This window comes from Klebsiella electrica (assembly GCF_006711645.1).
GTDB lineage: Bacteria > Pseudomonadota > Gammaproteobacteria > Enterobacterales > Enterobacteriaceae > Klebsiella > Klebsiella electrica.
Genome location: NZ_CP041247.1, coordinates 57672 through 114349, shown reverse-complemented (window position 1 = coordinate 114349; position 56678 = coordinate 57672). Strand labels below are relative to the sequence as shown.

The window sequence follows — 56678 nt, the reverse complement described above, 5'->3', positions numbered from 1 at the left end:
CGCGACGGCTGGTTTCTACCTCAGGTAATTCAGGCATTCGTTTTCCTCCGTTAACCCAGAGTATTGTGCTGCAGCAACAGACGGTAGGGAAGCAAATTCCCGGCAGGGTTTATCCGACGGTTTCTGCCGGACAAAAACAAAAAACCCCGCCGGAGCGGGGTTTTCTTTACAAGGAAACTAAAATTATTTGATTTTAGCTTCTTTGTATAAAACGTGCTGACGGACAACTGGATCGAATTTTTTCAGTTCCAGTTTTTCCGGCTTAGTACGTTTGTTCTTCGTGGTGGTATAGAAGTGACCAGTACCAGCAGAAGAAACCAGCTTGATTTTCTCACGAATACCTTTAGCCATGATTTATTTCCTCTTAGTACTTAGTACTTTTCGCCACGGGCACGCAGTTCAGACAGAACTGTATCGATGCCTTTCTTATCAATAACACGCATACCTTTAGCAGATACACGCAGGGTGACAAAACGCTTTTCGCTCTCAACCCAGAAACGGTGAGAGTGCAGGTTCGGCAGGAAACGGCGTTTGGTCGCGTTCAGTGCGTGGGAACGGTTGTTACCGGTCACCGGACGCTTGCCAGTAACTTGGCAGACTCGGGACATGTCTATTCTCCAAAAATCAAATTAGCTCGAGCTTCGTATGGGGTATCGGCGCCTCGTCAGGCTTTACAGCCCGGTCATCGCAGTTCTAAGTGAACCATCGATTGCCAGGCCCAAATGCCAAACCCGAGATTCTCAAAGGTGGCGTAGTATACGCTGACTCGGCGATGTGCTCAAGTCCCGAACAGACAAAGATCCCGCTGGATCGCGTGATCGGGGCTAAATCCAGCCGCGTTCGGCAAAAGATACATACGCACCGCGGCCGATTACGAGATGATCGAGTACTCGTATATCCATGAAACCACAACACTTTACCACACGTTCGGTCATCAGTCTGTCGGCCTTACTCGGCTCGGGACTGCCGGACGGATGATTATGTGCAAGGATCACCGCAGCGGCGTTCACTTTGATGGCTTCACGTACAATTTCTCGTGGATGCACCTCTACGTGGCTAAGAGTACCAGAAAAAAGCCGGCTATGTTTCAATACCCGGTTCTGATTATCTAAAAAGATCACGATGAAGATCTCCCGCTCCTCATCGCAGAGATGGCTTTGCAAAAACTCCAGCGTCATCATCGGCGTGGCCAGAGAAGGCTCTTCAACCAGCCGCAGGCTAAAATAACGCCGCGCCAGTTCGGCAACCCCCTTTAGCTGAGCATATTTCGCCAGGCCAATCCCCTCGACCGTCTCAAACTGCGCTTTATTTGCTGACAGCAGGCCATACAGCGAACCAAAACGCTGTAGCAGGTCATGCGAATACGTTATGACATCTTTGTCCCGCGTTCCGGTGCGTAAAAACAGCGCCAGCAGCTCGACATCCGACAACGTTTCAATACCGTAAAGCCACATTTTTTCCCGTGGCATCAGGGGTTCCGGTGCATCCATAGGGCCTCTCCTTCTCATGCCCCCATCCTGGCACAGCCCGATGGCGCTGCCGACTGGCGCATCTACCTCTTGCGTAGCGCCTCGCAAAGTGAATGCCTGGCAGCCACGCGACGACGACGGGATTGTGGTAAGATGCGCGGATTCTGGTGTACTGCAACAGGAAAGAATCATGATGAGTCTGGCTGGTAAAAAGATCGTTCTTGGCGTGAGCGGCGGCATTGCTGCTTATAAAACGCCGGAACTGGTGCGCCGCCTGCGTGACCGTGGCGCGGATGTGCGCGTCGCCATGACGGAAGCCGCCAAAGCCTTCATTACGCCACTGAGCCTGCAGGCGGTGTCTGGTTATCCGGTCTCCGATAGTCTGCTCGATCCGGCAGCGGAAGCAGCGATGGGTCATATTGAGCTGGGCAAATGGGCGGACCTGGTTATCCTCGCCCCGGCAACCGCCGATCTGATCGCCCGCGTCGCCGCCGGTATGGCCAACGATCTGGTTTCCACCATCTGCCTCGCGACCCCTTCCCCGGTTGCCGTTGTCCCGGCGATGAATCAGCAAATGTACCGCGCAGCGGCCACGCAGCATAACCTCGAGGTACTCGCCTCACGCGGCCTGCTGCTCTGGGGTCCGGACAGTGGTAGCCAGGCCTGCGGCGACATTGGCCCTGGCCGTATGCTGGATCCGATGACGATTGTAGATTTAGCCGCCGCGCATTTTTCGCCTGTCAAAGATTTGCAACATCTCAACATCATGATTACCGCGGGCCCGACGCGTGAACCGCTGGATCCGGTGCGTTATATTACTAACCACAGCTCCGGCAAGATGGGGTTTGCTATTGCCGCCGCGGCCGCCAGCCGCGGGGCGAACGTCACGCTGGTGAGCGGGCCGGTCGCATTACCGACGCCGCCGTTTGTCCGGCGTATCGATGTCACGACCGCGCTGGAAATGGAAGCTGCGGTCCAGCAAAGCGCTCAGCAGCAGCAGATTTTTATTGGCTGCGCCGCCGTAGCCGATTACCGTGCCGTCGCCATCGCTGAAGAAAAAATTAAAAAGCAAGGTGATGAGCTCACCCTCAGAATGGTCAAAAATCCGGATATTGTTGCCGGGGTGGCAGCACTCGCGGCCAATCGGCCTTTTGTCGTAGGGTTTGCCGCCGAAACGAATAATGTGGAAGAATACGCGAGGCAAAAACGCGCGCGCAAAAATCTCGACCTGATTTGCGCTAACGATGTTTCGCAGCCTGATCAAGGATTTAACAGCGACAGCAACGCATTACACCTTTTCTGGCAGGATGGAGATAAGCGCTTACCACTTGAGCGTAAAGAACTCCTTGGCCAATTATTACTCGACGAGATCGTGACCCGTTATGATGAAAAAAATCGACGTTAAGATTCTGGACCCGCGTGTCGGCCAGCAATTTCCGCTGCCGACCTATGCCACCTCCGGCTCCGCCGGACTTGACCTGCGAGCCTGTCTCGACGACGCCGTAGAGCTGGCTCCGGGTGCAACCACGCTGTTGCCGACCGGCCTGGCTATTCATATCGCCGATCCGTCTCTGGCGGCGGTGATTCTGCCGCGTTCAGGGCTGGGTCATAAGCACGGCGTGGTTCTGGGCAACCTGGTTGGCCTTATCGACTCCGACTACCAGGGGCAGCTGATGGTTTCCGTCTGGAACCGTGGCCAGCAGAGCTTTACGATTGAGCCCGGCGAGCGCATCGCTCAAATGGTCTTTGTACCCGTCGTACAAGCGGAATTTAACCTGGTGGAAGATTTTGACGCCACCGAACGTGGCGAAGGTGGCTTTGGTCACTCAGGGCGTGCATAAGCCCGACCACATCGAATCCGCATCCCAAAGTGCACTAATGCAATAACATCGCCGCAAACGACCGTTTGCGGTCGCTTTGTGGATGTCTGCCTGACAAGTGCTTATTTTCAGGGGTATTTTAAAACATGGCAGAAAAACAAACTGCGAAAAGGAATCGTCGCGAAGAAATACTTCAGTCTCTGGCCCTGATGCTTGAATCCAGCGATGGAAGTCAGCGCATTACCACAGCGAAACTGGCGGCGTCTGTCGGCGTGTCCGAAGCGGCGTTATACCGTCATTTTCCCAGTAAAACCCGCATGTTCGATAGCCTGATTGAGTTTATCGAAGACAGTCTGATTACGCGCATCAATTTGATTTTAAAAGATGAAAAAGACACATCGGCGCGTCTGCGTCTGATTGTGCTGCTGATTCTTGGGTTTGGTGAGCGTAATCCTGGGCTGACGCGAATTCTGACCGGCCATGCGCTGATGTTTGAACAGGATCGCCTTCAGGGGCGGATTAACCAGCTGTTTGAGCGTATTGAGGTTCAGTTGCGTCAGGTCATGCGTGAGAAGAAAATGCGGGAAGGTGAAGGCTACACCATCGATGAGGCGCTGCTGGCCAGCCAGCTGCTGGCATTCTGCGAAGGCATGCTGTCGCGTTTTGTGCGCAGCGAGTTTAAATATCGTCCGACGGATGATTTTGACGCCCGCTGGCCGCTGGTCGCCGCACAGTTGCAATAACTGAAAGCCCGGGGGCCTGTCGCCTCCGGGTTTTTGACTTATACGCCAAACTCTTCGCGGTAAGCGCGTACCGTCGCCAGATGCTCAGCCATCTCCGGCTTCTCTTCCAGATAGGTAATCAGGTCTTTCAGCGTCACGATAGAAATCACTTTGCAGCCGTAGTCGCGCTCGACTTCCTGAATCGCGGAGATTTCGCCGCGGCCGCGTTCCTGGCGGTCCAGAGAGATCAGTACGCCAGCCAGTTCCGCGCCGTGCGCCTGAATAATTTCCATCGACTCGCGAATCGCGGTGCCTGCGGTAATCACATCGTCAACCAGCATGACGCGCCCCTGCAGAGCGCTGCCGACCAGGTTGCCCCCCTCGCCGTGGGTTTTGGCTTCTTTGCGGTTAAAGCAGTAAGGCAAATCCAGATCATGGTGCTCCGCCAGCGCAACCGCGGTAGTCGTCGCGATAGGGATCCCTTTATAAGCCGGCCCAAACAGCAGATCGAAATCAATTCCGGAATCGACCAGCGCTTCGGCGTAGAAACGGCCTAACAGTGCCAGATCGCGCCCGGTATTAAACAGGCCGGCGTTGAAGAAATAGGGGCTCTTACGCCCGGATTTCAGCGTAAATTCGCCAAACTTAAGTACCTGCTTGTTAAGCGCAAACTCAATAAACTGGCGCTGATACGGTTTCATGGATTCGCTCCTCATCTTACTTTTCATTATTTAGGTTTACGCCAAATTCTTCACGCGTCATCAGGCGGCACAGAAACGTCGATAACGCTGTGAGCTGGTCGCGTATGGCAGCCGAGAAAGACCGCATGAAGGATAAAACGTAAAAAAAAGGGCGACTCATCAGCCGCCCTTAAAATTAATTTTCTAATGCCGCTTTCTGCGTCGCGACAATGGATTCGATACCCCCGCGGGCCAGGGCCAGCAAGGTGAGTAGCTCTTCGTGGGTAAACGGCTCGCCTTCCGCGGTGCCCTGTACCTCAATGATGCGGCCATCTTCGGTCATCACCACGTTCATATCGGTTTCCGCCGCTGAATCCTCGACATATTCCAGATCGCAAAGCGCTTCGCCATTGACGATACCAACGGAAACTGCGGCGACCATCCCTTTCATTGGATTGCTTTTCAGCTTGCCGGTCGCCACCAGCTTATTCAGCGCATCGGCCAGCGCCACGCAGGCGCCGGTAATGGATGCGGTACGGGTGCCACCGTCTGCCTGCAAAACATCGCAATCGAGGGTAATGGTAAATTCACCAAGCGCTTTCAGATCGACCGCTGCACGCAGCGCACGGGCAATCAGACGCTGGATTTCCATGGTGCGGCCGCCCTGTTTCCCTTTCGCGGCTTCACGCGCGTTACGGGTATGGGTTGCACGTGGCAGCATGCCGTATTCTGCCGTGATCCACCCCTGGCCCTGGCCTTTCAGGAAGCGCGGTACGCCTTCATCGATCGATGCGGTGCACAACACTTTGGTGTCACCAAATTCGACCAGCACGGAGCCTTCTGCGTGTATTGTATAGTTACGGGTCAGGGTGACGGGACGCACCTGATTAGCGCTACGACCTGCTGGACGCATAATGATCTCTCCGGCTTGAAACGAATGTGGCGCGCATTATACACAAAATCATGCGGGATGCATGAGGTGACGCGCCCCTGACAGCATCGATGACTGGCGCCCAGGGCGGAGCGAGGCCGCCAACAGAGGGGCTGCCAGAAGGATAACGTGTCTATACGGATAATGCTCGCTTATTCCTATCCTGATAAGGCCCTGAAAGCTATAATCCACCTCACTCTCCTTTAAAAACAGGAACGTCTATGATCCGCAGTATGACCGCCTATGCCCGGCGTGAAATCAAGGGTGAATGGGGCAGCGCCGCATGGGAACTGCGCTCGGTAAACCAACGATATCTGGAAACTTATTTCCGTCTGCCGGAGCAGTTCCGTAGCCTGGAGCCTGTCGTGCGTGAGCGTATTCGTTCACGTCTGACCCGTGGCAAAGTTGAATGTACCTTACGTTTTGAGCAGGATCCCAGCGCCCAGGGCGAGCTGATTCTGAACGAAAGCCTTGCAAAACAGCTGGTCAATGCCGCCAACTGGGTCAAGATGCAGAGCGACGAAGGCGAAATCAACCCGGTTGATATTCTGCGCTGGCCTGGCGTGATGGCCGCTCAGGAACAGGATCTCGATGCGATTGCCGCCGATATTCTGTCGGCCCTGAACGGTGCGCTGGATGATTTTATCGTTGCCCGCGAGACCGAAGGTCAGGCGCTGAAAGCGCTTATTGAGCAGCGTCTGGAAGGCGTCACCGCCGAAGTCGCCAAAGTGCGCGCTCATATGCCGGAAATCTTACAGTGGCAGCGCGAGCGCCTGGTTTCCCGACTGGAAGATGCGGAAGTACAGCTGGAAAACAACCGTCTCGAACAAGAGCTGGTGCTGATGGCGCAGCGTATCGACGTCGCCGAAGAGCTGGATCGCCTGGAAGCGCACGTAAAAGAGACCTGGAACATCCTGAAGAAGAAAGAAGCCGTTGGCCGCCGTCTTGACTTTATGATGCAGGAATTTAACCGCGAGTCGAACACACTGGCATCGAAATCCATTAATGCCGAAGTGACCAATTCCGCCATCGAACTGAAAGTCCTGATCGAGCAAATGCGCGAGCAGATCCAGAATATCGAGTAAATTGCTGGTCGAACTCATCAAGTCTCGCAATATCTCACCGGCAGCACCAAGCCCGCGTAATAACGGGCTTTTTTTATGCCAGAGAATTTCACATGATTGCATCCCCGCGCTGCCATCCGTGACGACAAAACGGCGAGAGAGTATCGATCCAGGTTGAAAGTGAACTGCATCTGATTCTTTTATAACGGGTATGCCACTCAAGGATTCCTTCCTGGGCTCTCTGAAAGAGTGAGGTCCCCGTTCAGCCCTCAGGATTCCGCTATTTGTAGCTGCGCTGTCGGTTTAAGTACAGCATACATAATACCAGTCAGTACTGTACCGGCGATGATAGAAACCAGATACATTGCAACATGCCCCACAGCATGAGGGATCGCCAGCACAAACAGCCCGCCGTGAGGAGCCATCAGCGTGCAGCCGAAAAACATCGACAAACCACCGGCCAGTGCACCGCCAGCCATCGTCGACGGGATCACGCGCATTGGGTCTCGGGCAGCAAAGGGAATGGCCCCCTCGGAGATAAAGCACAGGCCCAGCACAAAAGATGCTTTGCCAGCCTCACGCTCCTGTTGGGAGAATTTAGCTTTTGCCAGCCAGGTAGTGACGCCCATTCCCAATGCTGGCACCATACCGGCAGCCATGATCGCCGCCATAGGTTGATAAGACTGGGACGCCAGCAACCCAACGCCGAAAGTGTATGCAGCTTTATTGACCGGCCCACCAAGATCGAAGCATTGCATCGCCCCCAGCAAAATTCCGAGTAGCACGGCATTGGCGGTCGTCATACCGGCCAGGAACGTGGTCAATCCCAACATAGCGGCGGAAACCGGGCCTCCCACCACATAAATCATCACCAGTCCGGTAATCAGTGTCGCCAACAATGGAATCACCAGTACAGGCTTTAACGCATCCATTGCCTGCGGCAGGCGAATTTTCTCTGCCAGATACTTAGCAACATAACCCGCCAGAAAACCAGCCACTATACCGCCTAGAAAACCCGCACCGCTATTGCTGGCAAGCATACCTCCAATCAGTCCAGGTGCCAGTCCGGGGCGATCAGCGATAGAAAATGCAATAAAACCGGCCAGTACCGGCACCATCAGTGCGAAAGCCGCCTTCCCGCCGATTTGCATTAGAGCCGCTGCCAGCGTGCCTGGCTCTTTGAAAGCCTGAATGCCAAAAACAAACGAGAGCGCAATACACAGGCCGCCAGCCACCACCAGCGGCAACATATGAGATACACCAGTCATCAAATGTTTGTATACTCCCGGCAGTTCCGCTTTTAGCGACGGTGCTGGTTTTTTCGCATCCCTACCACCATAGAGCGTTGCCGAGGCAAGGGCCTGAGCAATTTCCTGGGCAGGTTTTTTCAGTGCTGCGCCAGTACTGGTGCAATAAAGTCGTTTATCCGTGAAACGGGACAAATCGACGTCGATATCGGCGGCGATAATGACCACATCGGCAGATGCAATCTCAGCAGTGGTTAATTCATTTTTTGCTCCCACCGATCCATGTGTTTCTACTTTGACCCAATATCCTTGCTTCGTGGCCGCAACAGTCAGGGCTTCTGCGGCCATAAAGGTATGCGCCACGCCAGTGGGACAAGCAGTGATGGCAATAATACGTTTGTTCATAGGGTACGCCTTCTTTTCGATGATTCTATTAAGGATTAAGGCTTTTTTTATTGCTTTATCGTCACAGGGAAATAGTGTTATTTCATTATTTATTGTCGGGAATATGCGGCGGCCTGACGGAATAACTCCTTGTCGGGCCGAATCCCCGTGTACAAGGCAAATTGTTCTACCGCCTGAATAGCAAATACTTCGGAACCGGTTATAACGACTTTATTTTTTGCTCTGGCGTATTGTATCAGCGGTGTTTGTTCCGGCATTGCGACCACATCGAATATAATGTCGGCTGCATCGACTTCGTCTGGGGTATAAGACATTTTGTCGGCGTCTTCGCTGCCGGTCATGCCAATCGGCGTTGCGTTAATCAATAACCCTGGCTGTAACCCTTCCATATCCGGACGCCATTCATAACCACATAATTCAGCCAGACTGCGGCCACTCTCTTCGTCAATCGCGACGATATATCCTTTTTTGAATCCAGTATCTCGCAGAGCACAAGCCACTGCTTTGGCCATTCCACCACTACCGCGCAGCGCGAAGACCAGACTGGTTGGCACCCGAAATTGCCTTAGCAACGTGGTGATAGCAATATAATCCGTGTTATAGGCTTTCAGATAACCGTGAGTATTCACAATGGTATTCACTGAATTAATGGCTTTAGCAGACGCGTCTAATTCATCCACAAGGGCGATACAGTCCTGTTTAAACGGCATGGAGATGGCGCAACCGCGAATACCCAGAGCCCGAACGCCGGCGATAGCACTCGCCAAATCGGTGGTGGTAAACGCTTTGTAGAGATAATCAAGTCCCAGGGCGTCATACAGATAATTATGAAAACGCGTCCCGAAATTACTGGGTCTTGCGGCGAGAGACATGCAGACAGTAGTGTCTTTATTCAGATGTAGGGTCATTTCATATTCCTGAGCTAAAGTAGTTCGCCACTTTTACCGGCACAGCGGTGAAAAGTATCGGTGATTGCGAAACTAAACCATGTCCATCGGTTCAGTAACCATCTGATGCATCCGGCTCCGATATGTGTCCTGGCAGCAGGGTACATCCATTATTTGTGGCATCTCGATCAGTATTCCTTGCTGTCGAAAAAATAATGGACTAAAACGATGAGATTAAAAATTGCTGTCTTTTTCCCTTTAAGGTTCCTCTTTTATGTATGGTCAACGGCTTGAACATCAGTATTTACGCCTGCTGACTCTGTTTCCCCACAGAGAAGAGAACATCACGCTACAGGGCCTGGCGGATAAGCTCTGTTGCAGCAAGCGCCACATGCGTTCACTGCTGGTCGATATGCAAGCCCGTCATTGGCTGGAGTGGCATGCCAGTCCGGGACGTGGCCATCAAGCCCGGCTACGGCTGTTGTGCAGCGAACAGCAATTGCGGATGGAAAAAGCTGAACATCTGTTGAAATCCGGTAACTTTGGTGCTGCTCTTGAGCTACTTGGGGCTGAAAAGCACCTCATCGCACCGTTGCTGCGGGCCAGATTAGGATATAACATCCGTGATGATTACCAGTCGTTACGTATTCCCTATTATCGCACTATGCCCAATCTCTATCCGGGTACGCCACTTCGTCGTTCGGAACTCCATCTGGTCAGACAAATATTTAATGGACTCACCCGTATTAATGACGAAAGTGGGGTAGTTGAAAAAGATCTGGCCCATTACTGGCGCATGCTTGATCCTTTGCACTGGCGCTTTTTCTTGAGGCCTGGCGTGCGATTTCACGATGGACGTGAGCTCACCAGCCAGGATGTGGTGGTCTCATTAACCCGCTGTGCTCAATTGCCGCTGTTTTCACATCTAAAAAAAATTGATGAGCATGGTGTATTAAGCGTCACTATTGAACTGACCCAACCGGATCATTTATTGCCGCAACTATTAGCCGATCCGGCAGCCATGATTTTACCTGCCGACCACGCTATACGGGATAATTTTGCTGCCCAACCTGTCGGCACCGGCCCCTATATGGTTTGTGAGAATGATGAATGGCATTTACTTATGCGGGCTTTTGATCATTATTTTGGTTTCCGGGGGTTACTTGATGAGATCGAGGTGATTGTATGGCCTGACCTGGGGCAGCCCGCTAACCGGGAACATCTGACGAGCGATGCTGTCTCCCGGCCGTCCGTGGGAAATGACACAGGTGGTGGACCAATCCTGGATGTGAGCTCGTCCGCCTGGTTAAGCTCCAGTATCAGTGACATCGACTTCGCCTCTGGTCTCGCGGTGGGTTTAACAGGGAAACCTTCTGATTTATTCCAGGAAATGTTTCTTGAGCGGGGCGGGTATTTTTTACTGTGTGACAGTCGCTCACCCCATTGGGGCGCTCTGGAGCGCAGGCGCTGGATCAGAGAAAAACTAAATCCCTATTCGCTGGCCCAACGACTGGATGAAAAGATCCGTCCCTTTTGGGTGCCTACCGGGAGCTTGCTACCGACCTGGTTCCACTGTATGGACAATGGCCCGACTCTGATGCCTTTTGCCACCGGGACGGATAGTCCCGCATTGAGGTTACGTCTCGCATATCATCAACAGCATCCGGAATATCCGATGCTGGCTGCTGAAATGAAAAAAATGCTGGCTGTTGAGGGGATCCACTTAGATATCATACAACTGGACTATGATCGCTGGGCCAGAGGAGAAGCAGAGGCCGATCTCTGGCTGGGTACGGTAAATTTTGCTGTACCGGAAACCTGGAATGTGGGTGTGTGGCTGCTGGGGATGCCATTATTAAAACATTCAATATCAGGTGGGGATACTCCGTTGTTCAATGACTGGTTACAGCACTGGCGTGCCGGGGTGCTCGATTCTGAACAATTGATGCAGAATGTAGTCAGTAAAGGATGGCTGCAACCTTTATTCCATCACTGGATGCGACTGAAAGGACCAGACCAGGCTGTGGGCATTCATCTGAATAATCTGGGCTGGTTTGATTTCAGTACTACCTGGATGGAGCCAGAATAAAAATGGAAAAAATTTTTACCCAACGGTAACGATGCCCTCCTGACGTATCAGTCCCACGTTCAGCGTAGTGCAGAATTCAGTAATACTTCATGGGATTACTCCTCATCTGTTAATCCCATCTGAAATGGGTTGTGATGAATAAAATCCCTGTTTAACCCTGACAGATCATTACGCCGGCATTTTTCACAAAGTCATCCTGATTCTCTCGCTCTCTGCAGGCGCATGCAGAATATTTATTCCAGGCAAATTTTATCTCTTTTTACCGATATTGCCATGCGCCCCGTTCTTTGCCGTCAATTATTTCTATCGTTTGTATCGGCCAACGAAAATCAGATAGTCGTTCAACCTGTTTATGACGCCAATTTTTTCCACTAATTTCTGTTTTACGTCTTCCGATAGCCAGCGGCGACGGATATCGCTCACTCAGGAAAGTAATGATTTCTTCCTCTGATAAACTGTCCAAAAAAGGTAATTATAAAAAATTCACTTAAATCAAATACAATAAAATACAACTCAACATCTGATCCAGCTACCGTCGAAAAATCAGGAAGCCCGTGTCATAGCGAACTTTTTCTGCTGATCCGGGCTCCCCATGCCTTGCCACACGAGGGAAGAGTATCCTGAGCATGGCAGCTCTCACAAAAGAGGGCTGCGGTTTATTTATCGGCGAGGCTGGCAGATAAGAATAGCTATTTTGATATCAGCCACTGCCCGTCATATTCTTCTCACCAACATCTAATTTATATGATGGTGCTTTTCCTTTAGTACATTCAGGACAAAAGGCAGCGAATTACGCAATGATGGGTTAACGGTTCCGCTATGATCCAACCCTTGATAAACATGAACCTCCGCCTGTGTCCCTGCCTGTTTTACCGCTCTGGCAAAACGTTCCTGCATCATGGTAGGGACATTCACATCAACACTACCCATCCCAATAAAGACCGGATGGTCAATCCTGAGCGTCGGGTAAATCATAGCGTCAATACTGGTTTCAAGCAGTGACTCAACGGCTGGTTTCAGCGAATTCCCGGCATTGAGTCCTTGCTCCATCACCTGCTCTGTTAGTGCCGTGATGCACAAATGATTAGCCTGTTCGAGTACCGGTAGCGCCTTATCCTGGAAATAATCAGAGGATTTTAACTCCGGATGCAGATCCGCTGCCGACAAAAAGATATAGAACAGATAAGGAATTTTTGGATCGCCCCCCTGCACCGCTTTACCATCAACGGAATGCAGAATATCGCTCGCCTTCGTGCCTTTGGAAAAATAGGGTGTACCTGTGAGTATCGTTGCGCGGATATTAAGGTCAGGCGCGTACTGTGGCTGATACCCTGCCGCTGAAAACGCCGCATGTGCCCCCTGAGATTGCCCCACAAGAATAATTTCGTTCTTCAATGGAAATTCTTTGAGAGACTCGCGAACGCCATCGAGAATGCTCCAGGCTTCTCCTCTGGCATTAAGATAATGGTGTAATCCGCTGGAGCCCAGTCCTGGATAATCGGGCGCCACAATAGCAAAACCCAGTGACAGCCAGGTATTAAGATACTGTTTATCCCGAACGCTGCGCACATTTAATGAAGGGGCGCAGGCATTAGCCACACCAACGGTTCCGTGGGCCCACACGACAACAGGCCATCCCCCTTCCGGAGTTGAACCGAATGGAATAAACACCGCAGCGGTATCAGTGCGAATCGTCTTCCCATCCACTCCACTGACTGATTTATAATGCAGCAAATACTGCTGAGCCGCTTCGCTTAACCCATGATCTGCCGCCAGAACAGAGACAATATCGGATTTAGCAGTCGTTTTCTGTTCCGCCATCGCAGGTAAAGAACTCATGGCAAAAAACATTAATGCAGATGTAGCGGAAGCCAGATATCTCGAGAGTGAATGATTCATAACGTCCTGTTCCTGTTAATCACTAGTGCTTGAGCGCTTTAGTGTAAATGCCGAAAGCTTAATATTAGCTTAATGAAACTGGCGATCCTGATTTCAACCTGTTGATCATGGCGGATCGCCAGTAACGACCAATAACGTTGTAATCCTGTCGCTCAAAACTCCCTGAGCACTACCGTTTAAAAGGACGGATTCTCCGTCCATTGTCATTTGCACATATCGCGCAGAAAAAATACTTTCTATCCAGTGCCCTACAGGCGATAAATGCCCCCGCAACACAACCAGGATAACAACAATTTTAACACCAGCAGCATTACCACCGTATGCCAGCCCAGACCATCGCTGGTAGCCAACTGCATCGGACCTTTACCGTTGCCGGGAAGCTGGGGACAATAAAATGATAAAGCCCGGAGGTTAAATATTGAGTATTAATAGCGCATTGAATAAAACTCGCCAGGGAATAGAAATCATTATTTTTTCTAATGAATGAAGATGAAAAATTTAGAAAAAAACCTTTTATATCTGATATGAAGAGATTAAATTCATTACTTTATCTTGGTCAAAATGACTCACCTTAGAAAATTTCAATCGTGATCTGTCGCACAAATCGCTAATCTCCGCGCCATCATCCGGGAGATCTTCTATGCTGCTTCATATTCTTTATCTTATCGGTATTACGGCAGAGGCTATGACTGGCGCTCTGGCAGCCGGGCGCCGCCGCATGGACACCTTTGGCGTCATCATTATTGCTACCGCCACCGCGCTGGGCGGCGGCTCAGTCCGGGATATCCTGCTGGGCCACTACCCTCTGGGCTGGGTAAAGCATCCGGAATACGTCATTATCGTTGCCGTCGCGGCAGTGTTAACGACCATTGCTGCGCCGGTCATGCCCCATCTGCGCCGTCTGTTCCTGGTCCTGGATGCCCTGGGTCTGGTGGTGTTCTCCATTATCGGCGCGCAAATCGCGCTGGATATGGGAGAAGGGCCGGTGATCACCTCCATCGCCGCAGTGATTACCGGCGTATTTGGCGGCGTACTGCGGGACATGTTCTGTAAGCGCATCCCGTTGGTTTTCCAGAAGGAGCTGTATGCCGGCATTTCGTTTGCGGCCGCTATTCTCTATATTGCCCTGCAGCATTACGTCAGTAGCCACGATGTGGTGGTTGTCTCCACCTTGCTGTTTGGCTTTACCGCTCGCCTGCTGGCACTGCGCTGGAAGCTGGGGCTGCCCGTCTTTCACTACAACCATAACGCCCACTGATCCCCTCAAAACCCGGGTATATGTTGCCCGCTGAGCCACTGCGCCAGCGCGGCAACATCCGGGTGCCGGAGAAAGGCAACCAGCCGTCTCGCTCTCCCGGCCCCCATGCCCGGCAGACGCTGCCACTGTTCCTCGGTACGTTCTTGTAGCTGCTGCCAGTTTTCCCCCGCCAGGCCAGCAAGCGCCACCCGGGGTATCGGTACGCCAATCGCCTGGATCCAGCGCAAAAAAGGCCGCTCGCGCGCCAGATTAAACTGGTGCCACAGCCGCTGCCCTCGCCCGGAGGTTATCCCCGGAATCTCCTGCAACTGCGCTGGCGTTAATGCCAGCCACGAGAACAGGTGATCCAGCGGCCGCGCATCTTGTAGCGTGCGCCACACTGACTCGCCCACGCCATCAAGATTCAGAATCGGTTTTGACGACAGCCAGATAAGCCGTGAGAGAAACTGCGCATCACACCCCGGCGTGACGAAATAGCAGGTCAGCGGGGTAAACCGTTCCGGGGGAGGCTGCGGTTTCGTACGCTGCGCCGACCGCCACACTACGCTGTCGAGGCGCGGAATGCCCTGACCGGCCAGACTGATTTGTAGCTGATCGCCGAGGCCAATATCCAGGCGCCTCCAGCGGGAAACCGACCCGATACTGACTTGCTTAACCCGCTTGTCGTCGAGGCGCTGCGGATCCAGCAGAGCAACGACGGAAATTTTGCCGCTGCGCCCGACCCGAAAGTGGATGCCGCGCACCTCCATTAACCGCGACGCCGGCGGATATTTCCATGCAACGACCCATTCACCCTGCCCAGGCGACCACAATCGCCCGGCAGGCTCCTGACTACGGCGGACGACCACGCCATCGGTAGCAAAAGGCAGAGGCGAGGTTAGCCAGCGCTCTCGCCACTGTGCCACCTGCTGCACATCCGTAACAGGCTGGGTAAAATATGCGCTGTGGATAAATCCACTCTTGCGCAACAGGGCCAGTCGCTGGCCCATGTCCTGAGGGCCATCTGGCCATGCCCAGATAAAAATCCCCAACTCCGCGAGCTGCGCCGGGGTATCGAGGCGCAGCAGAGCACCAGCCACTTTCGCCCGGGCATTCATTCCTCCCATCTGCTTCTGCACATGCCCGTCGCGCTGCAGGAAAAGCTCCCCCTGCAGCACGCTGTTCGCCAGTTCCCCCTCCGTTACCTTAGGCACTGCGGGAATCTGCTGTACCTTTGCGGTCCACGCCTCCCCGGCTCGCCCATCTCCCCGACTAATGGCCTGTACCAGCCGCCCGCGACGATACACCAGCGTCACGGCGACACCGTCCACCTTCGGCTGCACCCAGAGATCCTTTTTACCGTGCATCCACCGCGCAACATCCGATTTATCGGCCAGTTTACGCACGCCGGTATGGGCGACCGGATGCCTGACCTCTCCGCTTGCAGGCGGCACATCATCGCTATCTGCGGGCGATACCAGCGAAAAACAGCGCCGCCACTGCATGAGTCGCGCCGAAAGCTGGTCGTATACCTCATCACTGACCCCGCTACTTCCCTGTCGCCAGTACGCATTGTTCCAGGCAGTCACCTGTTGGTTCAGACGATATACCTCCTGAATGGCCTGCGCCTGCGGCCATTCAGGACAGGCAGCCTGCCCGTATCCAGCCACCGCCCACGTGCCAATCACCCAGACCCATTTATGCATGACTCCACCTCCTGTTTACCCACGAACATTCTGCAGGAAGGCGGTTTTTTTCGGCGACGACGGATTTATCACGCTGCGATCGGGCTTCCGGACTTTGTCTGTCTTCTGCGCATTACACGACGAAATCAGGGAAACGGCTGGCAAAATGAAAGAAACAGAAGCAAAAAGTGTGACAGGGACTGCGTCACGGTGCGGCGCCGTGTATAATAGGCTCGTATGTAGTATCTCTTTCGACAATCACATACAAAAGACTCTCATGGCTCAAGGCACGCTTTATATTGTTTCCGCCCCAAGTGGCGCGGGTAAATCCAGCCTGATTCAGGCTTTATTGAAAACCCAACCGCTGTACGACACCCAGGTCTCTGTTTCACATACCACGCGCGCGCCGCGTCCGGGTGAAGTGCACGGCGAACACTATTTCTTTGTTAATCACGACGATTTCAGAGCGATGATTAGCAGAGACGCATTCCTTGAGCACGCGGAAGTTTTTGGCAACTATTACGGCACCTCGCGCGAAACCATCGCGCAGGTACTGGCAACCGGCGTCGATGTCTTCCTCGATATCGACTGGCAGGGCGCTCAGCAAATCCGTCAAAAAATGCCTGGCGCGCGCAGTATCTTTATTCTGCCGCCGTCAAAAGATGAGCTTGACCGTCGCCTGCGTGGCCGCGGCCAGGACAGCGAAGAGGTGATCGCAAAACGTATGGCTCAGGCTGTTGCAGAAATGAGCCATTACGCGGAATATGATTACCTTATTGTGAATGATGATTTTGATACCGCGCTGAGCGATCTGAAAAACATTATTCGCGCCGAACGTCTGCGCATGAGCCGCCAAAAGCAGCGACATGGCGCTTTAATCACCAAACTGTTGGCAGACTGAACCCACATTCAGTATCATGCCCAGTCATTTCTTCATCTGTGGAGCATTTTAAGTATGGCACGCGTAACTGTTCAGGACGCTGTAGAGAAAATTGGTAACCGTTTTGACCTGGTACTGGTCGCCGCGCGTCGCGCTCGTCAGATGCAGGTTGGCGGAAAAGATCCGCTGGTAGCGGAAGAAAACGATAAAACTACCGTTATTGCGCTGCGCGAAATCGAAGAAGGTCTGATCAACAACCAGATCCTCGACGTTCGCGATCGTCAAGAACAGCAAGAGCAGGAAGCCGCTGAATTACAAGCCGTTACCGCTATTGCTGAAGGCCGTCGTTAATCACGCAGTGGGTAGCCCTTGTATCTGTTTGAAAGCCTGAATCAGCTGATTCAAAATTACCTGCCGGAAGAGCAAATTAAGCGTCTTCGGCAGGCATATCTCGTTGCACGTGACGCTCACGAGGGCCAGACACGTTCAAGCGGCGAACCCTATATCACGCACCCGGTAGCGGTAGCCTGCATTCTGGCCGAGATGAAACTCGACCATGAAACGCTGATGGCTGCGCTACTGCATGACGTGATTGAAGATACCCCTGCCACCTACCAGGATATGGAGCAGCTCTTTGGCAAAAGCGTTGCTGAGCTGGTAGAGGGGGTATCGAAGCTTGATAAGCTCAACTTCCGCGATAAGAAAGAGGCGCAGGCCGAAAACTTTCGCAAAATGATTATGGCGATGGTGCAGGATATCCGCGTCATCCTGATCAAACTTGCCGACCGCACGCACAACATGCGCACGCTGGGCTCGCTTCGCCCGGATAAACGCCGCCGCATTGCCCGCGAAACGCTGGAGATCTACAGCCCGCTGGCCCACCGTTTAGGTATTCACCACATCAAAACCGAGCTCGAAGAGCTGGGCTTTGAAGCGCTGTATCCTAACCGCTATCGCGTCATCAAAGAAGTCGTCAAAGCGGCGCGCGGCAACCGTAAAGAGATGATTCAAAAGATCCTCTCTGAAATCGAAGGACGTTTACAGGAAGCGGGAATCCCCTGTCGCGTCAGCGGTCGCGAGAAGCATCTGTACTCCATCTACTGCAAGATGGTGCTGAAAGAGCAGCGTTTTCACTCGATTATGGATATCTACGCCTTTCGCGTGATTGTGCAGGATTCTGACACCTGCTACCGCGTGCTTGGCCAGATGCACAGCCTTTACAAGCCTCGTCCTGGCCGGATGAAAGATTACATCGCCATTCCCAAGGCGAACGGTTATCAATCTTTGCACACCTCGATGATCGGCCCGCACGGCGTCCCGGTTGAAGTACAAATTCGTACCGAAGACATGGACCAGATGGCGGAAATGGGGGTTGCGGCGCACTGGGCCTATAAAGAGCACGGCGGCGAAAGCAGCACCACCGCGCAAATCCGCGCCCAGCGCTGGATGCAGAGCCTGCTGGAGTTGCAGCAAAGCGCAGGCAGTTCGTTTGAATTTATCGAGAGCGTCAAATCCGATCTGTTCCCGGATGAGATTTACGTTTTCACCCCGGAAGGGCGTATTGTCGAACTCCCCGCTGGCGCCACGCCGGTGGACTTCGCCTACGCGGTGCATACCGATATCGGCCATGCCTGCGTCGGCGCGCGCGTCGACCGCCAGCCGTACCCCTTGTCGCAGTCGCTTTCCAGCGGCCAGACGGTGGAAATCATCACCGCGCCGGGCGCACGTCCGAATGCCGCGTGGCTGAACTTTGTCGTCAGCTCAAAAGCGCGCGCCAAAATTCGCCAGCTGTTGAAAAACCTTAAGCGCGATGACTCCGTCAGCCTGGGCCGCCGTCTGCTCAACCATGCCCTCGGCGGCAGCCGTAAACTGGCTGAAATCCCGCAGGAGAGCATTCAGCGCGAACTGGAACGCATGAAGCTGGCCAGCCTTGACGATCTGCTGGCGGAAATTGGCCTCGGCAACGCAATGAGCGTCGTGGTAGCCAAAAACCTGCAACAAGGCGAAACCGTCGCCGCCACGACGCAAGGCGCCTCTTCAGGTCACGGTCATCTGCCGATTAAGGGCGCTGACGGCGTTCTGATTACCTTTGCGAAGTGCTGCCGTCCGATTCCCGGCGACCCGATTATCGCCCACGTCAGCCCCGGCAAGGGCCTGGTCATTCACCATGAGTCCTGCCGTAACATTCGTGGCTATCAGAAAGAGCCAGAGAAGTTTATGGCCGTCGAGTGGGATAAAGAGACCGCCCAGGAATTTATCACCGAAATTAAGGTGGATATGTTTAACCACCAGGGTGCGCTGGCGAACCTCACCGCGGCCATTAATACCGCCTCTTCCAATATTCAGAATCTGACTACCGAAGAAAAAGATGGTCGCGTGTACAGCGCGTTTATCCGCCTGACGGCGCGCGATCGCGTGCATCTGGCGAATATTATGCGCAAAATTCGCGTTATGCCGGATGTCATAAAAGTCACCCGTAACCGAAACTAGCTCTGTGCACGAAATCATTCGCGTTTTGCGCCGCACGGGTACCGGCCCAGAAGGGCCGGGCAGTCACGCGGCCAGCGAATGAATTACCCGGCTCGTACAGGAGTAGGTAACCGGGGGTAATGAGTACGGCTAACGCCGAGGCAATTTGAAGGATGACGTGTTTATGAATCCACAGCGTTATGCGCGTATCTGCGAGATGCTCGCCAGGCGCCAGCCTGACCTGACGGTCTGCATGGAGCAGGTCCATAAACCTCATAACGTCTCTGCGGTGATTCGTACCGCAGACGCCGTTGGCGTGCACGAAGTCCACGCCATCTGGCCCAGTAACCACATGCGCACGATGGTCTCTGCCGCCGCTGGCAGTAACAGCTGGGTTCAGGTGAGAACCCACCGCTCGATTGGCGATGCCGTCAGCCATTTAAAGGGCCAGGGCATGCAGATCCTGGCTACCCATCTCTCTGATAAAGCCGTCGATTTCCGTGAAATCGACTATACCCGCCCTACCTGCATCCTGATGGGACAGGAAAAAACCGGTATTACTCAGGAAGCGCTGGCGCTGGCCGATCGGGAGATCATCATTCCGATGACTGGCATGGTGCAGTCGCTGAATGTCTCCGTCGCCTCGGCTCTGATTCTGTATGAAGCCCAGCGCCAGCGGCAAAATGCGGGGATGTATCAGCGTGAGAACAGCATGCTGCCGCAAGAAGAGCAGCAGCGCCTGCTGTTTGAAGGCGGGTACCCGGTACTGGCCAGAGTGGCAAAACAAAAAGGTCTGCCTTACCCCTACGTGAATGCGCAGGGCGAAGTCGAAGCCGATGACGCATGGTGGGCAACCATGCAGGCTTCCGGTTCCGCTCACAGCAGCTCGCGCGACAACCGCGCAGGCGCTGGCCAGACAAGACGCAGTCTGAAGGATGAAGGGTAAATGTCCGGTCGCCTGTTAGACGCGGTCCCGCTCAATTCGCTCACCGGCGTTGGGGCGGCACAAAGCAACAAACTGGCGAAAATCGGCCTGCATACCGTGCAGGATCTCCTTCTGCACCTGCCGCTACGCTATGAGGACCGCACCCATCTTTATCAGATAGGCGATCTGCTACCGGGCGTTTACGCCACCGTTGAAGGTGAAGTTCTCAGTAGCAACATCACCTTCGGCGGCCGCCGAATGATGACCTGCCAGATCAGCGACGGCTCCGGTATTCTCACCATGCGCTTTTTCAACTTCAATGCCGCCATGAAAAACAGCCTGGCGACCGGCCGGCGCGTGCTGGCCTACGGAGAAGCCAAACGGGGAAAATACGGGGCGGAGATGATTCACCCGGAATACCGCGTACAGGGTGACATGAGCACACCCGACCTACAGGAAACGCTGACGCCGGTTTATCCCACCACCGAAGGCATCAAGCAGGCGACACTGCGCAAGCTCACCGATCAGGCGCTGGAATTACTGGATACCTGTGCCATCGCCGAGCTGTTGCCGCCCGAACTGGCGCAGGGAATGATGAGCCTGCCGGAGGCGCTACGCACATTACACCGCCCGCCGCCATCGCTGCAGCTCAGCGATCTGGAAAGCGGCAAGCATCCGGCGCAACAGCGCTTAATTCTGGAAGAACTGCTGGCGCATAACCTGAGCATGCTGGCGCTGCGCGCTGGCGCCCAGCGTTATCATGCCCTGGCGCTCAGCGCGAACGACACATTCAAAAACCAGCTGCTGGCCTCCCTGCCCTTTAAGCCGACCGGCGCACAACAGCGAGTCACCGCCGAAATTGAACGCGATATGGCGCTCGATGTGCCGATGATGCGTCTGGTGCAGGGCGACGTCGGCTCAGGTAAAACGCTGGTTGCCGCCCTCGCAGCGCTGCGGGCTATTGCTCACGGCAAGCAGGTGGCGCTGATGGCGCCGACCGAACTGCTGGCGGAGCAACACGCCAATAACTTCCGTCAGTGGTTCGCGCCGCTGGGCATCGAAGTGGGCTGGCTGGCCGGCAAACAGAAAGGGAAAGCCCGCCAGGCGCAGCAGGAGGCCATCGCCAGCGGTCAGGTACAGATGATAGTCGGTACCCACGCCATTTTTCAGGAACAGGTGCAGTTCAACGGCCTGGCGCTGGTGATTATTGATGAGCAGCACCGCTTCGGCGTCCACCAGCGTCTGGCGCTATGGGAAAAAGGCCAGCAGCAGGGCTTCCATCCCCATCAGCTGATCATGACCGCTACCCCGATCCCCCGAACCCTGGCAATGACCGCTTACGCCGACCTTGATACCTCGGTTATCGATGAACTGCCGCCGGGGCGGACGCCGGTCACTACGGTGGCCATCCCCGATACTCGCCGCCACGATATTATTGATAGGGTGCGCAACGCCTGTACTCAGGAAGGGCGCCAGGCCTACTGGGTCTGTACCCTGATTGAAGAGTCCGAGCTGCTGGAGGCGCAGGCGGCAGAAGCGACATGGGAAGAGCTTAAGCTCGCGCTGCCGGAGCTGAATATCGGCCTGGTGCATGGTCGGATGAAACCGGCAGATAAGCAGGCGGTTATGCAGGCCTTTAAGCAGGGCGAACTGCACCTGCTGATCGCCACCACGGTGATTGAAGTTGGGGTAGACGTACCGAATGCCAGCCTGATGATTATCGAAAACCCGGAACGCCTGGGGCTGGCGCAGCTGCACCAGCTCAGAGGACGCGTCGGGCGCGGCGCGGTCGCATCCCACTGCGTACTGCTCTATAAGTCGCCGCTGTCAAAAACGGCGCAGAAACGCCTGCAGGTTCTGCGCGACAGCAACGACGGTTTCGTCATTGCCCAGAAAGACCTGGAAATCCGCGGCCCCGGCGAGCTGCTCGGCACCCGACAAACCGGCACCGCCGAGTTTAAAGTCGCCGATCTGCTGCGCGATCAGGCCATGATCCCGGACGTTCAGCGCATCGCTCGCCATATTCACGAACGTTATTCTCAGCAGGCCCAGGCGCTTATTGAACGCTGGATGCCGGAAACCGAACGCTATTCCAACGCCTAGCACCCGATCTGCCCCGCTGGGTCAGACCCGGACGCTTCGCGCAATTTATCTTCACAACGAGTGGATTATGAAACGAGAACTGGCCATCGAATTTTCCCGTGTCACCGAGGCCGCCGCGCTGGCGGGCTATAAGTGGCTGGGCCGCGGTGATAAAAATACTGCCGACGGCGCCGCCGTCAACGCCATGCGTATTATGCTCAACCTGATTAATATCGATGGCACCATCGTGATTGGCGAAGGTGAAATCGATGAAGCGCCGATGCTGTATATCGGTGAGAAGGTCGGCACCGGCAACGGTGATGCGGTGGATATCGCCGTTGACCCAATCGAAGGAACGCGCATGACGGCCATGGGCCAGGCCAATGCGCTGGCGGTGATGGCAGTCGGCGATAAAGGCTGCTTCCTGAACGCGCCGGACATGTACATGGAAAAACTGATTGTCGGCCCAGGGGCAAAAGGGGCGATTGACCTCAATCTGCCGCTGGCGGAGAACCTGCGTAATATCGCTGCGGCGCTGAATAAACCGCTGGCCGAGCTGACCGTCACCATTCTGGCCAAACCGCGTCATGATGCGGTGATTGCCGAACTCCAGCGGGCGGGCGTTCGCGTCTTCGCCATTCCGGATGGCGATGTAGCGGCGTCGATTCTGACCTGCATGCCGGACAGCGAGGTCGATGTGCTGTACGGCATCGGCGGCGCGCCGGAAGGGGTGGTTTCTGCCGCCGTTATTCGCGCTCTGGACGGCGACATGCAGGGTCGCCTGCTGGCTCGCCACGATGTCAAAGGCGATAGCGCAGAAAACCGTCGTATCGGCGAGAACGAGCTGGCGCGCTGCAAAGAGATGGGCATCGAGGCGGGCAAAGTGCTGCGCCTGGACGAAATGGCCCGCAGCGATAATGTGGTGTTCTCCGCAACCGGTATCACCAAAGGCGATCTGCTGGATGGCATTACCCGTAAAGGCAATATGGCCACCACCGAAACGCTGCTGATTCGCGGTAAATCCCGTACCATTCGCCGCATTCAGTCCATTCATTATCTCGACCGTAAAGACCCGGATATTCAGCTGCATATTCTGTGATTGTTCGCTGGCGCCAGGCCCATGGACGGGCCGAAAACGGATGCCGTCAGCGCACAGGCAATTGAAGTATGACGGGAATATTTGATCAATAGAGCTTTTCGTCGCCGTCAGGCTGGAAATCTTTGCCGCGTACAACGAAGATAGAGCAACGCTTTGCGCAACGGGAGAAGATGATGGCGGACTGGGTTAACGGTAAAGTGAAAAAAATAGAGTTCTGGACCGACACGCTGTTCAGTCTGTACGTCCACGCGCCTGTTCACCCGTTTACCGCCGGGCAATTTACCAAGCTCGGGCTGGAAATTGACGGTGAGCGCGTTCAGCGCGCCTATTCCTACGTTAACGCTCCGGGCAATTCCGATCTGGAGTTCTATCTGGTCACCGTCCCGGACGGTAAGCTCAGCCCGCGCCTTGCGGCGCTCAAACCGGGCGATGACGTTCAGCTGGTCAGCGAAGCCGCAGGCTTTTTCGTCCTCGAAGAGGTGCCGGACTGCGAAACCTTATGGATGCTGGCGACCGGCACCGCGCTCGGCCCGTATCTGTCCATTCTGCAGGAAGGTAAAGACCTCGCGCGCTTCAAAAACCTGGTGCTGATCCACGCCGTGCGCTATGAGGCCGATTTAAGCTACCTGCCGCTGATGCGCGAATTAGAACAGCGCTACGGCGGAAAACTGCGCATCCAGACCGTCGTGAGCCGCGAAACCGCCCCTGGTTCGCTGACCGGGCGGATTCCGTTTCTTATCGAAACCGGCGCCCTCGAGGAGGCCGTTGGCCTGCCGATGAACACCGATAACAGCCACGTGATGCTGTGTGGAAACCCGCAGATGGTGCGTGATACCCAGCAGTTGTTGAAAGAAACCCGGCAGATGACCAAACATCTGCGTCGCCGTCCGGGCCACATGACCGCCGAGCAATACTGGTAATCAGGACTCCGCCTTCCAGCGAACGTCCTGCGTATCTTTACCAAATTTATTCTCGCCCTGGGTGCCGACAAACGCGCCCAGGTCGATGAACATCATGACGATAATCAGCGTTGGCACAAACCGCCCGACCACCCATTGCCAGGCGCCCGGCAGCACCGACCAGTTCCCCGCCAGCAGCATCCACGCCAGAATCATCAGCAGCGCCCAGAGCCCCGATTTGCCGCGATCGTGCAGGCGTTTGATCGTCACCGCCGCCGTCGGCCACAGCAGACACACCAGGATAAATGCGGCAGTCTGCACATTGAGCAAGCTGGTGCCGGCCAGGGTAAAGAGCGCGCTCATGGCGAGGATCCAGATGGCTATCCAGATCCAAAAATCACGGCGCCCGATACGTCCCTTAATTGAGAACATCCACTGCTGTAGGGTCATGTTTTATTCCTTATCATCATCATTCGCGTAGTTTACCCTGAAGCCGTCAGTTTTTGACAAGCGCGACGGTTCCCGTTTTAATCGTCTGCAGGCAAAAAAAGGAAAGACCGGCATGAAGACGTGGATGACTGTATGTTTGATTGGGCTAACGGCCTTATCCGTCGGCCCGAAGGCGTTGTCCGCAGTATCCGAATCCTCCGCCACGGCCTCTTATCTGCTGGCGGGCGCCCCAACCTTTGATATGTCAATCAGCGACTTTCGGGAAAAATTCAATGCGGAGAATCCTAAGCTTCAGCTGAATGAGTTTCGCGCCATTACCTCCAGCCGCGACAGGGAAAATCTGACGCGAGCGGCGAGCAAAATTAATGAAAACCTCTACGCCTCCACGGCGCTGGAGCGCGGTACCCTCAAAATAAAATCGATGCAGGTGACCTGGCTGCCGATTCAGGGGCCCGAACAGAAGGCGGCTAAGGCCAAAGCGCAGGAGTATATGAGCGCCGTGTTACGCATGTTCGTGCCCACCTTAAGCGGGGCTCAGAGCCAGCAAAAACTGCAGAAAATGCTCGCCGCCGGCAAGGGAAAGCGTTACTTCGCTGAAACGGAAGGGGCGATACGTTATGTTGTCGCAGACAACGGTGAAAAAGGACTGACCTTCGCTGTTGAACCGATTAAGCTGGCGCTATCTGAAACGCTGGAGAGCAATAATAAATGACAAAAAGCAAAGCCTTTCCAACGATGAATCTCTATACTGTTTCACAGACCATGCTACCCTGACGGGTGGCTATATTCCTTAATTCGCTTAACGTAGCGTGGAGAATTAAAATGCGACATCCTTTAGTGATGGGTAACTGGAAACTGAACGGCAGCCGCCATATGGTAAACGAACTGGTTGCTAACCTGCGTACCGAACTGGCTGGCGTTTCTGGCTGTGCCGTTGCAATTGCTCCGCCAGAAATGTACATCGATCTGGCTAAGCATGCGGCAGAAGGTAGCCACATTCACCTGGGCGCGCAGAACGTTGACCTGAACCTGTCCGGCGCATTCACCGGTGAAACCTCTGCTCAAATGCTGAAAGATGTCGGTGCTGAATACATCATCATCGGTCACTCTGAGCGTCGTACTTACCACAACGAGTCTGACGAGTTCATCGCTAAGAAATTCGCGGTGCTGAAAGAACAGGGTCTGATTCCGGTTCTGTGCATCGGCGAAACTGAAGCAGAAAACGAAGCGGGCAAAACGGAAGAAGTGTGCGCACGTCAGATCGACGCCGTTCTGAAAACTCAGGGCGCTGCGGCATTCGAAGGCGTGGTTATCGCTTACGAACCTGTCTGGGCAATCGGCACCGGCAAATCAGCCACTCCGGCACAGGCTCAGGCCGTGCACAAATTCATTCGCGATCACATTGCGAAAGCAGACGCGAAAGTCGCTGAACAGGTCATCATTCAGTACGGCGGTTCCGTTAACGCTTCTAACGCCGCAGAACTGTTCACCCAGCCGGACATCGACGGCGCGCTGGTTGGCGGCGCTTCCCTGAAAGCAGACGCTTTCGCGGTAATCGTTAAAGCAGCTGAAGCAGCGAAAAAAGCATAATCTGCTTTAACCCCCAGCCTCCCGGTAGCATCGCGCTTAACCGGGGCGACGGGGTAACGAAGGCCCGGACAACGCGCGCAGGCGCCGCATCCGGGCTTTTTTATGCCGCTATAATTTCCCCAACGCCTGATACCACAGATAGTCCAGCGGCAGCAGAATCAAGTAGCTCACCGCCGCCAGCGTAATACACAGCAGCATCCCCGCCCGCGCCGGCACTTTTCCTAGCCCCATCGCCACCACAATCGGCGACGCCTGATACGGCAGCAGCGGCGTGGAATAGCCCAATACCTGAATCATAATCACGCTCAGCAGCGGGAAACCGGTGGCATCGGAAAAGCTCTGCGCAAAAGTGGTGTACAGGGCGGGTACGCCGTTGGCCGTCATAATAAAGTTCAGCGCGCTGGTTATGCCGGTTAAGGCGAGGAAGCTGGTGAACGGACTCTCTTTGTCGAGCGGCACCACCTGCAGCAGCGCATTGCCGACCATCTCGCCTGTTCCGGTTTGGGTCACGGTAATCGCCAGTCCGAGGATCCCGGCGACGTAAATACAGGTGCGAATATTGACCCCGCTGGCAAACTCCTCCCCGCTAATAAAGCCAACCCGCGGCAACAGCGTGACGACCGCGGCGGCCAGCCCCGTCCAGGCGGGTCCGATACCGTGCCAGCTCTCGCTCACCCACAGCACCAACACCACGGCCAGCAGCCAGGCCAGGCGCTTCTCGTCCCGGCTCATCGGCGGGAGCGGCGTCAGCTCACGCGGCGGATGAGGCTTGCCGGGGAACAGCCAGCAAATCAAAACGATTAAGATCCCCCCCTTCAGCCAGCCCAGCACCGGCGTGTGCAGCAGCAAATATGGCAGGTAATTAAGGTGAATCCCGTACGAACCTTCGGCCGCGCCGCTCATCACCAGGTTTGGGACGTTGGCGGGCAGAATGGTCGCCGACAGCTGAAAGGTCCCAAAGCCCACCGCCAGCGCCAGCCCATACCAGGCCCGCGTGCCGTCGGCGATACCGGCCCGTTTCGCCATCGCCGCCACGATGGGCATCAGCAGCGCGATGCGCCCCATATTCGACGGCATCACGAAGGCCAGCGCATAGCTCAGTAGCACGACGCTACCCACCATCAACGGCCAGGAGTCCGTCAGTCGCGCCGATAGCGCTTGCGCCGCCCGGTCCGCCAGCCCGGTTTTACGAATCGCAATCCCGAGGACGAAGCCGCTAAACACCAGCCAGAACGCCGACGAGGCAAATCCGCCAAAGATAACGTCCGGCGGCGCAATTTTGACCATCATCGCCACCGCGAAAAACAGCAGCGCGGTCATAAACTCCGGCAACAGCGAAGTCGCCCACAGCACAATGGTTAGCGCGACAATCAGCGAGGGAAGGAACAGAGGGTGAGAAAACCAGAGCGACATACCTGTCTCCTGTCGTTTTTTTCAGCAAGAATACGATCGGGGACGAGGCAGGTAAACCTATCAAAAAACAGAAAGCCATGCAGAAACCTGCATGGCTCAGCAATAAAGGCTAATTCAGGATCGCGCAGCGATGATCCTGGAGCTCTTCAGCGGAAGCGCGATTCAGGGTCAGCAGGTTACGTTCGGTCGCCAGCAGCACCAGCGAGCCATCGCTCTGTTTCGCCAGCGCCAGGGCAAAGCGCCCCATATGTTCACGCGCCTCTGGTACCTCCTCCGCCAGCATCAGAAACGGGCTACGCTGGGCCAGTTCGGACTCGGTGACTCGCCGCGCGAGATATTCATGGCCGAGTAAACCGCCGGGAAACGGCAGCCAACGGCTGCTGATCGCGGTGACATGGCTATCCAGACGGGCGCGCACATCTTCGCGTAAGCAGGAGATATGAATATGAAAATGGTTTTGCGTGCGCCCGCTACGGGAGTTAATGGCTAGCGACACGGCGCTGTCCGCTACCGCCGAACCGCGGCGCTCGCTCATGATGTCGCGCCCCTGCCACGCCTGCCAGAAGAAGTTCGGCGTTAACGGGTTAAGCAGCAGCGGGCTCTCGGTGCCGTTAATGCGGTATGTCGGCATCAGCAAATACTGCAAGGGCCCGTTACGATCTTTAAACAGCACGTAGCCGCCCTTCAGATTGACGTCGGCACACGGCGATGGGGTTTGATGCTGCTGTTGATTAGCAACGCATTGCTGCAAAACAATCTGTCGCAGCGCGTCAGGGTTACCGGAATGCAGCCAGTACCAGCCGCCAGCCACCGCTGCCAGCACAAGCGCTAACAGCAGCCATACAAGGTATCGTACTCTTCTCATCATCTTTTCCTGTCCAGCCAGAAACGGAAGAGTAGCGTAGTTTGATGACCAAATGAAAACGCCCGGTCATTTAAACCGGGCGTTCAGGGAAATTAACGCTGACTGATTTGGTCGAAAGTGCCGCCGTTTGAGAAGTGCTCTTTCTGCGCCTTAGTCCAGCCACCAAATTCCTGGTCGATGGTGAACAGCTTCAGTTTCGGGAATTCATCGGCATATTTTTTGGCGATTGCCGGGTCACGCGGGCGATAGAAGTTCTTTGCCGCAATCTCCTGGCCTTCCGGCGAGTAGAGATACTTCAGGTAGGCGTCAGCCACCTGGCGAGTGCCTTTTTTATCGACCACTTTGTCCACCACCGAGACGGTCGGCTCGGCAAGAATCGATTCGCTCGGGGTGACAATTTCAAACTTATCTTTACCCAGTTCGTTCGTCGCCAGCAGCGCTTCGTTCTCCCACGCAATCAGCACATCGCCGATCCCGCGTTCAACAAAGGTATTGGTCGAACCGCGCGCGCCGGAGTCCAGCACTTCGACGTTTTTATACAGCGCCTTCACAAACTCCTGGGCTTTTGCCTGGTCGCCGTGATTCTGGTGCAGGGCATAACCCCAGGCGGCCAGGTAGTTCCAGCGTGCGCCGCCGGAGCTTTTCGGGTTTGGCGTAATCACCGACACGCCCGGTTTAATCAGGTCGTTCCAGTCATGGATCTGTTTGGGGTTGCCTTTACGCACAAGGAACACGATGGTGGAGGTATACGGTGCCGAGTTATCCGGCAGGCGTTTCAGCCAGTTTTTATCAATACGGCCACGTTCGGCGATCGCATCAACATCGTAGGCCAGCGCCAGGGTCACGACATCGGCTTCGATACCGTTGATCACCGACGTCGCCTGTTTGCCGGAGCCGCCATGCGACTGGCGGATCACTACATTGTCGCCGGTTTCTTGCTTCCAGTGCGCGCTGAATGCCTTGTTGTACTGTTCGTACAGCTCGCGCGTCGGATCATAAGATACGTTTAATAACTGAATGTCTTTAGCCAGAACGCTGGCGGATGCCAGCAACAGAGTTAACCCAACGCCCCACTTATTCATCGCACCGCTCTCTTTATGTCGTGTTGTGATGAGTTAAGCGTGCCAGAAAGCGAAACAATGATTAAAGAATAAAAAAAGATTGGCTATAACTTGTGAGTATATGTAAACGGAGGGGGAAATGCTGACCCCCTCCAGGAGAGGAGAGGGTGAGGGCGAGAGGGTTACACTTCTTCCATGCGACCCAGCAGCGCCTGCAGACGATCCTGCCAGCCCTGCAGCTGTTCTCTCAGCTGACCGTTTTCACGCTCCAGCTCTTCACGACCGTGCTGTGCGCCCTGAACTTCCTGCGCCAGCGTGTTGTTTTTTTCTTTCAGCTCTTCGATTTCCATCTGCAACAGAGTGATGGTATCAATCGCCTGCTGTACTTTTGATTCTAATTTCTCAAACACTTCTAATGACATCGTCATACCTCTCCTGAACTTGCAAGGCGTTGATAGAGTACTATCCCGTACACGTCGTCCTTCAAGCTGCTTCTGCGTTAGCGGGGTCTTCCCGACCACTTACCGAAGTAAGCGGCGAGGATTCATTCGCTTGCCGTTTTGACACATCCCGAATGATGTTGTGTACCTACGCGGTGACGCCTTAACGAAAATAAGCGCACTACAGTGGTCATGCAGTCGATTGTATGAATCCCCGCCTTCCCTGTCCAGCGACAACCCGCGCAGATTGCGGTTTGCCACACTTTTCAGTCTTTACCTGGCGTCGTCGGCGCGTTTCTGCGTAAGTTATCCGGCAATTGTTAATCAATGGGTTAACGAAATCCGCCGGAAAAGCGGGTCAAATGTGTCACAGCACGCGTTTATGGCGCGAAAACGCTCATTTTCTTGACGAAGCACACACATTTATATTTCGATATTTCTCGTTTTTGTTCGTTAACGATAAATTAACACTATGCCTACAAGGCAGCGTGGTCGTAGACGACCTTTAGACATGCAATAACCACCACTTCGCTTCAGGATTCTATATGAGCCAAACATCAACATTAAAAGGCCAGTGCATCGCAGAGTTCCTCGGTACCGGGTTGTTGATCTTTTTCGGCGTTGGGTGCGTCGCGGCGCTCAAAGTTGCAGGAGCCAGCTTCGGTCAGTGGGAAATCAGCATCATCTGGGGTCTGGGGGTAGCCATGGCTATCTACCTGACCGCAGGCGTATCCGGTGCGCACCTTAATCCGGCGGTCACTATCGCATTGTGGCTGTTTGCCTGCTTCGACGGGCGTAAAGTTGTTCCTTTTATCATTTCTCAATTCGCAGGCGCCTTTTGCGCCGCGGCGTTAGTTTACGGGCTTTACTACAATCTTTTCTTCGATTTCGAACACAGCCACAATATGGTGCGCGGTAGCGTCGAAAGTCTTGAACTGGCAGGTATTTTCTCTACTTACCCGAACCCACATATCAATTTTGTGCAGGCTTTCGCGGTAGAAATGGTGATTACCGCTATCCTGATGGGCGTTATCCTGGCCCTGACCGATGACGGCAATGGTATTCCGCGCGGTCCGCTGGCGCCGCTGCTGATCGGCCTGTTGATTGCGGTTATCGGCGCCTCCATGGGACCGCTGACCGGATTTGCGATGAACCCGGCCCGCGACCTCGGACCCAAAACGTTCGCCTGGCTTGCCGGCTGGGGCGACATGGCCTTCACCGGCGGTAAAGATATTCCTTATTTCCTGGTGCCGCTGTGCGCACCGATAGTGGGCGCCGCGCTGGGCGCGTTCAGCTATCGTAAGTTGATCGGCCGCCATCTGCCTTGCGACACCTGCGTCGTGGAAGAGAAAAAGAGCTCCTCGACGACCCAACACAACGCTTCGCTGTAATCTGACTACGGGACTCATACTATGACCGACAAAAAATATATCGTTGCGCTCGACCAGGGCACCACCAGCTCCCGAGCCGTTGTGATGGATCACGATGCCAATATCGTCAGCGTATCTCAGCGTGAATTTGAACAAATTTATCCGCGTCCAGGCTGGGTTGAACATGACCCGATGGAGATCTGGGCGTCACAAAGTTCCACGCTGGTTGAAGTGCTGGCAAAAGCCGATATTAGCTCCGATGAGATAGCCGCTATCGGGATCACCAACCAACGTGAAACCGCCATTGTGTGGGAGCGGGAAACCGGTAAACCGATCTATAACGCTATCGTCTGGCAGTGCCGCCGTACCGCAGAAATCTGTGAGCAGCTCAAACGCGACGGCATGGAAGAGTACATTCGCAAGGCCACCGGCCTGGTGGTTGACCCGTACTTCTCCGGCACCAAAGTGAAATGGATTCTCGATCACGTGGAAGGCGCCCGCGAGCGGGCAAAACGCGGCGAACTGCTGTTCGGAACCGTGGATACCTGGCTGGTGTGGAAAATGACCCAGGGCCGCGTCCACGTGACCGACTACACCAACGCCTCGCGAACCATGCTGTTCAACATCCACGATCTGGACTGGGACGACAAAATGCTGGAGGCGCTGGATATTCCGCGCGCGATGCTGCCGGAAGTGCGCAAATCTTCCGAGGTATACGGTCAAACCAATATCGGCGGTAAAGGCGGCACGCGTATTCCTATCGCCGGTATCGCCGGTGACCAGCAGGCGGCGCTGTTCGGCCAGCTGTGCGTCAAAGAGGGGATGGCAAAAAACACCTACGGCACCGGCTGCTTTATGCTGATGAATACCGGGGAAAAAGCAGTCACCTCAACGCATGGCCTGCTGACCACTATCGGCTGCGGTCCACGCGGGGAAGTGAACTATGCGCTGGAAGGCGCGGTATTCATGGCCGGCGCCTCCATTCAATGGCTGCGCGATGAAATGAAGCTGATCAACGACGCCTTCGATTCCGAGTATTTTGCGACGAAAGTGAAAGACACCAACGGCGTGTATGTGGTTCCGGCCTTTACCGGTCTCGGGGCGCCATACTGGGACCCGTATGCGCGCGGCGCCATCTTCGGTCTGACCCGCGGGGTGAACGCCAACCATATTATTCGCGCCACGCTGGAGTCTATCGCCTATCAGACGCGCGATGTGCTGGAGGCCATGCAGGCTGATTCAGGGATTCGTCTGCACGCCCTGCGCGTCGACGGCGGTGCCGTTGCCAACAACTTCCTGATGCAGTTCCAGTCCGATATTCTGGGCACTCGCGTCGAACGCCCGGAAGTGCGTGAAGTGACGGCGCTGGGTGCCGCTTACCTCGCCGGTCTGGCCGTCGGCTTCTGGCAAAATCTGGATGAGCTGCAGGAGAAAGCGGTGATTGAGCGCGAGTTCCGCCCGGGTATCGAAACCACCGAGCGTAACTATCGCTACAACGGCTGGAAAAAAGCGGTGAAACGCGCGCTGGCGTGGGAAGAACACGACGAAGCATAAGGTCTGGGCTTCATCCCGGAGGCGGCGCTTATCGCGCCTTGTCCGGGCTACAAAAAGCCAAAACCGCACAGAACCGTAGCCCCGGTAAGCGTAGCGCCACCGGGGAATCTCCCGCAAACGGCGCGCATCGCCCCTCGTCCGCGCGACAACAGCCAAAACCGCACAGAACCGTAGCCCCGGTAAGCGTAGCGCCACCGGGGAATCTCCCGCAAACGGCGCGCATCGCCCCTCGTCCGCGCGACAACAGCCAAAACCGCACAGAACCGTCGCCCCGGTAAGCGTAGCGCCACCGGGGGATATCCCGCAAACGGCGCGCATCGCCCCTCGTCCAGGCGACAACAGCCAAAACCGCACAGAACCGTAGCCCCGGTAAGCGTAGCGCCACCGGGGGATATCCCGCAAACGGCGCGCATCGCCCCTCATCCAGGCGACAACAGCCAAAACCGCACAGAACCGTAGCCCCGGTAAGCGCAGCGCCACCGGGGAATCTCCCGCAAACGGCACGCATCGCCCCTCATCCAGGCGACAACAGCCAAAACCGCACAGAACCGTAGCCCCGGTAAGCACAGCGCCACCGGGGAATCTCCCGCAAACGGCGCGCATCGCCCCTCGTCCGGGCGACAACAGCCAAAACCGCACAGAACCGTAGCCCCGGTAAGCGCAGCGCCACCGGGGGGAATCTCCCGCAGGTGTGTACCACCTCTGGTTTTTTTATTAGCCGAATACCGGCAACGGCAGATATCGCTTAATCACCAGCGCATTTACGATATTAATAAAGAACGCACCGACCATCGGAGCCACCAGAAACGCCCTATGAATAGCGCAAAAAAATAACATAAACAGATACTTTGTTTTGATATTGATACGATCAATCATGCAAAACGTTAATGAATAACCGCCCGCGGTTTGTTGTATAAATATTTCTCAGCAAACGCTGGCAAACGTTTGCTTTTGCACGACAGTCCGATAAAATTCCCGCTTTGCCACCTTGGGATTGTTTGTGATGTCCGTTAACACCGCCGATTCAGAAGCTGCGCAACCGGTTGCGCATAAAACAACCAGCGAATTAATCTACCGCCTCGAAGACCGCCCGCCGCTGCCGCAAACTCTGTTCGCCGCCTTTCAGCATCTGCTGGCGATGTTTGTCGCGGTCATCACGCCGGCGTTGTTAATCTGTCAGGCGCTGGGCCTTCCGGCTCAGGACACACAGCACATCATCAGTATGTCTCTGTTCGCATCCGGTGTGGCATCCATCATTCAGATTAAAGCCTGGGGACCGGTTGGATCCGGCCTGCTCTCTATTCAGGGCACCAGCTTTAACTTCGTCGCTCCGTTGATTATGAGCGGTACCGCGCTGAAAACCGGCGGTGCCGACGTGCCAACGATGATGGCCGCGCTGTTCGGCACCCTGATGCTGGCAAGCTGCACGGAAATGGTCATCTCGCGCGTCCTGCACCTGGCCCGCCGGGTGATTACGCCGCTGGTCTCCGGGGTGGTGGTGATGATTATCGGCCTGTCGCTGATTCAGGTCGGGCTGACCTCCATTGGCGGCGGCTACTCGGCGATGGCCGACCATACCTTCGGCGCGCCGAAAAACCTGCTGCTGGCGGGTATCGTTCTGGCGCTGATCATTATTCTTAACCGCCAGCGCAACCCGTATCTGCGTATCGCTTCCCTGGTTATCGCCATGGCGGCAGGTTATCTGGCGGCCTGGCTGCTCGATATGCTGCCGGCAAATACCGCGCCCGCCAACGATAGCCTGATTACAGTCCCGACGCCGCTCTACTATGGCCTGGGCATCGACTGGAGCCTGCTGCTGCCACTGATGCTGGTGTTTATGATAACCTCGCTGGAAACCATCGGCGATATCACCGCCACCTCTGACGTGTCGGAACAGCCGGTCTCCGGTCCGCTGTATATGAAGCGCCTGAAAGGCGGCGTGCTGGCTAACGGCCTGAACTCCTTTGTTTCCGCCGTCTTCAATACTTTCCCTAACTCCTGTTTCGGCCAGAATAACGGCGTGATTCAGTTGACCGGCGTCGCCAGCCGCTACGTCGGCTTCGTGGTGGCGCTGATGCTGATCGTACTGGGCCTGTTCCCGGCGGTCAGCGGCTTTGTCCAGCATATTCCGGAACCGGTGCTCGGTGGCGCAACGCTGGTGATGTTCGGTACTATCGCCGCATCCGGGGTACGCATCGTCTCCCGCGAACCGCTGAACCGCCGCGCGATTCTGATTATCGCCCTGTCGCTGGCAGTGGGCCTCGGTGTCTCCCAGCAGCCGCTGATTCTGCAGTTTGCTCCTGACTGGCTGAAGAACCTGCTCTCCTCGGGGATTGCCGCCGGCGGCATCACCGCGATTGTTCTGAATTTAGTCTTCCCGCCAGAGAAAAACTAAGCCTGCCTGCCCCCCCGGTCACGCGATGCTGACCGGGGAAATCCTGACGTCTTATGGGTATCGGCAATCTCACATCATCCCATTAAACAATTCCTGTCTTGAGGATTGCGCATAATTCGGGCATAACAGCCTTACGTACTCGCTCAGGATGTAAGATCATGAAATTTCCTGGAAAGCTGGTCCTCTGGCTCACGATCGTCCTGCTGGCCGCCATCGTTGCTGCCTGGTTCCTGCTACAGACCCACTGGGGTTCACGCCAGGCCAGCGCCTGGCTGAGTAAAGGTACCGGCTGGCAGGTCTCCTTCGATGCGATGGATCACAGCTTCTCTTCACCTCTCCACCTGCAACTGCAAAATGTCACTTTCGGGCGCGACGGCAAACCGCCGACGCTGGTCGCTAAAACGGTGGATATTGGCTTCAGTACCCGCCAGTTCAGCGATCCGCTGCACGCCGACGAGATTGTGCTTAGCGACGGGACGTTAAATCTCTCGCCGTCTTCCGCTTCTTTACCCTTTGCTGCCGACCGTTTGCAGTTGCGCAATATGGCGTTTAACAGCCCGGAAACCGGCTGGGCGCTGAGCGCGCAGCGCGTCGACGGCGGCGTCAGCCCGTGGGCGCCGGAAGCAGGCAATGTGTTGGGCAAAAAGGCCCAGATTCAGATGAGCGCAGGCTCGCTGACCCTGAACGGCGTTGCAGCCAGTAACGTGCTGATTCAGGGAAGCCTGGATAATGGCGAAGTGACGCTATCCACGCTGGGCGCCGATATTGCCCGCGGAACGCTCACCGGCAACGCCAGACGCAGCGCCGACGGCAGCTGGCGGGTTGATAATCTGCAGCTCAACGAAATTCGCCTGCAGAGCGATAAATCGCTGGCGGAATTCTTTGCCCCGCTGACCCACGTCCCTTCTCTGCACATTGGCCGTCTCGACATGACCGATGCCCGCCTGCAGGGACCGGACTGGGCAGTGACCGATCTCGACCTTAATCTGCGCAACCTGACCCTGAGCCAGGGCGGATGGCAAAGCGATGACGGCACCCTGTCGATGAACGCCAGCGAATTTATTAACGGGTCGCTGCATCTGCTGGATCCCATCGCCAATGCGGAATTCTCACCTCAGGGCATCGCGCTGCGCCAGTTCACCTCGCGCTGGGAAGGCGGAATGGTACGTACCTCCGGCAACTGGCTGCGCGCGGGTAACGCGCTGGTGCTGGACGACACCGCCTTTGCCGGGCTGGAATATACCCTCCCGGCCAACTGGAAACAGCTGTGGATGGCGTCGCTGCCGACGTGGCTGGAAAGCCTGACGCTGAAGAAATTCAGCGCCAGCCGTAACCTGGTTATCGATATCGACCCCACATTCCCGTGGCAGCTAACCGCCCTTGACGGCTACGGTGGCGAACTGCAGCTGGTGAAAGATCATCGCTGGGGCGTATGGAGCGGTAGCGCTACGCTGAACGCCGCCGCCGCCACCTTTAATCGCGTTGACGTTCGCCGACCATCGTTGAAGCTTAACGCCAACGCCTCAACGGTCAATATCACCGAGCTAAGCGCCTTTACCGAACGCGGTATTCTGCAGGCCACCGCTGCGGTGTCGCAGCTTCCCCAGCGCCAGGTCACGCTCAGCCTGAACGGTCGCGGCGTACCGCTGAATCTTCTGCAGGCCTGGGGCTGGCCCGCCCTGCCGGTTTCCGGCGATGGTAATTTCCAGCTGACCGCCAGCGGCAGCGTGCAGGCCAATGCGCCGCTGAAACCGACGGTTAACGGCCAGCTCAGCGCGATAAATATGGAGAAGCAGCAGGTTGCGCAAGTACTGCGCAACGGCCAGTTGAACAACGGACCGGCGCAGCCGCTTCCCTCCCCAGCACCCTAATCTCCCGTCGCCCTCTCTCCGCCTGAGAGAGGGCATCGCTCGGGTCTTCGGCCATCCGCTTCTCGTTCCGCCCCCTCAGGCACTCCTTTCTCTCTGCGAAACCTGTGTGCATTTTGCGGCTATCTGTACCTATTTCCCGCAACATGTTTCTTTAAAAGTTCGGAGTTGCTATAAACAAAATACTGGAAGTAGAGATAACAATGAAAAACCCTATGTAAATATAAAAATAAAGGAACGACTATGTCCGCAATACGTCAACGTATTCTGGAGAATATGCAAAAATTCTCCAGAGCAATGATCGGTGCAGTCTTGTTCTTGCCCGTCATTGGCCTGATTCTGGCACTCAGTTCTGTCTTAACCAACCCGACATTAATTTCTGAAACCAGTTTTTTACATCAGTCAGGACAATTACTCGGTGATACGTTCTGGCCGCTATTTGGCAATCTTGGATTACTTTTTTGCGTCGGTATTAGTTATGGACTGGCGAAAGATAAAAAAACAGAAGTCGCCCTGGTTTCCGTCATGTGTTTTATTATGTTTCTGGGCGCCAACCATTCGTGGCTGGAACATATCCACGGCATCGCCGAAAAAATTAATGGCGAGTATTACGGCACCGGCCAGACGCAACTGCTGGGTTTTGTGGTCGTCGATATGGGGGTGTTCCTCGGCATTATTCTCGGCTGCACCATCGCCTGGGTGCATAACAAAGTCTCGAACATCGAACTGCCCGGCGCGCTGTCAATGTACGGCGGCGCCAAGCTGACCCTGGTGGCCATGACCCCGGTGGTGATTTTCTATGCCATCGCCTTCACCTGGATCTGGCCGTTTATGACCCACGGTATCGGGGCATTAACCGGATTTATGAAAAATGCCGGCGTGGCGGGAGTTTTCGTTTATGGCTTCTTTGAAAAATTCCTCATCCCCACCGGCCTGCACCATTTCGTCTGGTCGCCGTTCCAGCTCACGCAAATCGGCGGCACGCTAAACGTCGACGGGCAGGTGGTTTCCGGTACCCAGGCGATTTTCCTCGCCTATATGCGTCACCCGGACCTGACGCCGGTCATGAATGATGCGCTACGTTTCTCGCAACAGGGGATGACCACGATTTTCGGCCTCGCCGGCGCATCGCTGGCCTTTTATCACACGGCGAAACCGGAGAAAAAGATGATGGCGAAGGCGATTCTGCTACCCGCCATTATTACCTCAATGCTCACCGGGATTACGGAGCCGATTGAGTTCACCTTCCTGTTCGTGTCGCCGCTGCTCTGGGTGATTCATGCCACCCTGACCGCCGCGTCACAGGCGATTTGTGACCTCTTTACCGTTCGGCCATGGGGCGCATCCGGGCTTATCGAATTTCTGATTTATAACCTGCCGCTGCCGGTCTCACTCACACGCTGGCCTGGGTATGTTCTTATCGGTCTCGGTCAGTTCGCCGTTTATTACGTTATTTTCCGCACCCTGGTGGTGAAGCTGAATTTGAAAACGCCGGGCCGCGAAGATGACGACAACGTGAAACTCTACAGCAAAGCGGATTATCGTAAAAAGGTTGGTAATACGCAGTCGGTGACCGATGAGATTATTAATGGCCTCGGCGGAAAAGAAAATATTATTTCCGTCGACAACTGTTTCACGCGCCTGCGCGTGGTGATTAAAAATATGGATTTGGTTGATGATCTCATATTAAAAAATACCGGTGCCAATGGCGTCGTACGCAATCGTAATGAAGTTCAGGTTATTTATGGCGTCAAAGTGGGACAGGTTCGTTCCCAGGTTGATAGCTGGCTGGCAGAAAATTAATTGGGAGTGATGTATGAAATTAACCGTATTAGGCGGGGGCGGCGTTCGCTCTGCATTTCTGGCGAAATCGCTGGCTTATAACGCCCACCGCATTGGTTTAACGGAAGTGGTATTTCTGGACAGCTCGGAAGATAATCTGGCCCTGTTTGGTGAAATTGCCCGTTACGTATTTAATACGATTCGTCCTGATATTGCGTTCAGTACAACTACCGAGCCGGTCGCTGCGCTGAAAGGCACAAATTATGTGATTACCACCCTGCGAGTTGGCGGCGATGAGAGCCGGATTCGCGATGAGCGTATTGCGCTTGAGCATAATACCTTAGGCCAGGAGACCACCGGCGCCGGGGGGTTTGCTATGGCGATGCGCTCGATCCCGGCGATCCTCAACTACTGTCGCCTGATCGAAGAGCATGCCGCCGAGGATGCGATCCTGTTTAACTTTACCAACCCGTCGGGGCTGGTGACCGAGGCAATCATCAAGTCTGGCTTTAAGCGCCGCGTGTATGGCATTTGCGATGCGCCGTCGGAGCTGATTCGCGAACTGCCGGAGATTCTCGGCTGCGATGAGCGCGATCTCAGCGTCGAGTGCTACGGGCTGAACCATTTCTCGTGGTTTACCCACATTACCGTGCGCGGGGAAGAGGTGACCGAACGCCTGATCGCCAACCCGGATTTATACCGTAAAACGGCAATGCAGTATTTTTCGCCGCAGCTGGTTCAGCTGTGTGATAAGCAATTACTCAACGAGTATCTCTATTATTACTATTATCGCGAGGTGGCGTTAAAAGCGATTCAGGAGGCGGACGAAACGCGCGGCGAGCAGATTGCCCGTATCAATCGCGATATGCGGGACGCGCTGCGCGGCATTGATGTGAAAGCCGATCCGCAGACGGCGTTTTCCCTGTGGATGAAGCACTACCTGCGCCGGGAAAATAGCTACATGCAGAGTGAATCGCAGCAGGAGAAATTCCATACCCGCGAACCGTTAACCCTGCGCCAGTTTATCGAGGAGCCGGATACCGGCGGCTATGCTGGGGTGGCACTGGACATTCTGGAGGCGGTCAACAGCCGCACCACCAAACGAATCGTGGTCTCCATCCCCAATAACGGCACTCTCGATTTCTTGCGTCCTGACGATGTGATTGAGGTAAGCTGCGACCTGAGCAAAGACGGCTTAAAACCGGTGACGCCAGCGCACGTGCCCACGGCGCAGAAAAACATGATTGCCAGCGTGAAAGAGTATGAGCGGCTGGCGGTGGCGGCCATTTTACAGCGTGACAAATCCCTGGCGATACGCGCATTGATGGCGCATCCGCTGATCGGCTCTTTTTCGCTGGCTAAAACCCTGGTCGAGGCCTATCTCGACGACGCGCAGTTCGCCGACTGGCAATAAACGCCCGGTTCGATCCCCGGATGGCGGCTAACGCCTCATCCGGGCTACCGGATAAGGCATGATTGGCCGGTTTTGTCGCCCGGACAGGCGCGTCACACGCCGCCTCCGGGGTTCTGCGTCTGTATAAACCACATCTTCAGCAGCCGCTCAAACCCGAGTATGCAGTAACCGAAAAACGGGTTACTCCAGTAAATATCATCGTCGAACTTCTGCGGGTCATGAATAATAAATGCGGTATCCGCCGCCTGCGCCAGCGGGCTTTGATAATCGCCGGTAAAGCAGACCAGATTAATCGCCTTCCCTTCCAGCGCCTTCACCCAGTTCAGGGCCGAGCTGCTGCGCCCGGATTTTGAGACGATCCAGATGGAGTCGAATTTCGCCGCGTTCTTCTGCTCCAGGATTTCGTAATCCGGCCACAGCGCGAGACTGGCGTTAACGCCGGTCACCAGGAACTTATTATAAATATATTGCGCAATCAGCTGAGAAAAGCCGCTGCCGTGGATTAGGATCCGCTGATGCTGCAGGCTTTCCAGCAGCGGCGCCAGCCGCTCTGTCGGCTGAATACTCATGTAGTCGATGTCGTTGGTGACATCGAGTTTCGGCATGGTGATATTGAATTTAATAAAATAGACCAGCTCCAGCCAGCCGCTGAACTTCAGCTTCTTCGCCAGCCGCACCAGCGAGGAGGGGTTGCTATAGCAGCGCTCAGCGACGCTGCGGATACCTTCCCGCACACACTGCTCAGGGTCATTCTGGATAAAGCGCAGCACGGTCATTTCCGTTTTGCTCAGCTTGACGTCACGAAAGATATTTTCTAAGTCCATTGCGGGCTCCTCTCAGCGGCAGATTACGCTACCACCGGAGGGAAAATATGTCTGTGGGACGAATCACTGTGTGCCGCTCAGGCTCTCAGCGTATTTGTTCATATTCACTGCATAACAACCATCTTGCGGGTTCATCCTCCTCAATCGACGGGAAGCGCCCGTCCGCATCGAGAAAGCGGTTATCCGTACGATCGTCATTGACCATCGAGATTTCCCAACCCATCACGCCCCTCTTTTCGGCCCAGAAACGGTGATAAAGGCGCACAGGCAGACTGACGCTCTGCCCAGGATGCAGCACCAGCGTCTCGCCGGGTTTCAGCGTGCGTGGGCAACCATCAACAGCCACGCTGACGCGGCGCTGATTATCCAGCTGTTGGTCTTCCGTCGCCCAGGCCAGCTGCATACACAGGTTGCCGCCGCCGCGGTTAATGATGTCTTCCATCTTGTGGTAGTGGAAATGCCAGGGAGTTTGCTGATCTTGTTGAATCTGCAACATTTTTTCCGCATAAGGTTTAGCATAACGCGGATCGGATAGCGAGCCGTTGCGCAACGTCAGCAGCGTCAGGCCGGTGTCGTTAAAACAGCCGCTGCCGAAATCCGTGATATCCCATCCGAGCCGCAAATCGTGGATCTCTTGCCAACCTTCTTTCCGCTTTTGCGGCCAGCACGGCGCCGTAACGCGGGCAAATTCCGGCAGACTAATGCGGAAGGTTTCGGCCATCGCCAGCGCTTTATCTATCGCATAGTTAATCTGTGAACGTTTCATGATCGGACTCCGCTTCGCACGGCCAGCCAGGCGGCGCCACGCATGCCGCTACTGTCGCCATGCCGCGCAGAAATAATGGGGGTGATAAAATGGTCAGTGAAGACGTGTGGCGCGACCTCCGGTTGTAAATCCGCTACCAGCAACGTCGCATTGGATAAACCGCCGCCCAGTACAATCACGCCGGGGTCAAGGATATTGACGATAGTCGCCAGCGTCCGCGCGAGCTGTTGACGAAAACGGTAGACCTGCTGGCAGGCAGCGGATTCTCCCGCCTGCGCACGGGCGATAATCTGCTCACTCGACAGGCTGTCGCCGGTCAGCAGGCGGTAGCGCTCGCTCAGCCCCGTTGCGGAAATAAAAGACTCCACGCAGTTGAGCCTGCCGCAGTAACAGCGTGTCGGAGGCCCATCCTCGGTGCCGGAATAACCCGGCAGAGTGATGTGCCCACACTCTGCGGCAATTCCCGAAGCTCCCACGACGGGCTGGCGTTCGAAGGCAATACCGCCGCCGCATCCGGTGCCCAACGTCATCCCGAAAACCAACGAAACGCCCGCCCCTGCGCCATCGCATGCCTCTGATAAGGCGAAGCAGTTGCCATCGTTAGCTAACACCACCGGTTGTCCGAGTTGCTGCTCGAGCGCATCTTGTAAACGATAACCGTTAATCACCTGGATATTGGCATTACGAATGGCGCCATGCTGCGGCGAAACGCTGCCCGGCAGCGCGATGCCAATGGCCATCGGCGCCCCTGTCTCCACGCGGATAGCGGCAATGAACTCCACCATTGCCGACACAAATGCCTGACGACTTTCTTTACGCGTGGCGCAGCGAAAACGCCCGACTTCCTCTCCCCGCTCATCCATAACGACGGCGGCGATTTTCGTCCCGCCGACATCCAGACCAAGGTAATTCATCGTTGCCTCCTGCCCGTCAGAAGGCGGGTTCCCCCGCCTTTTACCCCGTTAATACAGGTTTGCTTTACCGGTGGAACCAAACAGCTTCATTTTGTGGCGAATCACTTCGCGCGCGGCGTTGATCGGCTCCGGATAAATCACGTTCGGATCCCACCAGCTCTCTTTAGCCAAAATTTCACGCACCTTCCGGAAGTAGGCATATTTCATATCGCTGGAAATATTGATTTTCCCGACGCCAAGGGTCACCGACTCGGCAATCTCCGCATCCGGATTGGCGGAGCCGCCGTGCAGCACCAGCGGAATCGATACACGTCCGGCGATATCGCGCAGAATGTTCATCTGTAGTTCAGGCTGCATCCCTTTTGGATAGATGCCGTGCGCGGTACCAATCGCCACCGCCAGAGTGTCGACGCCTGTCCGGGCAACGAAATCCTGCGCCTGCGCCGGGTCAGTATAGGTAACTTTCGACACCCCGCCCTCCACGGAGGTCCCCGTCTGGCCAATAGTCCCTAATTCCCCTTCGACGGAGACGCCGACCGCATGCGCCAGCCTGACCACTTCCTCGGTTAAGGCGACGTTTTCCTCATAGGGCAGCAGAGATCCATCGATCATCACCGAGGTAAAGCCACACTGAATCGCGCGCAGTACATGCTCGACAGAGGCGCCATGATCGAGATGCAAAGTAAAGGGCACCCGGCTACGCCGCGTAATGTCGCGCACGTAGCTAAAAAAGGAATCACCGACAAAATCATGCTCGCTAGGGTGAATGGAAATAATGGCTGGCGTATTGGTGGCTTCCGCTTCTTCCACAACAGCGCGAATAAAGCAGCTATCGGCAACATTAAACGCGCCAATGGCAAAGCCATGCTCACGGGTCGGTTTCAGTAATTCTTGCATGGAAACTAACATGGTTTTCTCCAGTTTCAGGGTGTAGTTAGCCCTGCCAGGGCGGATATGCGCTGGCATGAAAGGCATGACTGATAAGTGAATCAGGCCCGGTCTATTGCGCCGGACGCGTGTAAGTAAGGGACGATAGCTTCAGCGCTGGCATGCTCCATCACGGCCATGGCATCGGCCAGCTCGAGGGTGCTGTCGTGACACAAGGTATGCAGTAGCGCGGCCTTCCCGGCTTCAAATACCGCCGCGCCGACGTTGATTTTCGCAACGCCAAACGCCGGGCAGCGTGCAAGCTGTTCGAATGGCGTACCGCTGCCGCCGTGCAGGGCTAATGGCACCGAAGAGGCTCGTTGCACCTCCGCCAGGCGGTCAAAATCCAGCGCTGGCGTGACCCCCGGAGCATACATCCCGTGGGCTGTGCCGACGGAAACCGCCAGCAGGTCAATGCCGGTTTGGGCAATAAAAGGGGCAACATCCGCCGGCTGCGTCATCAGATCGGCATTAGTCATATGGTCATAGCGCGGGGCATCCGCCAGATGACCCAATTCGCCTTCCACACAAAGCCCGACGCTGGCGGCCAGCGCGGTGACCTCACGGGTCTGGCGAATATTCTCCGCGAGCGGGAACGCCGAGGCATCAATCATCAACCCGCTAAATCCGGCGCGGAAGGCCTGGCGGATCTTCACCGGGTCTTTACCGTGATCGAGGCTTAGCGTGACGGGAACGCTGGCCGCTTCGGCCAACGTTCTGGCCACCGCCAGCGCCATTGCGGGCGGGAAATGCGACAGATGCCCCTGGTACAGATTGAGAATAATCGGCGCCCGATATTTTTCCGCCATGCGTACTGCGGCACGAGCGCTCTCCAGATTCATACAGTTAATCGCCAGCAGGGCATATTGTTCACGCCAGGCTTTCGCTACCATCTGCTTCATATCAGCAAACATAGGGCCTCCGTTTACTCAAGGGTGAAGGTGATTTCATCGTCGGCGACCTTTTGGTCGCTCAGTTCATCAAACTCTTCGTCGCGTTCGGTGACCGGCTTTTTCCACAGCGACAGCATCACGCCGCAGATAACCGTCCCAATCGCCAGCGCCAGGCAAAACAGCAGTGGATGGGTGAACAGCGGTACGACAAACATCCCGCCGTGTGGAACCGGGCTTTCCACACCCCAGGTCATAATCAATCCGCCCGCCACCGCCGAGGCCACCACACAGGACCCCACCACGCGAAGGAGATCGCGCGCCGCAATAGGGATCACACCCTCCGTAATCATGCAAATGCCCATCGGGAAAGCGGCCTTCAGCGCTTCGGTTTCGGCGCGGGTATATTTGTGGCGGGTTAACAGGAAAGACAGCGTAATGCCGAAGGGAGGAATCATCGATCCGACGAACTTCACGGCTTCCGGACCATAAACCCCGCTGACCAGCAAGCCGTCGGCAAAGAGCGACATGGTTTTATTGACGGGTCCGCCGAAGTCGAAGGTGGCCATCGCTCCCAGGATAGCCCCCAGCAAAAATCGCGAGCCGCCCTGCATCGACTCCAGCATGTGAATCAATGCCTCCTGCAGCCAGGCGATGGGCTTGCCTATTAAGGTCATCATCAACAGGCCGCTGATAATGGTGCTTAATACCGGTAGCACCATGATTGGCATCAGCCCCTGCATCGACTTTGGCAAGCGCACGTAATGTTTCAACAGCAGTACCGTGTAGCCCACCAGAAAACCGCCAAGCATCCCGCCGATAAAGCCGGTATGAATCTGTCCGCAGACGAACCCAACGATAAGCCCTGGCGCAAAACCCGGTCTGTCAGCAATGGAGTAGGCGATTGCCGCGCAGATCAGCGGGACAATAAGCCCCATACCCCAGCCGCCGATTTGGTTTAGCATCCAGGGGATGGTCCCCACTTTCTCCGCGACATCAGTACCGCCCAATACCTGACCGAGGGCAATACAAATCCCGGCGGCAACAATCAGCGGTATCATCCATGAAATACCGGTTAATAAATGTTTTTTAATTTCCTGCGAGACAGGCGTTTTATTTTCACTCATGGTAGATCCCTCCAGAATAAGGATCAGGCATTAGCTAAGGATTTCTCAACCTTTTCGATAAACTGAATCGGTGACTTAATAACGACTTCCGTTTTCACGCGAACAATCCGTTTGTTTTTAAAGCGTTCTTCACCTTTGATTTTTACATCTATAGCGAGAATAACAACGTCAGCGGCAGCGATATCTTCTGGTGTAAGCTCATTCTCAGTACCAATCGTACCTTGAGTTTCAACTTTAACATTGTGGCCCAGCGCCCTGGCGCCTTTAATTAACTTCTCACGTGCGATATAAGTATGAGCAATACCTGCGGTACAAGCGGCAACACAGACAATATTCATCTCAGACTCCAATATTTATAGTTAGTAAACATCCGACTCAGCATACTGACTAAATAAATCAATAATCTTCTGCGGACTGGTTTCTTCGAGCAATTGCGCAATGATGTCATCATCAGCCAGCGCCCCGGCGACCTGGGACAACAAGCGAATATGGGTGGTATTTTGGTCTTCCAGGCGAACGGCAAATAAAATAATACAGCGAACATGACTACCATCCAGCGTTTCCCAGGCAATATCCTGACGGGTGCGGCCAATCGCCAGCGTGGTATTGACAACGGCGGATGATTTTCCATGAGGAATAGCAATATGATTCTCAAACCCTGTCGAACCTTCCGATTCGCGCTGCCAGACATCCCGAATAAAAGTTTCACGACAGTTAATCGCACCATCTTTCTGAAGCAGATCGGTTAACTCTTCGATAGCTTCCGCTTTATTCCGGGCCTGCATATCCAGCAAAACACGTTTAGTATTTAAAATTCGGGTGATGTCCATATTATTTACCTCATGGATATAAAATTTCATTGCTGGCAGTTGACGCTGCCGCGTGGTGTAATTTCTCAGTAATCACTTTTTCAGTAACCCGCTTGATATCGGCATCGTTAAAAAATGCGCTGACATAAACCACCGGTAGCGCAATTTCCGGCAAATGAATCGTCGAGATCACCAGCTCAATATTGTCCTGGTCCTGAAACGTATGCAGACTTCCTGCGGGCAACACGCCAACGATGGTCCAGTCGGGAAAAGCTCTGAGCACCCGGCTTTTCAACAGATGCGAGGTGCCGATTCCCGTAGAACACACCAGCAGCACCCGCTTTCTGGCAACCTGCCTCTCCATCGCCGCCTGAAAATGGACGGTTAAATAACCGACTTCATCTTCCGAGACCGCCTTATCACCCCAGGCAGAAAATATCTGATTCACCACCCGGAGGGTTAGCGGCCACACATCCGTAAGTTCGCCTTTGATATCCTCCAGCAGCGGATTACGGATATAAATATGATAATTCAATCGGTTAAGCAGTGGTTTTATATGAATGAGCAACCCTTCATATAACGCGGTGTCATGCGCAAGATCGATATCAACCAACGTGGAAAAAAGCGCGATCAGCCGGGAGGTTATTTTCCTGGCCTCATCGCTGGAGTGGAGATTACGCAGCATGCTGACATCATCACGTTCCTCCACCACCACGCCCGATGAGATAATGTATTGATAAATAAACCAGCTTTCATCTTCCGGTAACGGATGGGCAATGCGCGCCTCTATTTTTTGCAGCATGTTTTGCGCGATACAAAAAACAGACTCATCAAACAGCGGGTGGCCCTGTTCCCGGCGCGGTAACGCATTTCCGCGGGTGATCCGGTACATCATAATCAGGATATGGGTGAAGATATTGACGTAATAAGGTTCGCCCAACGACCAGCTCAGTTTACGTTCCCTTTCTTCAAGAAGTGACTGAACAAATAGCACATCCTCTTCGCCAAAATAGTGCACCAGCGCTTTATAGCTGCCGCTGTCGAGACGAGAATGGATAATACTCCCGGGCTCATTATGATTAATAACGCCGTTAATTAATGAGGCCATTGCCTGACGGACATGCGATTCACTGCCTTCAATATGGGTCCCACTCTGGCTGCGAATTAATACCAGCCCGAGTGGGGTAATCCATGATTCAATTACTTTTAAATCATTAACAATCGAGGCACTGCTGATAAAGTAGCGTTCAGATAATTTATTGATCGAGGTTTCTCGCGGCGTTTCACTTAATAGCTGAGAAGCAATTTTCACGCGCCGTGAATTATTCATCATCGCATCGGTATCATCACCTTCGGTACCCAGCAGCTGGTCTAGTTGCAACAGGTCGGTGACATTTTCGGCCAGCAGCATCACACCAGTACCGGCCCGTTTATCAATACTGATTTTCCAGTCAGAGAGCCATTGTTCGAGAAAACGTAAGTCACGCTGAACCGTTTTTTCTGAAACATTTAGCTGTTCAGCTATTTTTAATAACGTAACGTATTCTCTTTTTGGCAGGAGAAATTTTAATAATCTGTTCTGTCGCGAGGTAACCATTTGCATTATTTACCCTTTTTGCATAGCAGATTAATGCCAATAAGACATCGCTATACGACGCGATCTCTACGGAAATCATTGAGGATAAATATAGGGAGGCACGGTGTAAACAACAATACTAAATCGTGTCCGGATATCCGGACAGAAATAAAACAGGATGGAGAAAGAAAAAATATTTATAAGTCAGATCACATTTCAGCAATAAATATACGTGATAACGATCTCAATTCGCAGAAAGAATAACTCTGGCGATGTCCCACTGGTGCTGCGATTTATCTCCTGCAGCCTCATCATCACCGCCTTCAAAACGCAGGCCACAGCGTCATCCGCTGCCGGAACCTGACTCACCGCCTCGCGGCCATCGTCGGGCAGGCGCTGCTGGCAAGCGATATCCTCGTTTCTGACGTAATCCGCCTGGCGAGCGTGATTATCCACCGCTTCAGGGTAGTACGACATTTCAGCGACCAGGCAGTAGCATACCGGTCCGCCTGCTCCCGTGACACACATTATCTGTCTTGTTTTCTACGATTGCGGTTGCCTGAAAGGGTGTAAAAAAGTGTAACCCATGGATTTTGAACGGAATTGTTTCAGACTGTTCTGCAAAGTCCAGTTTTAACAGTAAAAAAGTGCGTTTAGGTATGTGGTAAATCCCTGAAAGTAGCTATAATGCGCCCCGCCTCCATGTAGCAATCGAGGCGCGGAAGATCGTCATCTCCGGTGAGGTGGCTGGACTTCAAATCCAGTTGGGGCCGCCAGCGGTCCCGGGCAGGTTCAACTCCTGTGATCTTCCGCCAGTTTGCTGCCCCTGAATCCTCCCCCCTATGCAATAAACCATACCGCTGCCATGGCAATCCGTTATGTCATCCTGTGGCCAACTCATGGCGACCCAGACCGATTTTCAGCTTTTCAATATAACTCTTATCGCCCAGGCCCCGTTTTTCCCTCTCCGCCAGGGGTCTACCATTAACGGATTCCCACAGAAACCCCATTTAAAACCGGAGAGTGTATGAAAGCGATCGCCATTACCCGCGCCGTAACTGAAGGCAGTAACATCCCATTTTTAAGCGACATTGAGCTCCCGCTTCCGGTTGCTGCCGGGCATGACCTGCTCATTGAAGTGAAAGCGATTTCCGTTAACCCGGTGGATACCAAAGTCCGCGCCGGATTTACCGGCGATACTCCGCGCGTGCTGGGCTGGGATGCGGTTGGCATCGTAAAATCGGTCGGCGAGGCGGTGACGCTGTTCGCGCCGGGCGATGAAGTCTGGTATGCCGGTGCGTTGGAACGCGCGGGAAGTAATAGCGAGTTTCAGCTCGTCGACGAACGGATCGTCGCCTTAAAGCCGCGCTCACTGGATAACGCCTCTGCCGCCGCCCTGCCGCTGACCGCCATCACCGCATGGGAATTATTGTTCGACCGTCTTGGCGTGCAGGAAGGCGGCAATGCCGGGGACACGCTGCTGATTGTCGGCGCGGCGGGCGGCGTCGGTTCCATTCTCACGCAGCTGGCGCGCAAACTGACGCGCATGACGGTCATCGGCACCGCTTCGCGCCCGGAAAGCCAGAAATGGGTGCTTGATGCCGGGGCGCACCACGTTATCGATCACAGCAAGCCGCTCAGTGAAGAACTGGCGCGGATTGGGGTCAACGCCGTGACGCACGTCGCCAGCCTCAACAAGACTGAGCAACATTACGCGCAGCTGATTGCCGCCCTCGCCCCACAGGGTAAGCTGGCGTTGATTGACGACCCGGAATCCCTCGATGCCCGCCCGCTGAAAGCCAAAAGCATTTCGCTGCACTGGGAGTTTATGTTCACCCGTTCGATGTTTGAAACGCCGGATATGCTGGCCCAGCATCAGCTGCTGACCCGGGTGGCGGCGCTGATTGACGATAAGACCATCAAAACCACCCTCGGCGAGCATTACGGTCCAATCAACGCCAGCAACCTGCAGAGAGCGCACGCCCGACTGGAAACCGGACGCGCGGTCGGCAAAATCGTGCTGGAAGGGTTTTAAGATGACGAGCGACACGGTATCTGTCATTGCGGTTCTGAAAGCCAAACCGGGGAAAACGGCCGGGCTCAAGCAGGCGCTGAAAGCGCTGTTACTGCCGACCCGTCAGGAAGCGGGTAATCTGGATTATGCCCTGTTTCAACTGCGCGATGCGCCGGACACCTTCTACATGCGCGAGTCGTGGCGCGACCCATCCGCGCTGGAGGCGCACATCGCCCAGCCGCACTTTCAGGCTTTTATCGCGCAAATGGATAGCCTGCTGGCGGAGCCGCTGCGCCTGGATTATCTGACGCCGGTTGAATAATCGCCTCAACGTTTGCGGGTTCCCTGCCGGGCGGGGAATCCGCCTCTTCTTGCCGCGTTCTTTTTTATCCCGTCTCTTTTTCCCTTTACGGTTTAACACTCTGAGCTAATCGCCTCACGCCCCGCGCTGACCAGGCTACGCTTACCGTTGCCGCCAAAAAGCAGGTCATCCCCTCCGAATCATCCAGCACGTTCATTCAGAAAGAGGTTTCGCTATGCAGATCAATGCTATTGGTACGTACTCCGCCACCCAACCGCTGAAATCGATGGCTATCTCCCGCCGCGACCCGGGGCCCCACGATGTGCAGATTGCCATCGATTACTGCGGCGTCTGCCACTCCGACCTTCATCAGGCGCGATCCGAATGGGCCGGTACGCTCTATCCTTGCGTACCGGGACATGAAATCGTCGGCCAGGTGACCGCCATCGGCAATCAGGTCTCGGGATTCAACGTGGGCGACCTGGTCGGCGTCGGCTGTATGGTCGACAGCTGTAAACAGTGTGCAGAGTGCGAGGCAGGACTGGAAAACTACTGCGACCATATGATTCTCACCTACAACGGCCCCACGGCCGATGCGCCCGGACACACCCTCGGCGGCTATTCGCAGCAGATTGTGGTACACGAGCGCTACGTGCTGCACGTGCGCCATCCGAAGGAACAACTCGCCGCCGTGGCACCACTGCTCTGCGCCGGGATCACCACCTACTCTCCGCTGCGCCACTGGAACGTCGGGCCGGGGAAAAAAGTCGCTATCGTCGGTATTGGCGGGTTGGGGCATATGGGGATTAAGTTGGCCCACGCCATGGGCGCCCACGTGGTGGCCTTTACCACATCAGAATCGAAGCGGGAAGCGGCAAAAGCACTGGGCGCGGATGAGGTGGTGGTCTCGCGCAACGAGGACGAAATGGCCGCCCACGTGAAAAGTTTCGATTTCATCCTTAACACCGTGGCGGCGCCGCACAACCTCGATGCCTTCACCACGTTACTTAAACGCGATGGCACTCTGACCCTAGTCGGCGCGCCGGCCAGTCCGCATCCTTCGCCGGAAGTGTTTAATCTGATATTCCGCCGCCGTGCGATTGCCGGTTCGATGATTGGCGGGATCCCGGAAACTCAGGAAATGCTCGATTTCTGCGCCGAGCACGGCATTGTCGCTGATATTGAGCTGATTCGCGGCGATCAGATCAACGAAGCCTGGGAGCGCATGGTCAAAGGCGATGTCAAATATCGCTTCGTGATCGACAGCGCAACGCTCGCCGGCTAAGTCCCGCGGCGAAAGGTGCGCCGCCACTCCGCCGGGCTGACGCCAAAGCGGGATTTAAACTGCTGGCGCCAGGTCACGGCGGAGCGGAAACCAACGCTCTCCGCCACCTGCTCGACGGGCATATTCCCCGCTTCGAGCAGGAGCTGACTGCGCCGCAGACGTTCCATGGTCAGCCAGTCGGCAATGCTCATGCCGGTAGCCCTGGCGAAGTGACGCGTCAACGTACGGCGGCTCATCGCCACCACCTGCGCCAGCGAATCAAGGTTGTGCAGCTCGGCGATATGCTGCTGGAGATACTCCAGCAGTCCGTTAATCCGCGCGTCGCGGGTATTTTTCGGCACCGGTTGGGCGATAAACTGTGCCTGGCCCCCTTCGCGATGGGGCGGCACGATCATGCGTCGGGCAATCTGATTCGCCGCCAGGCTGCCAAAACGCTGGCGGATGATATACAGGCAGCAGTCCAGCGCCGCCGCCGTGCCCGCCGAAGTAATGATCCGCTGGTCATCGACGTACAGCGCATTGATATCCAGCTGCACCTGGGGGAACAACTGCTGAAACGCCTGCTCAAACTCCCAGTGGGTCGCCGCCCGTTTGCCATCCAGCAGCCCGGCATAACCCAGCACAAAAGCACCGAGGCACAGCCCGACTATTTCAGCGCCGTTCTCCCTTGCCCGCACCAGGCTATCCAGCAGCGACTGCGGCGGGCGCTGATGCACCGCGCCCCAGTAAGGCACTACCACGATATCGGCCTGCTCAAGGGCGGTGAAATCCGCGCTGGCGTTGAGCGCAAAGCCGTCGCGCGCGGTCAACAATCCCGGCCTTTCGGCGCAAATCTGCAGGTTAAAGCGTTTCGTTTCCGAGACGCTATCGCCAAACAACATACAGGGAACCGAGTAGTGGAAAGGGCTGAACCCGTCCACGGCGACAATCGCGACATCGGTGAGTTTCATGGTGCCCTCCGTTCCCTACAACCGGTTAAAAGAAAAGACTTTCGCCATCCTGCGGGATGCTGACCACATCGGCAATCTGATTATCCGCCACGTATTCGCGCAGCTCCTCGCGGCTCAGCAGGCAGTGGTTAACCGCTTCGAGATGGATAGCCACAATGTGCGCCTCCGGCAGCGTGAAATGCGCTTTCAGCACATCTTCTTTACCCATAATAATCGGGCCAAAACCGATCACATGCGCGTAGCCGGCGTTCAGCACCACCACATCGGGATGCAGCCGCAGCATATCGGCCTCAATTTCAGGGCGCCAGAGGGTGTCGCCCACCAGCCACAGCGTTTTCTCCTGCGGATGGCGGAACACCACCCCGCAGGCTTCGCCCAGGCGCTCCGCCATGGCCGGTACGGCATAGGTGCGGTCGCTGCCATGCTGTCCGGAAGTGGTCTTCTGTAAGCGGACGCCGGCAAACTCGCTTTCTGCCGACAGCAGGCGGATATCCTGAAATCCCTGTCCGCGCAGCAGCCGGGCATCGCCGTCATGCTGGACAAAAACCGGCAGCGTTTTCGGGATCGCGGCGATCGCCGCCTCGTCCCAATGATCATCATGCGTATGGGTGACGATCGCCGCATCGACATCAATAATCGTTTCAAGGGAAAAAGGCAGCCCGACCAGCGGGTTACGCAGCCCCGCGCGGGCGGTGCCCGGAAATCCCGGCCAGGCGCCGCGATCCGCCAGCATCGGGTCAATCAGGAACTTTTTCCCTGCATATTCAATAATCTGAGTTGAGTTACGGATATGGATCATGTGCATAATGTTCACTCCTCTTCGCGGTTATCTGGCGAACATCGTACGTCCCGCCAGCCTGGCGCAATATGGGCATTTGGGCAATGAACGATGAGATTGGGCCAACTTTCCGCGGTTGCCATCCGCCGCTGGCGATGGTCTCGTGGACGCTGGTTTTCTGAGGAGGTGGTGACGATGAAAAAGAGACTGACGCCGCTACGGCAGCTGTTCGCCGTACCACAGCGCGGCGGCAATGACCGTCAACAGCGGCTCCAGCACCATGATAATCGCGGCGCTCGCCACCGCCGTGCACTTCTGCCCCTTCATTTGCAGGCCGAAACGCAGACTGGTGGCGATAACAATTCGACGTGAAAGCCGCGACAAAACGGCAGCAGCAGCGCCGCAAAAAAGAAGCGCAGCCCAGGGAAGGCGAAAACCGGCATCCCCGCGATGGCTTCGCGAGAAAATATCCACCCGCATGCGGCGATAACCGTAGCGGCTACCAGCAGTAAATCCGCCTGACGCTGCCGGACCATATTCGCCTCTCCTTGTGTTGACGATTACCAGCCGGGAACCGCGCCACCGTTAAAGATAGTCTCTGCCGCTTTTGCCACTTCCGGCGACTGATAGGACTGCATAAATTCCTTCACGTTTTCCGCGTCTTTATTCTCTTCGCGGGTCACAATGATATTCACGTACGGCGAGTTTTTATCTTCAATAAAAATCCCGTCATGCACCGGCGAGAGCCCGGTTTGCTGCAGATAGGTGGTGCTGATAATCGCCACATCCACTTTCGGGTCGTCCAGCACGCGCGGCAGCTGCGCCCCTTCCAGCTCCATAATGTTCAGGTGACGCGGGTTGGCGGTAATATCGACCGCCGTAGGCAGCAGGCCAGTCCCCGCCTTGAGGGTAATCAGCTGTTCTTTTTGCAACAGCAGCAGCGCGCGGCCGAGGTTAGTGGGATCGTTCGGAATGGCGATTGTCGCCCCGTCTTGCAGATCGGCCACCGATTTTATTTTGCGCGAGTAGCCCGCCATCGGGAACACGAAGGTGTTGCCGACCGCCACCAGATGGTAGCCGTGCGCTTTATTATCCTGTTCGAGGAATGGCCGATGCTGGAAGACGTTAGCATCCAGATCGCCGGCGTTCGTCGCTTCATTAGGCAAAAGCGAACCGCTGAAGCCCACCAGCTCGACCTCCAGACCATATTTCTCTTTGGCGACCTTTTTAGCCACTTCCGCCACATCCTGTTCCGCGCCGTTGATAACGCCGACTTTAATGTGTTTCGCATCGCTGCTTTTCTGGTCGCAGCCCGCCAGCAGCAGGCCCGCCAGCACCACGGCGGCGGCTGTCCGTAAACGCAATTTCATCATTTTTACCCTGTCAGTCCATAGAAGCGGTTATTATTTTTCGTACGAAACTATAACGATTTTATGGCCAGGTTTTAAACTGCAAAAACGGCAACCGGAAATAAAATCATCTACCGGTATTGGGCTTCATGCGCCAGCAGCCAGGCTTTACGTAGGTATCCTCACCGGCGTCGCCACTCGCCGGGCGTGACGCCATACAGCTTTTTAAACGCCTTCGAGAACGAGGCCTGCGACTGGAACCCACAGCGCCCGGCAATCACATCAAGGTTGGTCTGCCGCTCCACGCGCAGCAGACGCGCAGCCATCGCCATGCGCAGCTGCGAAAGCCAGGCCTGCGGCGTGAGGTGATACGCGCGGGCAAAGTGCCGGGCGAAGGTGGCGCGCGATAGAAAAGCGCGGGCGGCCATACTCTCCAGCGTCCAGGGCTGCTCCGGCGTCTCCAGCACCGCGAAAACAGCGGGCATCAGCCGTTCATCGCTCATCAGTCGCAGCAGCCCTTCCGGCGGCGCTTCGCTGCCCAGCAGCGTGCGCAGCAGCAAAACCAGCAGCGTGTCGCCGAGACTGCGCACGATAGCGCCGCTGCCGGGCCGGGCCATCAGGCTTTCCCGTACCAGCACGTTAAGCAGCAGCTCCAGCTCCGGGCACGCCGCGCGCTCGTCGGTATGCAGATGAATCAAGTCCGCCGGTTCCGCAAATAACCAGCTGACGTGCGGGCCGAAGTAAAATTCGCCGCACAGCATCTCCAGCGCATCCTGGTCGGTACCGGTTCGGACCTCGGTCAGAGTGCCGTTAAAGCGGTGAGCGACGGGCAGGATCTGCCCCCACTCCACCAGACTTTCCATCAGATGCGGCGAGCCGTGCGGGAGCAAGATGACATCTCCCGTCCGCATCTGCCGGGTTTGCTTGCCGACCGTCAGCCGCCCCTCGCCGCGTAACACAAAATGCCAGGGCACCACGCCGCTGCGCATCTGTTCATGACCAGCCTGCCAGCGACCGCCAAACCGGCAGTGGAGATTAACTTCGCAGCGCGGCGCCAGCAGCGCCAACAGATGACTGAGACTGTCCATGCCACTCCTGAGACGATAAGACAAAAAAATGAGACGAAGAGCCCCAGTCTAGCACGCCACATCCTCCTAAGATGTCGCCATTGCCACATCACACCCTCACCGAAACAGGAGCACACCATGAGCCGTTTAGCTGATATTCGTGAACAAGACGTCACCGGTAAAGCCGCAGAAATTTTCGCCGCGATCAAAAAAGCGATGGGGAAAGTGCCCAATGCCTATCTGACCATTGGCAGTCATTCGCCGGCAGCATTGCAGCAGGCGCTGGCGCATAACGCGATGCTGAGTAAAAGCAGCCTGAATGCCAAAGAGCTGGAAGCGATTAACCTGGCCGTGAGCGAAGCCACCGGCTGCGATTACTGCCTGGCGGCGCATACATTAATGGCGAAAAA

Annotated in this window: 54 protein-coding genes, 1 tRNA gene and 3 pseudogenes (2 of these 58 cut by a window edge); 26 read left to right on the top strand and 32 right to left on the bottom strand. The window is 55.4% G+C overall.

Annotation, left to right across the window (positions count from 1 at the left end):
* The 4 genes from mutM to radC form a co-directional block, all read right to left on the bottom strand.
* A protein-coding gene (gene mutM, locus Electrica_RS00550) for a bifunctional DNA-formamidopyrimidine glycosylase/DNA-(apurinic or apyrimidinic site) lyase (RefSeq protein ID WP_100682895.1) crosses the window boundary here: on the bottom strand, positions 1 to 37 show its beginning. It extends 773 nt beyond the left edge of the window; 37 of the gene's 810 nt are visible here — the first part of the coding sequence; it begins with the start codon at positions 35 to 37; the stop codon falls past the left edge of the window.
* A gap of 146 nt (positions 38 to 183) precedes the next feature.
* Positions 184 to 351 (bottom strand): 50S ribosomal protein L33, encoded by a 168-nt coding sequence (gene rpmG / locus Electrica_RS00545; protein WP_003024094.1) that lies wholly within the window; start codon positions 349 to 351, stop codon positions 184 to 186.
* Between the two features lie 20 nt (positions 352 to 371).
* Positions 372 to 608, bottom strand: a complete 237-nt coding sequence (gene rpmB / locus Electrica_RS00540; protein WP_002436699.1) for a 50S ribosomal protein L28 — start codon at positions 606 to 608, stop codon at positions 372 to 374.
* Positions 609 to 824: 216 nt separating this feature from the next.
* Positions 825 to 1490 carry a RadC family protein gene (radC, locus tag Electrica_RS00535; protein ID WP_141963033.1) on the bottom strand — a complete coding sequence of 222 codons (666 nt, stop codon included), beginning with the start codon at positions 1488 to 1490 and terminating at the stop codon, positions 825 to 827.
* A 172-nt stretch (positions 1491 to 1662) separates the two neighbouring features.
* Here radC and coaBC point away from each other — a divergent pair, with 172 nt between their 5' ends.
* The 3 genes from coaBC to slmA all read left to right on the top strand — a co-directional run bounded on the left by coaBC (position 1663) and on the right by slmA (position 4032).
* Positions 1663 to 2874, top strand: coding sequence for a bifunctional phosphopantothenoylcysteine decarboxylase/phosphopantothenate--cysteine ligase CoaBC (gene coaBC / locus Electrica_RS00530; RefSeq protein WP_131049371.1), 1212 nt, complete (start codon positions 1663 to 1665; stop codon positions 2872 to 2874).
* Entirely contained in the window at positions 2852 to 3310 is a 459-nt protein-coding gene (dut, locus tag Electrica_RS00525; protein WP_004868951.1) for a dUTP diphosphatase, read from the top strand. The genes coaBC and dut overlap by 23 nt, the downstream gene beginning before the upstream one ends.
* A gap of 125 nt (positions 3311 to 3435) precedes the next feature.
* Entirely contained in the window at positions 3436 to 4032 is a 597-nt protein-coding gene (gene slmA, locus Electrica_RS00520) for a nucleoid occlusion factor SlmA (protein WP_004868952.1), read from the top strand.
* Positions 4033 to 4070: 38 nt separating this feature from the next.
* On the opposite strand, the gene pyrE is transcribed toward slmA, so the two are convergent.
* The gene (pyrE, locus tag Electrica_RS00515) at positions 4071 to 4712 is read right to left on the bottom strand and encodes an orotate phosphoribosyltransferase (protein WP_131049318.1); all 642 of its coding nucleotides are present in this window, start codon (positions 4710 to 4712) and stop codon (positions 4071 to 4073) included.
* A 175-nt stretch (positions 4713 to 4887) separates the two neighbouring features.
* Positions 4888 to 5604, bottom strand: a complete 717-nt coding sequence (rph, locus tag Electrica_RS00510) for a ribonuclease PH (protein ID WP_131049317.1) — start codon at positions 5602 to 5604, stop codon at positions 4888 to 4890.
* Between the two features lie 239 nt (positions 5605 to 5843).
* Here rph and Electrica_RS00505 point away from each other — a divergent pair, with 239 nt between their 5' ends.
* Positions 5844 to 6707: a YicC/YloC family endoribonuclease gene (locus Electrica_RS00505; protein ID WP_131049316.1), complete on the top strand. Its 864-nt coding sequence runs from the start codon at positions 5844 to 5846 to the stop codon at positions 6705 to 6707.
* Positions 6708 to 6955: 248 nt separating this feature from the next.
* Here Electrica_RS00505 and Electrica_RS00500 read toward each other — a convergent pair whose 3' ends face one another.
* The gene (locus tag Electrica_RS00500; protein WP_131049315.1) at positions 6956 to 8338 is read right to left on the bottom strand and encodes a fructose-specific PTS transporter subunit EIIC; all 1383 of its coding nucleotides are present in this window, start codon (positions 8336 to 8338) and stop codon (positions 6956 to 6958) included.
* An 89-nt stretch (positions 8339 to 8427) separates the two neighbouring features.
* Positions 8428 to 9246, bottom strand: coding sequence for a shikimate 5-dehydrogenase (locus Electrica_RS00495; RefSeq protein WP_100682890.1), 819 nt, complete (start codon positions 9244 to 9246; stop codon positions 8428 to 8430).
* A gap of 253 nt (positions 9247 to 9499) precedes the next feature.
* Between Electrica_RS00495 and Electrica_RS00490 the strand changes: the two genes are divergently transcribed.
* The gene (locus Electrica_RS00490; RefSeq protein ID WP_131049314.1) at positions 9500 to 11314 is read left to right on the top strand and encodes an SgrR family transcriptional regulator; all 1815 of its coding nucleotides are present in this window, start codon (positions 9500 to 9502) and stop codon (positions 11312 to 11314) included.
* A 735-nt stretch (positions 11315 to 12049) separates the two neighbouring features.
* Here Electrica_RS00490 and Electrica_RS00485 read toward each other — a convergent pair.
* Complete coding sequence (locus tag Electrica_RS00485) at positions 12050 to 13213, bottom strand: lipase family protein (protein ID WP_141963031.1); 1164 nt, start codon at positions 13211 to 13213, stop codon at positions 12050 to 12052.
* 264 nt (positions 13214 to 13477) lie between these two features.
* Positions 13478 to 13623: pseudogene (locus tag Electrica_RS28730) on the bottom strand (chloride channel protein); the annotation flags it as partial.
* A 230-nt stretch (positions 13624 to 13853) separates the two neighbouring features.
* Here Electrica_RS28730 and Electrica_RS00475 point away from each other — a divergent pair.
* A complete protein-coding gene (locus Electrica_RS00475) occupies positions 13854 to 14471 on the top strand; it encodes a trimeric intracellular cation channel family protein (protein WP_141963029.1) in 618 nt (205 codons plus the stop codon).
* Between the two features lie 5 nt (positions 14472 to 14476).
* Here the strand turns inward: Electrica_RS00475 and ligB are convergent, their stop codons facing one another.
* The gene (ligB, locus tag Electrica_RS00470) at positions 14477 to 16156 is read right to left on the bottom strand and encodes an NAD-dependent DNA ligase LigB (protein ID WP_141963028.1); all 1680 of its coding nucleotides are present in this window, start codon (positions 16154 to 16156) and stop codon (positions 14477 to 14479) included.
* Positions 16157 to 16412: 256 nt separating this feature from the next.
* Between ligB and gmk the strand changes: the two genes are divergently transcribed.
* From gmk to fpr, 7 genes are all read left to right on the top strand, one after another.
* A complete protein-coding gene (gene gmk / locus Electrica_RS00465; protein WP_141963026.1) occupies positions 16413 to 17036 on the top strand; it encodes a guanylate kinase in 624 nt (207 codons plus the stop codon).
* A 54-nt stretch (positions 17037 to 17090) separates the two neighbouring features.
* Positions 17091 to 17366, top strand: coding sequence for a DNA-directed RNA polymerase subunit omega (gene rpoZ / locus Electrica_RS00460; RefSeq protein ID WP_006817787.1), 276 nt, complete (start codon positions 17091 to 17093; stop codon positions 17364 to 17366).
* Positions 17367 to 17384: 18 nt separating this feature from the next.
* Positions 17385 to 19505, top strand: coding sequence for a bifunctional GTP diphosphokinase/guanosine-3',5'-bis pyrophosphate 3'-pyrophosphohydrolase (gene spoT / locus Electrica_RS00455; protein ID WP_100682885.1), 2121 nt, complete (start codon positions 17385 to 17387; stop codon positions 19503 to 19505).
* Positions 19506 to 19668: 163 nt separating this feature from the next.
* Positions 19669 to 20430 (top strand): tRNA (guanosine(18)-2'-O)-methyltransferase TrmH, encoded by a 762-nt coding sequence (gene trmH, locus Electrica_RS00450; RefSeq protein WP_131049312.1) that lies wholly within the window; start codon positions 19669 to 19671, stop codon positions 20428 to 20430.
* Positions 20431 to 22512 (top strand): ATP-dependent DNA helicase RecG, encoded by a 2082-nt coding sequence (gene recG, locus Electrica_RS00445; RefSeq protein WP_100682883.1) that lies wholly within the window; start codon positions 20431 to 20433, stop codon positions 22510 to 22512.
* 67 nt (positions 22513 to 22579) lie between these two features.
* Positions 22580 to 23590 (top strand): class II fructose-bisphosphatase, encoded by a 1011-nt coding sequence (gene glpX, locus Electrica_RS00440; RefSeq protein WP_100682882.1) that lies wholly within the window; start codon positions 22580 to 22582, stop codon positions 23588 to 23590.
* Between the two features lie 173 nt (positions 23591 to 23763).
* Entirely contained in the window at positions 23764 to 24510 is a 747-nt protein-coding gene (fpr, locus tag Electrica_RS00435; RefSeq protein WP_142255826.1) for a ferredoxin--NADP(+) reductase, read from the top strand.
* Here the strand turns inward: fpr and Electrica_RS00430 are convergent, their stop codons facing one another.
* On the bottom strand, positions 24511 to 24939 hold the full coding sequence (locus Electrica_RS00430) for a DUF805 domain-containing protein (protein ID WP_100682880.1): 429 nt from the start codon (positions 24937 to 24939) through the stop codon (positions 24511 to 24513). It lies immediately after the preceding gene.
* Positions 24940 to 25051: 112 nt separating this feature from the next.
* Here Electrica_RS00430 and Electrica_RS00425 point away from each other — a divergent pair, with 112 nt between their 5' ends.
* Both Electrica_RS00425 and tpiA read left to right on the top strand, forming a co-directional pair.
* Positions 25052 to 25651 (top strand): DUF1454 family protein, encoded by a 600-nt coding sequence (locus tag Electrica_RS00425; RefSeq protein WP_100682879.1) that lies wholly within the window; start codon positions 25052 to 25054, stop codon positions 25649 to 25651.
* Positions 25652 to 25761: 110 nt separating this feature from the next.
* Positions 25762 to 26529 carry a triose-phosphate isomerase gene (gene tpiA / locus Electrica_RS00420; protein ID WP_015585511.1) on the top strand — a complete coding sequence of 256 codons (768 nt, stop codon included), beginning with the start codon at positions 25762 to 25764 and terminating at the stop codon, positions 26527 to 26529.
* A 108-nt stretch (positions 26530 to 26637) separates the two neighbouring features.
* Here the strand turns inward: tpiA and Electrica_RS00415 are convergent, their stop codons facing one another.
* The 4 genes from Electrica_RS00415 to zapB form a co-directional block, all read right to left on the bottom strand.
* Complete coding sequence (locus tag Electrica_RS00415; RefSeq protein WP_131049311.1) at positions 26638 to 27942, bottom strand: SLC13 family permease; 1305 nt, start codon at positions 27940 to 27942, stop codon at positions 26638 to 26640.
* A 109-nt stretch (positions 27943 to 28051) separates the two neighbouring features.
* Complete coding sequence (locus Electrica_RS00410; protein ID WP_142255825.1) at positions 28052 to 28807, bottom strand: CDP-diacylglycerol diphosphatase; 756 nt, start codon at positions 28805 to 28807, stop codon at positions 28052 to 28054.
* A 92-nt stretch (positions 28808 to 28899) separates the two neighbouring features.
* Entirely contained in the window at positions 28900 to 29889 is a 990-nt protein-coding gene (locus Electrica_RS00405; RefSeq protein WP_100682875.1) for a sulfate ABC transporter substrate-binding protein, read from the bottom strand.
* Positions 29890 to 30050: 161 nt separating this feature from the next.
* Complete coding sequence (zapB, locus tag Electrica_RS00400; RefSeq protein ID WP_086815662.1) at positions 30051 to 30296, bottom strand: septal ring assembly protein ZapB; 246 nt, start codon at positions 30294 to 30296, stop codon at positions 30051 to 30053.
* Between the two features lie 557 nt (positions 30297 to 30853).
* On the opposite strand from zapB, the gene Electrica_RS00395 reads away from it, so the two are divergent.
* Complete coding sequence (locus Electrica_RS00395) at positions 30854 to 31699, top strand: MIP/aquaporin family protein (protein WP_141963024.1); 846 nt, start codon at positions 30854 to 30856, stop codon at positions 31697 to 31699.
* A 21-nt stretch (positions 31700 to 31720) separates the two neighbouring features.
* A complete protein-coding gene (gene glpK, locus Electrica_RS00390) occupies positions 31721 to 33232 on the top strand; it encodes a glycerol kinase GlpK (protein WP_141963022.1) in 1512 nt (503 codons plus the stop codon).
* Positions 33233 to 33946: 714 nt separating this feature from the next.
* Here the strand turns inward: glpK and Electrica_RS28725 are convergent.
* Positions 33947 to 34048: pseudogene (locus Electrica_RS28725) on the bottom strand (hypothetical protein); the annotation flags it as partial.
* Positions 34049 to 34235: 187 nt separating this feature from the next.
* Here Electrica_RS28725 and Electrica_RS00385 point away from each other — a divergent pair.
* The 4 genes from Electrica_RS00385 (at position 34236) to Electrica_RS00370 (ending at position 40691) form a co-directional block, all read left to right on the top strand.
* Positions 34236 to 35627 (top strand): nucleobase:cation symporter-2 family protein, encoded by a 1392-nt coding sequence (locus tag Electrica_RS00385; protein WP_141963019.1) that lies wholly within the window; start codon positions 34236 to 34238, stop codon positions 35625 to 35627.
* Between the two features lie 158 nt (positions 35628 to 35785).
* Positions 35786 to 37498 (top strand): AsmA family protein, encoded by a 1713-nt coding sequence (locus Electrica_RS00380; RefSeq protein ID WP_141963017.1) that lies wholly within the window; start codon positions 35786 to 35788, stop codon positions 37496 to 37498.
* Positions 37499 to 37738: 240 nt separating this feature from the next.
* Positions 37739 to 39298, top strand: coding sequence for a PTS transporter subunit EIIC (locus Electrica_RS00375; protein WP_131049308.1), 1560 nt, complete (start codon positions 37739 to 37741; stop codon positions 39296 to 39298).
* A gap of 13 nt (positions 39299 to 39311) precedes the next feature.
* Entirely contained in the window at positions 39312 to 40691 is a 1380-nt protein-coding gene (locus tag Electrica_RS00370) for a family 4 glycosyl hydrolase (RefSeq protein WP_141963015.1), read from the top strand.
* 92 nt (positions 40692 to 40783) lie between these two features.
* Here the strand turns inward: Electrica_RS00370 and Electrica_RS00365 are convergent, their stop codons facing one another.
* The 10 genes from Electrica_RS00365 to Electrica_RS00320 all read right to left on the bottom strand — a co-directional run bounded on the left by Electrica_RS00365 (position 40784) and on the right by Electrica_RS00320 (position 49001).
* Entirely contained in the window at positions 40784 to 41515 is a 732-nt protein-coding gene (locus Electrica_RS00365) for a MurR/RpiR family transcriptional regulator (protein ID WP_141963013.1), read from the bottom strand.
* Positions 41516 to 41600: 85 nt separating this feature from the next.
* Positions 41601 to 42281, bottom strand: coding sequence for a D-lyxose/D-mannose family sugar isomerase (locus tag Electrica_RS00360; RefSeq protein ID WP_141963011.1), 681 nt, complete (start codon positions 42279 to 42281; stop codon positions 41601 to 41603).
* Positions 42278 to 43195, bottom strand: coding sequence for an ROK family protein (locus Electrica_RS00355; RefSeq protein WP_141963009.1), 918 nt, complete (start codon positions 43193 to 43195; stop codon positions 42278 to 42280). Before Electrica_RS00355 ends, Electrica_RS00360 begins: the two co-directional genes overlap by 4 nt.
* A 48-nt stretch (positions 43196 to 43243) precedes the next feature.
* Positions 43244 to 44104, bottom strand: a complete 861-nt coding sequence (locus tag Electrica_RS00350) for a ketose-bisphosphate aldolase (protein ID WP_100682864.1) — start codon at positions 44102 to 44104, stop codon at positions 43244 to 43246.
* An 80-nt stretch (positions 44105 to 44184) separates the two neighbouring features.
* Positions 44185 to 45036, bottom strand: coding sequence for a class II fructose-bisphosphate aldolase (locus Electrica_RS00345; protein WP_141963007.1), 852 nt, complete (start codon positions 45034 to 45036; stop codon positions 44185 to 44187).
* Positions 45037 to 45047: 11 nt separating this feature from the next.
* Positions 45048 to 46139: a PTS fructose transporter subunit IIC gene (locus tag Electrica_RS00340; protein ID WP_141963005.1), complete on the bottom strand. Its 1092-nt coding sequence runs from the start codon at positions 46137 to 46139 to the stop codon at positions 45048 to 45050.
* Positions 46140 to 46162: 23 nt separating this feature from the next.
* Positions 46163 to 46477 carry a PTS fructose transporter subunit IIB gene (locus Electrica_RS00335; RefSeq protein ID WP_141963003.1) on the bottom strand — a complete coding sequence of 105 codons (315 nt, stop codon included), beginning with the start codon at positions 46475 to 46477 and terminating at the stop codon, positions 46163 to 46165.
* Positions 46478 to 46498: 21 nt separating this feature from the next.
* Complete coding sequence (locus Electrica_RS00330) at positions 46499 to 46969, bottom strand: PTS sugar transporter subunit IIA (RefSeq protein WP_142255824.1); 471 nt, start codon at positions 46967 to 46969, stop codon at positions 46499 to 46501.
* 10 nt (positions 46970 to 46979) lie between these two features.
* The gene (locus tag Electrica_RS00325) at positions 46980 to 48551 is read right to left on the bottom strand and encodes a BglG family transcription antiterminator (RefSeq protein WP_141963001.1); all 1572 of its coding nucleotides are present in this window, start codon (positions 48549 to 48551) and stop codon (positions 46980 to 46982) included.
* 189 nt (positions 48552 to 48740) lie between these two features.
* Positions 48741 to 49001 (bottom strand): hypothetical protein, encoded by a 261-nt coding sequence (locus Electrica_RS00320; protein WP_141962999.1) that lies wholly within the window; start codon positions 48999 to 49001, stop codon positions 48741 to 48743.
* Positions 49002 to 49244: 243 nt separating this feature from the next.
* Here Electrica_RS00320 and Electrica_RS00315 point away from each other — a divergent pair.
* From Electrica_RS00315 to Electrica_RS00300, 4 genes are all read left to right on the top strand, one after another.
* Positions 49245 to 49339 (top strand) — tRNA-Sec (locus Electrica_RS00315).
* A 212-nt stretch (positions 49340 to 49551) separates the two neighbouring features.
* Positions 49552 to 50559 carry a zinc-binding alcohol dehydrogenase family protein gene (locus Electrica_RS00310; protein ID WP_141962997.1) on the top strand — a complete coding sequence of 336 codons (1008 nt, stop codon included), beginning with the start codon at positions 49552 to 49554 and terminating at the stop codon, positions 50557 to 50559.
* 1 nt (position 50560) lies between these two features.
* Entirely contained in the window at positions 50561 to 50860 is a 300-nt protein-coding gene (locus Electrica_RS00305) for a putative quinol monooxygenase (RefSeq protein ID WP_131049304.1), read from the top strand.
* 214 nt (positions 50861 to 51074) lie between these two features.
* Positions 51075 to 52124, top strand: coding sequence for an NAD(P)-dependent alcohol dehydrogenase (locus Electrica_RS00300; RefSeq protein ID WP_141962995.1), 1050 nt, complete (start codon positions 51075 to 51077; stop codon positions 52122 to 52124).
* Here Electrica_RS00300 and Electrica_RS00295 read toward each other — a convergent pair.
* From Electrica_RS00295 to Electrica_RS00275, 5 genes and pseudogenes are all read right to left on the bottom strand, one after another.
* Entirely contained in the window at positions 52121 to 53074 is a 954-nt protein-coding gene (locus Electrica_RS00295; RefSeq protein WP_141962993.1) for a GlxA family transcriptional regulator, read from the bottom strand. The genes Electrica_RS00300 and Electrica_RS00295 overlap by 4 nt on opposite strands.
* A 25-nt stretch (positions 53075 to 53099) precedes the next feature.
* A complete protein-coding gene (locus tag Electrica_RS00290) occupies positions 53100 to 53879 on the bottom strand; it encodes an MBL fold metallo-hydrolase (RefSeq protein ID WP_141962991.1) in 780 nt (259 codons plus the stop codon).
* 192 nt (positions 53880 to 54071) lie between these two features.
* Positions 54072 to 54388: pseudogene (locus Electrica_RS00285) on the bottom strand (DMT family transporter); the annotation flags it as partial.
* Positions 54389 to 54412: 24 nt separating this feature from the next.
* Complete coding sequence (gene nlpA, locus Electrica_RS00280) at positions 54413 to 55222, bottom strand: lipoprotein NlpA (RefSeq protein ID WP_100686383.1); 810 nt, start codon at positions 55220 to 55222, stop codon at positions 54413 to 54415.
* A gap of 161 nt (positions 55223 to 55383) precedes the next feature.
* Positions 55384 to 56289: an AraC family transcriptional regulator gene (locus Electrica_RS00275; RefSeq protein WP_141962989.1), complete on the bottom strand. Its 906-nt coding sequence runs from the start codon at positions 56287 to 56289 to the stop codon at positions 55384 to 55386.
* A 117-nt stretch (positions 56290 to 56406) separates the two neighbouring features.
* Between Electrica_RS00275 and Electrica_RS00270 the strand changes: the two genes are divergently transcribed.
* Positions 56407 to 56678, top strand: partial view of a carboxymuconolactone decarboxylase family protein gene (locus Electrica_RS00270; RefSeq protein ID WP_141962987.1) — the 5' portion only. 265 nt of this gene lie beyond the right edge of the window; the window shows 272 of its 537 coding nt (coding positions 1–272); it begins with the start codon at positions 56407 to 56409; its stop codon lies off the right edge, out of view.

Bases quoted from the DNA above. Each gene is read 5' to 3' on its own strand.
- rpmG (WP_003024094.1), bottom strand. From the start codon at position 351: ATGGCTAAAGGTATTCGTGAGAAAATCAAGCTGGTTTCTTCTGCTGGT.
- rpmB (WP_002436699.1), bottom strand. From the start codon at position 608: ATGTCCCGAGTCTGCCAAGTTACTGGCAAGCGTCCGGTGACCGGTAAC.
- radC (WP_141963033.1), bottom strand. From the start codon at position 1,490: ATGGATGCACCGGAACCCCTGATGCCACGGGAAAAAATGTGGCTTTAC.
- coaBC (WP_131049371.1), top strand. From the start codon at position 1,663: ATGAGTCTGGCTGGTAAAAAGATCGTTCTTGGCGTGAGCGGCGGCATT.
- dut (WP_004868951.1), top strand. From the start codon at position 2,852: ATGATGAAAAAAATCGACGTTAAGATTCTGGACCCGCGTGTCGGCCAG.
- slmA (WP_004868952.1), top strand. From the start codon at position 3,436: ATGGCAGAAAAACAAACTGCGAAAAGGAATCGTCGCGAAGAAATACTT.
- pyrE (WP_131049318.1), bottom strand. From the start codon at position 4,712: ATGAAACCGTATCAGCGCCAGTTTATTGAGTTTGCGCTTAACAAGCAG.
- rph (WP_131049317.1), bottom strand. From the start codon at position 5,604: ATGCGTCCAGCAGGTCGTAGCGCTAATCAGGTGCGTCCCGTCACCCTG.
- Electrica_RS00505 (WP_131049316.1), top strand. From the start codon at position 5,844: ATGATCCGCAGTATGACCGCCTATGCCCGGCGTGAAATCAAGGGTGAA.
- Electrica_RS00500 (WP_131049315.1), bottom strand. From the start codon at position 8,338: ATGAACAAACGTATTATTGCCATCACTGCTTGTCCCACTGGCGTGGCG.
- Electrica_RS00495 (WP_100682890.1), bottom strand. From the start codon at position 9,246: ATGACCCTACATCTGAATAAAGACACTACTGTCTGCATGTCTCTCGCC.
- Electrica_RS00490 (WP_131049314.1), top strand. From the start codon at position 9,500: ATGTATGGTCAACGGCTTGAACATCAGTATTTACGCCTGCTGACTCTG.
- Electrica_RS00485 (WP_141963031.1), bottom strand. From the start codon at position 13,213: ATGAATCATTCACTCTCGAGATATCTGGCTTCCGCTACATCTGCATTA.
- Electrica_RS00475 (WP_141963029.1), top strand. From the start codon at position 13,854: ATGCTGCTTCATATTCTTTATCTTATCGGTATTACGGCAGAGGCTATG.
- ligB (WP_141963028.1), bottom strand. From the start codon at position 16,156: ATGCATAAATGGGTCTGGGTGATTGGCACGTGGGCGGTGGCTGGATAC.
- gmk (WP_141963026.1), top strand. From the start codon at position 16,413: ATGGCTCAAGGCACGCTTTATATTGTTTCCGCCCCAAGTGGCGCGGGT.
- rpoZ (WP_006817787.1), top strand. From the start codon at position 17,091: ATGGCACGCGTAACTGTTCAGGACGCTGTAGAGAAAATTGGTAACCGT.
- trmH (WP_131049312.1), top strand. From the start codon at position 19,669: ATGAATCCACAGCGTTATGCGCGTATCTGCGAGATGCTCGCCAGGCGC.
- recG (WP_100682883.1), top strand. From the start codon at position 20,431: ATGTCCGGTCGCCTGTTAGACGCGGTCCCGCTCAATTCGCTCACCGGC.
- glpX (WP_100682882.1), top strand. From the start codon at position 22,580: ATGAAACGAGAACTGGCCATCGAATTTTCCCGTGTCACCGAGGCCGCC.
- fpr (WP_142255826.1), top strand. From the start codon at position 23,764: ATGGCGGACTGGGTTAACGGTAAAGTGAAAAAAATAGAGTTCTGGACC.
- Electrica_RS00430 (WP_100682880.1), bottom strand. From the start codon at position 24,939: ATGACCCTACAGCAGTGGATGTTCTCAATTAAGGGACGTATCGGGCGC.
- Electrica_RS00425 (WP_100682879.1), top strand. From the start codon at position 25,052: ATGAAGACGTGGATGACTGTATGTTTGATTGGGCTAACGGCCTTATCC.
- tpiA (WP_015585511.1), top strand. From the start codon at position 25,762: ATGCGACATCCTTTAGTGATGGGTAACTGGAAACTGAACGGCAGCCGC.
- Electrica_RS00415 (WP_131049311.1), bottom strand. From the start codon at position 27,942: ATGTCGCTCTGGTTTTCTCACCCTCTGTTCCTTCCCTCGCTGATTGTC.
- Electrica_RS00410 (WP_142255825.1), bottom strand. From the start codon at position 28,807: ATGAGAAGAGTACGATACCTTGTATGGCTGCTGTTAGCGCTTGTGCTG.
- Electrica_RS00405 (WP_100682875.1), bottom strand. From the start codon at position 29,889: ATGAATAAGTGGGGCGTTGGGTTAACTCTGTTGCTGGCATCCGCCAGC.
- zapB (WP_086815662.1), bottom strand. From the start codon at position 30,296: ATGACGATGTCATTAGAAGTGTTTGAGAAATTAGAATCAAAAGTACAG.
- Electrica_RS00395 (WP_141963024.1), top strand. From the start codon at position 30,854: ATGAGCCAAACATCAACATTAAAAGGCCAGTGCATCGCAGAGTTCCTC.
- glpK (WP_141963022.1), top strand. From the start codon at position 31,721: ATGACCGACAAAAAATATATCGTTGCGCTCGACCAGGGCACCACCAGC.
- Electrica_RS00385 (WP_141963019.1), top strand. From the start codon at position 34,236: ATGTCCGTTAACACCGCCGATTCAGAAGCTGCGCAACCGGTTGCGCAT.
- Electrica_RS00380 (WP_141963017.1), top strand. From the start codon at position 35,786: ATGAAATTTCCTGGAAAGCTGGTCCTCTGGCTCACGATCGTCCTGCTG.
- Electrica_RS00375 (WP_131049308.1), top strand. From the start codon at position 37,739: ATGTCCGCAATACGTCAACGTATTCTGGAGAATATGCAAAAATTCTCC.
- Electrica_RS00370 (WP_141963015.1), top strand. From the start codon at position 39,312: ATGAAATTAACCGTATTAGGCGGGGGCGGCGTTCGCTCTGCATTTCTG.
- Electrica_RS00365 (WP_141963013.1), bottom strand. From the start codon at position 41,515: ATGGACTTAGAAAATATCTTTCGTGACGTCAAGCTGAGCAAAACGGAA.
- Electrica_RS00360 (WP_141963011.1), bottom strand. From the start codon at position 42,281: ATGAAACGTTCACAGATTAACTATGCGATAGATAAAGCGCTGGCGATG.
- Electrica_RS00355 (WP_141963009.1), bottom strand. From the start codon at position 43,195: ATGAATTACCTTGGTCTGGATGTCGGCGGGACGAAAATCGCCGCCGTC.
- Electrica_RS00350 (WP_100682864.1), bottom strand. From the start codon at position 44,104: ATGTTAGTTTCCATGCAAGAATTACTGAAACCGACCCGTGAGCATGGC.
- Electrica_RS00345 (WP_141963007.1), bottom strand. From the start codon at position 45,036: ATGTTTGCTGATATGAAGCAGATGGTAGCGAAAGCCTGGCGTGAACAA.
- Electrica_RS00340 (WP_141963005.1), bottom strand. From the start codon at position 46,139: ATGAGTGAAAATAAAACGCCTGTCTCGCAGGAAATTAAAAAACATTTA.
- Electrica_RS00335 (WP_141963003.1), bottom strand. From the start codon at position 46,477: ATGAATATTGTCTGTGTTGCCGCTTGTACCGCAGGTATTGCTCATACT.
- Electrica_RS00330 (WP_142255824.1), bottom strand. From the start codon at position 46,969: ATGGACATCACCCGAATTTTAAATACTAAACGTGTTTTGCTGGATATG.
- Electrica_RS00325 (WP_141963001.1), bottom strand. From the start codon at position 48,551: ATGCAAATGGTTACCTCGCGACAGAACAGATTATTAAAATTTCTCCTG.
- Electrica_RS00320 (WP_141962999.1), bottom strand. From the start codon at position 49,001: ATGTCGTACTACCCTGAAGCGGTGGATAATCACGCTCGCCAGGCGGAT.
- Electrica_RS00310 (WP_141962997.1), top strand. From the start codon at position 49,552: ATGAAAGCGATCGCCATTACCCGCGCCGTAACTGAAGGCAGTAACATC.
- Electrica_RS00305 (WP_131049304.1), top strand. From the start codon at position 50,561: ATGACGAGCGACACGGTATCTGTCATTGCGGTTCTGAAAGCCAAACCG.
- Electrica_RS00300 (WP_141962995.1), top strand. From the start codon at position 51,075: ATGCAGATCAATGCTATTGGTACGTACTCCGCCACCCAACCGCTGAAA.
- Electrica_RS00295 (WP_141962993.1), bottom strand. From the start codon at position 53,074: ATGAAACTCACCGATGTCGCGATTGTCGCCGTGGACGGGTTCAGCCCT.
- Electrica_RS00290 (WP_141962991.1), bottom strand. From the start codon at position 53,879: ATGCACATGATCCATATCCGTAACTCAACTCAGATTATTGAATATGCA.
- nlpA (WP_100686383.1), bottom strand. From the start codon at position 55,222: ATGAAATTGCGTTTACGGACAGCCGCCGCCGTGGTGCTGGCGGGCCTG.
- Electrica_RS00275 (WP_141962989.1), bottom strand. From the start codon at position 56,289: ATGGACAGTCTCAGTCATCTGTTGGCGCTGCTGGCGCCGCGCTGCGAA.